61 protein-coding genes and 1 riboswitch (2 of these 62 running past the window's edge) are annotated in these 57,671 nt (G+C 37.2%); of the genes, 55 read left to right on the top strand and 6 right to left on the bottom strand.

What is annotated here, in order from left to right; all coding sequences use genetic code 11:
- The 3 genes from RCJ93_RS05915 to RCJ93_RS05905 form a co-directional block, all read left to right on the top strand.
- On the top strand, positions 1–1,077 hold the 3' portion of the coding sequence (locus tag RCJ93_RS05915; protein ID WP_223823521.1) for a spore germination protein. The gene continues 477 nt to the left of window position 1, outside the view; 1,077 of the gene's 1,554 nt are visible here — the last part of the coding sequence; its start codon lies beyond the left edge, outside the window; it ends in the stop codon at positions 1,075–1,077.
- Between the two features lie 79 nt (positions 1,078–1,156).
- On the top strand, positions 1,157–2,473 hold the full coding sequence (gene lysA / locus RCJ93_RS05910) for a diaminopimelate decarboxylase (protein ID WP_251645729.1): 1,317 nt from the start codon (positions 1,157–1,159) through the stop codon (positions 2,471–2,473).
- A 195-nt stretch (positions 2,474–2,668) separates the two neighbouring features.
- Positions 2,669–3,040 (top strand): GNAT family N-acetyltransferase, encoded by a 372-nt coding sequence (locus RCJ93_RS05905; protein WP_066785937.1) that lies wholly within the window; start codon positions 2,669–2,671, stop codon positions 3,038–3,040.
- Here the strand turns inward: RCJ93_RS05905 and RCJ93_RS05900 are convergent.
- A complete protein-coding gene (locus RCJ93_RS05900) occupies positions 3,037–3,543 on the bottom strand; it encodes a DUF309 domain-containing protein (protein WP_446738612.1) in 507 nt (168 codons plus the stop codon). The two genes, RCJ93_RS05905 and RCJ93_RS05900, sit on opposite strands and share 4 nt — an antisense overlap.
- A 56-nt stretch (positions 3,544–3,599) precedes the next feature.
- Here RCJ93_RS05900 and RCJ93_RS05895 point away from each other — a divergent pair, with 56 nt between their 5' ends.
- The 11 genes from RCJ93_RS05895 (at position 3,600) to trhO (ending at position 15,180) form a co-directional block, all read left to right on the top strand.
- A complete protein-coding gene (locus RCJ93_RS05895; protein WP_147193996.1) occupies positions 3,600–4,379 on the top strand; it encodes a segregation/condensation protein A in 780 nt (259 codons plus the stop codon).
- Positions 4,351–4,950, top strand: a complete 600-nt coding sequence (gene scpB / locus RCJ93_RS05890; protein WP_147193994.1) for an SMC-Scp complex subunit ScpB — start codon at positions 4,351–4,353, stop codon at positions 4,948–4,950. The genes RCJ93_RS05895 and scpB overlap by 29 nt, the downstream gene beginning before the upstream one ends.
- A gap of 18 nt (positions 4,951–4,968) precedes the next feature.
- On the top strand, positions 4,969–5,967 hold the full coding sequence (locus RCJ93_RS05885) for a D-alanyl-D-alanine carboxypeptidase family protein (protein WP_223823522.1): 999 nt from the start codon (positions 4,969–4,971) through the stop codon (positions 5,965–5,967).
- Between the two features lie 99 nt (positions 5,968–6,066).
- Complete coding sequence (locus RCJ93_RS05880; protein WP_066785957.1) at positions 6,067–6,798, top strand: pseudouridine synthase; 732 nt, start codon at positions 6,067–6,069, stop codon at positions 6,796–6,798.
- 118 nt (positions 6,799–6,916) lie between these two features.
- A complete protein-coding gene (resA, locus tag RCJ93_RS05875; RefSeq protein ID WP_066791844.1) occupies positions 6,917–7,447 on the top strand; it encodes a thiol-disulfide oxidoreductase ResA in 531 nt (176 codons plus the stop codon).
- A gap of 16 nt (positions 7,448–7,463) precedes the next feature.
- The gene (gene resB / locus RCJ93_RS05870; RefSeq protein ID WP_446738611.1) at positions 7,464–9,131 is read left to right on the top strand and encodes a cytochrome c biogenesis protein ResB; all 1,668 of its coding nucleotides are present in this window, start codon (positions 7,464–7,466) and stop codon (positions 9,129–9,131) included.
- Positions 9,128–10,315: a c-type cytochrome biogenesis protein CcsB gene (ccsB, locus tag RCJ93_RS05865; RefSeq protein ID WP_066785963.1), complete on the top strand. Its 1,188-nt coding sequence runs from the start codon at positions 9,128–9,130 to the stop codon at positions 10,313–10,315. The genes resB and ccsB overlap by 4 nt, the downstream gene beginning before the upstream one ends.
- 233 nt (positions 10,316–10,548) lie before the next feature.
- A complete protein-coding gene (locus RCJ93_RS05860; RefSeq protein WP_066785966.1) occupies positions 10,549–11,265 on the top strand; it encodes a response regulator transcription factor in 717 nt (238 codons plus the stop codon).
- Entirely contained in the window at positions 11,258–13,051 is a 1,794-nt protein-coding gene (locus tag RCJ93_RS05855; protein ID WP_150283969.1) for an ATP-binding protein, read from the top strand. Before RCJ93_RS05860 ends, RCJ93_RS05855 begins: the two co-directional genes overlap by 8 nt.
- A 114-nt stretch (positions 13,052–13,165) precedes the next feature.
- Positions 13,166–13,302, top strand: a riboswitch (FMN riboswitch).
- A 157-nt stretch (positions 13,303–13,459) separates the two neighbouring features.
- Positions 13,460–14,038: an ECF transporter S component gene (locus RCJ93_RS05850; protein ID WP_150283970.1), complete on the top strand. Its 579-nt coding sequence runs from the start codon at positions 13,460–13,462 to the stop codon at positions 14,036–14,038.
- Positions 14,039–14,226: 188 nt separating this feature from the next.
- The gene (gene trhO, locus RCJ93_RS05845) at positions 14,227–15,180 is read left to right on the top strand and encodes an oxygen-dependent tRNA uridine(34) hydroxylase TrhO (protein ID WP_446738610.1); all 954 of its coding nucleotides are present in this window, start codon (positions 14,227–14,229) and stop codon (positions 15,178–15,180) included.
- A gap of 39 nt (positions 15,181–15,219) precedes the next feature.
- On the opposite strand, the gene RCJ93_RS05840 is transcribed toward trhO, so the two are convergent.
- The gene (locus RCJ93_RS05840; RefSeq protein WP_251645736.1) at positions 15,220–16,110 is read right to left on the bottom strand and encodes a LysR family transcriptional regulator; all 891 of its coding nucleotides are present in this window, start codon (positions 16,108–16,110) and stop codon (positions 15,220–15,222) included.
- A 316-nt stretch (positions 16,111–16,426) separates the two neighbouring features.
- Between RCJ93_RS05840 and RCJ93_RS05835 the strand changes: the two genes are divergently transcribed.
- Both RCJ93_RS05835 and RCJ93_RS05830 read left to right on the top strand, forming a co-directional pair.
- Entirely contained in the window at positions 16,427–17,704 is a 1,278-nt protein-coding gene (locus tag RCJ93_RS05835; protein ID WP_446738609.1) for a C40 family peptidase, read from the top strand.
- A 277-nt stretch (positions 17,705–17,981) separates the two neighbouring features.
- Positions 17,982–18,992 carry an NAD(P)H-dependent flavin oxidoreductase gene (locus RCJ93_RS05830; RefSeq protein WP_446738608.1) on the top strand — a complete coding sequence of 337 codons (1,011 nt, stop codon included), beginning with the start codon at positions 17,982–17,984 and terminating at the stop codon, positions 18,990–18,992.
- Positions 18,993–19,080: 88 nt separating this feature from the next.
- On the opposite strand, the gene fabI is transcribed toward RCJ93_RS05830, so the two are convergent.
- Positions 19,081–19,863: an enoyl-ACP reductase FabI gene (gene fabI / locus RCJ93_RS05825; RefSeq protein WP_066785986.1), complete on the bottom strand. Its 783-nt coding sequence runs from the start codon at positions 19,861–19,863 to the stop codon at positions 19,081–19,083.
- Between the two features lie 435 nt (positions 19,864–20,298).
- On the opposite strand from fabI, the gene RCJ93_RS05820 reads away from it, so the two are divergent.
- Positions 20,299–20,877, top strand: a complete 579-nt coding sequence (locus RCJ93_RS05820) for a VanZ family protein (protein ID WP_446738607.1) — start codon at positions 20,299–20,301, stop codon at positions 20,875–20,877.
- 177 nt (positions 20,878–21,054) lie between these two features.
- Here the strand turns inward: RCJ93_RS05820 and RCJ93_RS05815 are convergent, their stop codons facing one another.
- On the bottom strand, positions 21,055–21,303 hold the full coding sequence (locus RCJ93_RS05815) for a ferredoxin (RefSeq protein WP_066785991.1): 249 nt from the start codon (positions 21,301–21,303) through the stop codon (positions 21,055–21,057).
- 101 nt (positions 21,304–21,404) lie between these two features.
- Here RCJ93_RS05815 and RCJ93_RS05810 point away from each other — a divergent pair, with 101 nt between their 5' ends.
- The 4 genes from RCJ93_RS05810 to RCJ93_RS05795 all read left to right on the top strand — a co-directional run bounded on the left by RCJ93_RS05810 (position 21,405) and on the right by RCJ93_RS05795 (position 25,904).
- Positions 21,405–22,454, top strand: coding sequence for a helix-turn-helix domain-containing protein (locus tag RCJ93_RS05810; protein ID WP_446738606.1), 1,050 nt, complete (start codon positions 21,405–21,407; stop codon positions 22,452–22,454).
- A complete protein-coding gene (locus RCJ93_RS05805) occupies positions 22,444–23,880 on the top strand; it encodes a RecQ family ATP-dependent DNA helicase (protein ID WP_446738605.1) in 1,437 nt (478 codons plus the stop codon). The genes RCJ93_RS05810 and RCJ93_RS05805 overlap by 11 nt, the downstream gene beginning before the upstream one ends.
- A gap of 79 nt (positions 23,881–23,959) precedes the next feature.
- Entirely contained in the window at positions 23,960–24,640 is a 681-nt protein-coding gene (locus RCJ93_RS05800) for a LysM peptidoglycan-binding domain-containing protein (protein ID WP_446738604.1), read from the top strand.
- Positions 24,641–24,941: 301 nt separating this feature from the next.
- The gene (locus tag RCJ93_RS05795) at positions 24,942–25,904 is read left to right on the top strand and encodes a YpdA family putative bacillithiol disulfide reductase (RefSeq protein ID WP_066786003.1); all 963 of its coding nucleotides are present in this window, start codon (positions 24,942–24,944) and stop codon (positions 25,902–25,904) included.
- A 208-nt stretch (positions 25,905–26,112) separates the two neighbouring features.
- Here RCJ93_RS05795 and RCJ93_RS05790 read toward each other — a convergent pair whose 3' ends face one another.
- Positions 26,113–26,586, bottom strand: coding sequence for a DUF2975 domain-containing protein (locus RCJ93_RS05790; protein WP_446738603.1), 474 nt, complete (start codon positions 26,584–26,586; stop codon positions 26,113–26,115).
- A 216-nt stretch (positions 26,587–26,802) separates the two neighbouring features.
- Positions 26,803–27,777 carry an asparaginase gene (locus tag RCJ93_RS05785; protein WP_150283979.1) on the bottom strand — a complete coding sequence of 325 codons (975 nt, stop codon included), beginning with the start codon at positions 27,775–27,777 and terminating at the stop codon, positions 26,803–26,805.
- Between the two features lie 74 nt (positions 27,778–27,851).
- Here RCJ93_RS05785 and prsW point away from each other — a divergent pair, with 74 nt between their 5' ends.
- The 34 genes from prsW to RCJ93_RS05615 all read left to right on the top strand — a co-directional run.
- A complete protein-coding gene (prsW, locus tag RCJ93_RS05780) occupies positions 27,852–28,526 on the top strand; it encodes a glutamic-type intramembrane protease PrsW (RefSeq protein ID WP_446738602.1) in 675 nt (224 codons plus the stop codon).
- 96 nt (positions 28,527–28,622) lie between these two features.
- Positions 28,623–29,396 (top strand): spore cortex-lytic enzyme, encoded by a 774-nt coding sequence (gene sleB, locus RCJ93_RS05775; RefSeq protein WP_066786013.1) that lies wholly within the window; start codon positions 28,623–28,625, stop codon positions 29,394–29,396.
- A gap of 21 nt (positions 29,397–29,417) precedes the next feature.
- Positions 29,418–30,707, top strand: coding sequence for a PepSY1/2 domain-containing protein (locus RCJ93_RS05770; RefSeq protein ID WP_066786016.1), 1,290 nt, complete (start codon positions 29,418–29,420; stop codon positions 30,705–30,707).
- 222 nt (positions 30,708–30,929) lie between these two features.
- Positions 30,930–31,586: a flagellar brake protein gene (locus tag RCJ93_RS05765; RefSeq protein ID WP_066786018.1), complete on the top strand. Its 657-nt coding sequence runs from the start codon at positions 30,930–30,932 to the stop codon at positions 31,584–31,586.
- A gap of 339 nt (positions 31,587–31,925) precedes the next feature.
- Positions 31,926–32,600 carry a (d)CMP kinase gene (cmk, locus tag RCJ93_RS05760; RefSeq protein ID WP_446738601.1) on the top strand — a complete coding sequence of 225 codons (675 nt, stop codon included), beginning with the start codon at positions 31,926–31,928 and terminating at the stop codon, positions 32,598–32,600.
- Complete coding sequence (locus RCJ93_RS05755; protein ID WP_150283981.1) at positions 32,601–33,194, top strand: lysophospholipid acyltransferase family protein; 594 nt, start codon at positions 32,601–32,603, stop codon at positions 33,192–33,194. It abuts the gene before it with no gap.
- 83 nt (positions 33,195–33,277) lie between these two features.
- Complete coding sequence (rpsA, locus tag RCJ93_RS05750; protein WP_150283982.1) at positions 33,278–34,441, top strand: 30S ribosomal protein S1; 1,164 nt, start codon at positions 33,278–33,280, stop codon at positions 34,439–34,441.
- 174 nt (positions 34,442–34,615) lie between these two features.
- Complete coding sequence (gene der / locus RCJ93_RS05745) at positions 34,616–35,926, top strand: ribosome biogenesis GTPase Der (protein WP_066786029.1); 1,311 nt, start codon at positions 34,616–34,618, stop codon at positions 35,924–35,926.
- Between the two features lie 28 nt (positions 35,927–35,954).
- On the top strand, positions 35,955–36,971 hold the full coding sequence (locus RCJ93_RS05740; RefSeq protein ID WP_066786032.1) for an NAD(P)H-dependent glycerol-3-phosphate dehydrogenase: 1,017 nt from the start codon (positions 35,955–35,957) through the stop codon (positions 36,969–36,971).
- Positions 36,972–37,134: 163 nt separating this feature from the next.
- Positions 37,135–37,356, top strand: a complete 222-nt coding sequence (locus RCJ93_RS05735) for a DUF2768 domain-containing protein (protein WP_307723577.1) — start codon at positions 37,135–37,137, stop codon at positions 37,354–37,356.
- A 23-nt stretch (positions 37,357–37,379) separates the two neighbouring features.
- The gene (locus RCJ93_RS05730; protein ID WP_150283983.1) at positions 37,380–38,105 is read left to right on the top strand and encodes a hypothetical protein; all 726 of its coding nucleotides are present in this window, start codon (positions 37,380–37,382) and stop codon (positions 38,103–38,105) included.
- A gap of 94 nt (positions 38,106–38,199) precedes the next feature.
- Complete coding sequence (gene spoIVA / locus RCJ93_RS05725) at positions 38,200–39,678, top strand: stage IV sporulation protein A (RefSeq protein ID WP_066786036.1); 1,479 nt, start codon at positions 38,200–38,202, stop codon at positions 39,676–39,678.
- 340 nt (positions 39,679–40,018) lie between these two features.
- The gene (locus tag RCJ93_RS05720) at positions 40,019–40,291 is read left to right on the top strand and encodes an HU family DNA-binding protein (protein ID WP_066786039.1); all 273 of its coding nucleotides are present in this window, start codon (positions 40,019–40,021) and stop codon (positions 40,289–40,291) included.
- A 267-nt stretch (positions 40,292–40,558) separates the two neighbouring features.
- On the top strand, positions 40,559–41,128 hold the full coding sequence (gene folE, locus RCJ93_RS05715) for a GTP cyclohydrolase I FolE (RefSeq protein ID WP_446738958.1): 570 nt from the start codon (positions 40,559–40,561) through the stop codon (positions 41,126–41,128).
- A gap of 61 nt (positions 41,129–41,189) precedes the next feature.
- Positions 41,190–41,411: a trp RNA-binding attenuation protein MtrB gene (gene mtrB / locus RCJ93_RS05710; RefSeq protein WP_066786045.1), complete on the top strand. Its 222-nt coding sequence runs from the start codon at positions 41,190–41,192 to the stop codon at positions 41,409–41,411.
- 164 nt (positions 41,412–41,575) lie between these two features.
- Positions 41,576–42,361, top strand: coding sequence for a heptaprenyl diphosphate synthase component 1 (locus RCJ93_RS05705; RefSeq protein WP_251645757.1), 786 nt, complete (start codon positions 41,576–41,578; stop codon positions 42,359–42,361).
- A gap of 1 nt (position 42,362) precedes the next feature.
- The gene (locus RCJ93_RS05700) at positions 42,363–43,067 is read left to right on the top strand and encodes a demethylmenaquinone methyltransferase (protein WP_446738600.1); all 705 of its coding nucleotides are present in this window, start codon (positions 42,363–42,365) and stop codon (positions 43,065–43,067) included.
- A gap of 20 nt (positions 43,068–43,087) precedes the next feature.
- Positions 43,088–44,062 carry a heptaprenyl diphosphate synthase component II gene (hepT, locus tag RCJ93_RS05695; protein ID WP_066786058.1) on the top strand — a complete coding sequence of 325 codons (975 nt, stop codon included), beginning with the start codon at positions 43,088–43,090 and terminating at the stop codon, positions 44,060–44,062.
- Between the two features lie 85 nt (positions 44,063–44,147).
- Positions 44,148–44,567: a nucleoside-diphosphate kinase gene (ndk, locus tag RCJ93_RS05690; RefSeq protein ID WP_066786060.1), complete on the top strand. Its 420-nt coding sequence runs from the start codon at positions 44,148–44,150 to the stop codon at positions 44,565–44,567.
- A gap of 128 nt (positions 44,568–44,695) precedes the next feature.
- Entirely contained in the window at positions 44,696–45,466 is a 771-nt protein-coding gene (locus RCJ93_RS05685; RefSeq protein ID WP_066786063.1) for a CheR family methyltransferase, read from the top strand.
- Between the two features lie 136 nt (positions 45,467–45,602).
- Complete coding sequence (gene aroC / locus RCJ93_RS05680) at positions 45,603–46,784, top strand: chorismate synthase (protein ID WP_446738599.1); 1,182 nt, start codon at positions 45,603–45,605, stop codon at positions 46,782–46,784.
- A 2-nt stretch (positions 46,785–46,786) separates the two neighbouring features.
- Positions 46,787–47,881 carry a 3-dehydroquinate synthase gene (gene aroB, locus RCJ93_RS05675; protein ID WP_150283986.1) on the top strand — a complete coding sequence of 365 codons (1,095 nt, stop codon included), beginning with the start codon at positions 46,787–46,789 and terminating at the stop codon, positions 47,879–47,881.
- Entirely contained in the window at positions 47,874–48,236 is a 363-nt protein-coding gene (aroH, locus tag RCJ93_RS05670) for a chorismate mutase (RefSeq protein ID WP_446738598.1), read from the top strand. The genes aroB and aroH overlap by 8 nt, the downstream gene beginning before the upstream one ends.
- Positions 48,237–48,259: 23 nt before the next feature.
- Positions 48,260–49,360, top strand: a complete 1,101-nt coding sequence (gene hisC / locus RCJ93_RS05665) for a histidinol-phosphate transaminase (RefSeq protein ID WP_446738597.1) — start codon at positions 48,260–48,262, stop codon at positions 49,358–49,360.
- Positions 49,357–50,454 carry a prephenate dehydrogenase gene (locus RCJ93_RS05660; protein WP_446738596.1) on the top strand — a complete coding sequence of 366 codons (1,098 nt, stop codon included), beginning with the start codon at positions 49,357–49,359 and terminating at the stop codon, positions 50,452–50,454. Before hisC ends, RCJ93_RS05660 begins: the two co-directional genes overlap by 4 nt.
- Positions 50,455–50,473: 19 nt before the next feature.
- Positions 50,474–51,769 carry a 3-phosphoshikimate 1-carboxyvinyltransferase gene (gene aroA / locus RCJ93_RS05655; RefSeq protein ID WP_446738595.1) on the top strand — a complete coding sequence of 432 codons (1,296 nt, stop codon included), beginning with the start codon at positions 50,474–50,476 and terminating at the stop codon, positions 51,767–51,769.
- 130 nt (positions 51,770–51,899) lie between these two features.
- Entirely contained in the window at positions 51,900–53,153 is a 1,254-nt protein-coding gene (locus RCJ93_RS05650; RefSeq protein ID WP_150283991.1) for a tetratricopeptide repeat protein, read from the top strand.
- Positions 53,154–53,170: 17 nt separating this feature from the next.
- Complete coding sequence (locus RCJ93_RS05645) at positions 53,171–53,722, top strand: ReoY family proteolytic degradation factor (RefSeq protein ID WP_066786083.1); 552 nt, start codon at positions 53,171–53,173, stop codon at positions 53,720–53,722.
- 47 nt (positions 53,723–53,769) lie between these two features.
- Complete coding sequence (locus RCJ93_RS05640; protein ID WP_066786086.1) at positions 53,770–54,219, top strand: DUF2487 family protein; 450 nt, start codon at positions 53,770–53,772, stop codon at positions 54,217–54,219.
- A gap of 265 nt (positions 54,220–54,484) precedes the next feature.
- Positions 54,485–54,988, top strand: coding sequence for a QcrA and Rieske domain-containing protein (locus RCJ93_RS05635; protein ID WP_066786089.1), 504 nt, complete (start codon positions 54,485–54,487; stop codon positions 54,986–54,988).
- 21 nt (positions 54,989–55,009) lie between these two features.
- Complete coding sequence (gene qcrB / locus RCJ93_RS05630; RefSeq protein ID WP_066786091.1) at positions 55,010–55,684, top strand: menaquinol-cytochrome c reductase cytochrome b subunit; 675 nt, start codon at positions 55,010–55,012, stop codon at positions 55,682–55,684.
- A gap of 41 nt (positions 55,685–55,725) precedes the next feature.
- Entirely contained in the window at positions 55,726–56,493 is a 768-nt protein-coding gene (locus RCJ93_RS05625) for a menaquinol-cytochrome c reductase cytochrome b/c subunit (protein WP_066786093.1), read from the top strand.
- 150 nt (positions 56,494–56,643) lie between these two features.
- Positions 56,644–57,252 (top strand): DUF1405 domain-containing protein, encoded by a 609-nt coding sequence (locus RCJ93_RS05620; RefSeq protein WP_066786095.1) that lies wholly within the window; start codon positions 56,644–56,646, stop codon positions 57,250–57,252.
- Positions 57,253–57,299: 47 nt separating this feature from the next.
- Positions 57,300–57,671: the 5' portion of a zinc metallopeptidase gene (locus tag RCJ93_RS05615; protein WP_084247006.1), read on the top strand. Its footprint extends 312 nt past the window's final position; the window shows 372 of its 684 coding nt (coding positions 1–372); its start codon is at positions 57,300–57,302; its stop codon lies off the right edge, out of view.

Here is a 57,671-nt window from a genome sequence, read left to right as displayed (position 1 = left end):
AGACAACCAGAAGAACCAGATAATGAAAAGGTAATAAGAGGTTCTAGAGATGGCTTTACAGAAAATATAGTTTTGAATACAGCGCTAATAAGAAGGCGAATTCGAGACACTTCTTTAAGGTTTGAACTTCACCAAGAGACAGCTAGAAGCAAAATGGACATAGCTATTGTTTATATTAAAGAACTTGTTAATGATGAGCATCTCCATTATGTAAGAGAGCGACTTAAAGCAATTCACCATGACGGCATGACAATGTCCGATAAATCACTAGAAGAATGGCTCATTAAGCAACGTTATCACCCGCTTCCATTTGTCCGATACAGTGAAAGGCCGGATATTGTAGCTGCGCATGTTTTAGAAGGCCATATCGCCATTGTAGTAGACACATCACCATCTGTTATATTGGTCCCAATTACAATGTTTCATCATTTGCAACATGCTGAAGAATATAGACAAGCGCCAGCCATTGGCACAATGCTTAGATTTTTGCGCTTCTTTGGCGTATTTTTAAGTTTCTTTTTGCTTCCTCTATGGTTTTTACTAGTCAAACATCCTGAATTTATCCCGCAATCGATTGATTTTATTGGCATTAACAAAAAAACCTCAGTTCCTCTCCTCGTCCAAATATTAACTGCAGACATAGGCGTCGAATTTTTAAGGATTGCCGCGATTCATACTCCTACTCCTTTATCAACTGCCATGGGACTTATTTCAGGGATTATTATAGGACAAATTGCAATCGATGTCGGCTTATTCTCAGCTGAGGTTGTTCTCTATACAGCTATTTCGGCCATTTTCACCTTTGCTATTCCTTCTTATGAGCTAAGTATATCAATAAAAATATTTAGAACCATCTTGCTCCTATTAACAGCAGCATTAGGGTTAAATGGTTTCTTTATAGGATTATTCCTACTTGTTTGGTACATGGTCTCTCTAAAACCGATGAAGGTACCTTATTTATGGCCGCTCATTCCATTTTTCCCAGCTGGTTTTGCCCATGTATTAATTCGTTTCCCAATGACTAACGATGCACCTCGTCCGTATATTGTTGGAGCGAAAGACAGAAAGCGAAACTAACAACGCATTGCATCTCTCTTCCTATCATGGTAAAGTTCATATAAAGAAAATTCGGTTTATTCATGATAGGAGAGATTTGATGTTTTTATATGGAACGCAAGCAATTAATGAATTAGGCCATTTAACAATTGGAGATATAGATACGGTAGATCTTGCAAAGAAATATGGGACACCCCTTTTCGTGTATGACCTCGAGTTATTTTACAAAAGGGCAAAGAGTTTTATCGATACTTTCAAGAAAGCTTCTGTGAAAGCACAGGTATGTTATGCAAGCAAAGCGTTTTCAAGTATCGCCATCTATCAGGCTGCAGCGGAAGCAGGCTTATCGATAGATGTGGTTTCAGGAGGCGAGCTCTACACAGCATTACAGGCAGGAATTCCTAGCAATCGAATTCACTTTCATGGAAATAATAAAAGTTTGGAAGAATTAGAGCTTGCTTTTAATGAAAGAATTGGCTGTATTGTCATTGACAACTTTAGAGAAATTCAATTACTAAAAGAACTAGCTGCGCGTAAAGAGCAGAAAATGGACGTAATTCTTCGGGTTACACCGGGGATTGAAGCACATACCCACGATTTTATTACGACAGGACAAGCAGATTCGAAATTTGGCTTTGACTTGAACAATGGGCAAGCAGACAGAGCATTTAAAGAGCTGCAGCACGATCCTTTTCTAAAACTACAAGGTCTCCACTGTCATATTGGCTCACAAATTTTTGACAGTACAGCATTCAAGTTGGCTGCCATTAGATTAATAGAAAAAATTAGTAAATGGCATAATGAGGAAGACTATGAGATCAACGTGCTAAATTTAGGCGGAGGCTTTGGTATTCGATATACGGAAGACGACGAGCCGTTGGAGCCAAATATCTATGTAGAAGAATTAATTCGAACAGTATCAGAAGAAATCAAAAGGCACAGTTTAAGCATGCCTGAAATTTGGATTGAGCCAGGTCGCTCACTAGTAGGCGAAGCTGGAACAACTTTATACACTATAGGTTCACAAAAAGTGGTTCCCGAAACACGAAAGTACTTAGCAGTTGATGGTGGAATGTCCGATAATATTCGTCCAGCTCTATATGGGGCGAAGTATGAAGCGGCCATTGCTAATAAGATTTTACAGAAACCTGCTGAGTTTTACACGATAGCTGGTAAGTTATGCGAATCTGGTGATAAACTGATTGAGCATATACAATTGCCAGAGGCTGAGCCTAATGATATTCTTGCTATATTTTGTACAGGTGCTTACGGGTACTCCATGGCCAGCAACTATAATCGAATTCCCCGGCCTGCGGTTGTATTTGTAGAAGAGGGAAGACATCAGTTGGCAATCAAGCGTGAAACATATGAGGATATTGTAAGGTTAGACCTTCCTTTGACAATTGGAAGGAGGTAAAAGCTATCGTGAGAAAAAGCAATATTATTTTATTAATATCATTTATTTTAATGGCTGTGATTTGGGGAGTAATCTATTGGTTTTTTGTAGCACCTGATTCCCTTACCAAATAACGGAAGAATATTTGCGCATTTATTTATTTTCGTGTAGGATATTCAAAGAGACTTAAAGGCAAAAAGAAGAGGGATCTAATACATGTTATGTCGTTATAAAAAAGCAAACGAAAAAATTGCAATGGGGCTCTTGTCCTTTATGCCAGAACATAAAGACGTGAAAAAATTGCAAGAGACGATTTGTCAATATAACTCTGATCCAAACTGGCAACTATATTTGTGGAAACAAGACGATGATTATATTGGTCTTGTAGGAGTCGAAATTAAAGATAATAAATGGATTGTTAGACATATTTCAGTTGATCCTTCTCATCGTGGAGAAGGCGTTGGAGTCGAAATGATTCGAAAGCTTTATGAAATGGATGTTTGTGGCTCTATTGCCGCTGATGAGTTAACAGAGCCGTTTATACAAAAATGTTTAACAATGTTGGAAGAAGCAGACGAAGAGGTTTAATGTCTGCTTCTTCTTTTTTCGTTCCGTGCACGAAGAATATCCGTACGATCTCTAAGCATATGCTTATTTTGAAGGAATTGATCATCTAGGTTTGGCAATATAGAGATGGATTCTTCTACACTATCTTTTAAAGAAATTGATATTATATTGACTGGCCAGTTTTTAAAAGGTTCCCTAAGACTCACATTTTTTTGAGTTTGATGAATATTTTCGATTACGCTAAGAGCATCGATTTCCTTGTCATCAAAAAAAGGCGAGTGAAGGGAGTTGCGAAGAGTTAACTCTGCTTTTTTTAAAATAGTATCAGCACCTTTGTAATTGCCTCGCCTATAATGATATAAGCCAGTAGCTAATTGGATCCAGCCTGTTAGCGGATGCAATTTATCCCGTGGAGCTACATACTTCCAGTACTCCTCTAATACTTCATGGCACTCAAAATAATCTTGGTTGCCATTAAAGTATGCGAGAAATTGAATAAATAAAGGATGATGCATAGGATGCATTTTGCTCACCTTTCCTCTATACTAAATTTTAAAGAAAAATTGTCAGGTGGTAAGATATGTCATACGAAGTGAAGTTAGAGGCTTTTGAAGGCCCTCTTGATTTATTATTACACTTAATTCATCGTTTGGAAATTGATATATACGATATACCGATGGCTGAGCTTACTGCACAGTATATGGGCCATATTCATACGATGCAAGTTTTGGAATTGAACGAAGCAAGCGAATATTTGGTTATGGCTGCAACATTGCTCGCCATTAAAAGTAAAATGCTATTACCAATATATGAAGGAGAACTGACTGAAGAAGAGTTTGAAATTGAAGAGCAGGATCCCCGTGATGAGCTTGTAGCAAGATTAATAGAATATAGAAAATATAAAGAAGCAGCTCTTAATTTGAAAGAATTAGAAACCAGCAGGACACATTATTTTACGAGACCGCCAACAGATTTATCTGCTCTTATGCCAGAGGAACAACTTGCTTTATTTGATGCTTCAGTCAATGTTTATGATATGGTTGCGGCGTTCCAAAAAATGTTAAATAGAAAAAGATTGAAAGCACCTTTGTCTACTAAGATAACAAAACAAGATATCACGATAAAAGCTCAAATGAAGTCTGTAATCAATGTATTAAAGTTTTCCAATGGACGTGCAGACTTTTTTGATTTATTTCCGTCAGATGACAGAGAAACGCTTGTTATCACATTTTTATCACTTCTAGAATTGATGAAGCGGCAAATCGTGGCGATTGAACAATTGAACAACTTTGCCGATTTAACGGTGATACTACGGAAGGAAGAAATAACAGATGAGCAACTTGAATCTATTGATGAGTAAAATTGAAAGCCTATTATTTGTCATAGGTGAAGATGGACTGACAATTAAACAACTATCCATTTTACTAGAGGCTGATGAAGGAGAAATAAAATTAGCTCTTGAGCAAATGATGAAAGACTATGAAGAACAGGATAACAGGGGAATCAAACTAAAAGAATTAGCAGGAACCTTTCAGCTAATTACGAAGCCACAGCATGCTGAATTAATCCAAAAATTAGTAGAGAACCCTCCAAGCCAATCATTGTCACAAGCATCTTTAGAAGTGTTAGCTATTGTCGCGTACAAGCAGCCAATAACTCGTGTAGAAATTGATGATTTAAGAGGTGTAAAAAGTGAGAGAGCGTTACATACTTTAAATGCAAGAGGTTTAATCCATGAAGTGGGAAGAGCAGAAGGGACTGGACGTGCAATATTGTATGGCACCTCGAAAGAGTTCCTAAATTATTTCGGTTTAAATGATTTATCTGAATTGCCGACTCTCCCAGAAGAAGGAATGGAAGAGCTGGATGATCAACCAGACTTATTTATGTCTAAATTCCAAGAAGCCTTCCAGGAACCTGAAACAGAATGAAGTTAAAGGAGTGACAATTTGTATCGTTGGATTATCGTAGTATTAAGTTGCCTTGTCGTTTTTATGCCATTTGAAAAAACCGCTCAAGCTGCTTCCCATTCGTATGCAGTAATTGATGCAGATACGGGAAGGCTGCTTATAGGGATGAACGAACATGAAAGACTCCCAATTGCAAGCCTTACAAAAATGTGGACAGCTTTTGTAGCAATTAAAGAAATGGATATAAATAAAACGACAACCATTTCGAAAAGAGCAACCTTGAGCGAAGGGTCTTCCATTTATTTAAAAGAGGGTGAAGAGACGAGCCTCAAAACACTACTCAATGGCCTGCTTCTCCGTTCGGGTAATGATGCTGCAACAGCAATTGCAGAAGAAGTAGGTGGGTCAGCAGAAGGCTTTGTTAAATTAATGAACGATTACGCTGTGCTCTATGATTTAACAGAAACGAGATTTGAAAACCCTTCTGGCCTTCATCATGAAAAGCACTTATCCTCTGCTTATGATACGGCCCAAATGCTTCGTATTGCGATGCAGGAGAAAAAATTCCGTAAAATTGCTACTACCAAATTCTATAAAAGTGATTTGGAAAACCCAACAGTTTGGCAAAACAAACACAAATTGTTGCACTCTAATAAATATGCGATTGCAGGTAAAACAGGTTATACAAAAGTAGCGGGACGAACACTTGCAACATATTTTGAAAAAGATGGAAAACGTGTAATTGTTGTGACGCTAAACGAATCAAATGACTGGCAAGTGCATGCTGGATTTGCAGACACAGTTTTCAACAAATATGAACAACGTGTCTTAGCAAAAAAAGGTGTTTATCAAGTGAAAGATGATTTACAAGTTAAACTTGACCATCCTGTGTCGGCTTTGTTAACAAAAGATGAGAGCAAAAAAGTCAAATCTATTTTGCAAATGCCGCGCATTGCACAGGGAGAGATTGGTGTATGGCAATTCCAGTTAAATGGAAAGCCTTTGATTGAAGAGCCTGTACAAATGATTTGGAAGTAAAAGGACTGTCCTAGTGACGGTCTTTTTCTCTTTTATTATTAGTCAAAGTATGACATAATTTTTGAAGGCTAATAGCATTAAGTTTAATGAGGTGACTAAATGGAAAGACTACAGAAAGTAATTGCACATGCGGGAATTGCTTCTAGAAGAAAAGCAGAGGAATTAATTACAGAAGGTAAAGTAAAAGTAAATGGTCAGGTCGTTCGTGAGCTTGGTATCAAAGTATCTTCACATGATTCGATTGAAGTAGAAGGTGTAAAAATAGAAAAGGAAGAGAAAGTATATTACTTATTATATAAACCGCGTGGTGTTATTTCAGCTGTATCTGATGATAGAGGGCGCAAAACTGTTTTGGATCTTTTTCCGCAAGTGGAACAGCGGATTTTTCCAGTCGGCCGTTTAGATTTTGATACATCAGGAGTTTTATTGTTAACAAACGATGGAGAATTTGCAAATCAAATGACACATCCGCGCTATAAAATTGATAAAACATATGTAGCAAAAGTGAAGGGTTTGCCTCGCAGGGAAGATTTAAAAAAATTAGAACGCGGGATTGAGCTAGAAGATGGCAAAACTTCTCCGGCAAAAGTGAAAGTGCTATCATCGGATAAACAGCAAAATAAGTCCATCATTGCGCTTACCATTCATGAAGGTAAAAATAGACAAGTGAAGCGTATGTTTGAAGCAATTGGATGCCCAGTTCAAAAATTAAAACGGGAGCAATTTGCATTTTTAGGTTTACATGGATTAAATGCAGGAGAATCACGCGAATTAACAGCACATGAAGTAAAACAGCTACGCGTATTGTCAGAAACAGGAAAAATCGGCTAACCAGCCGATTATCCTTCATAAAGCTTTCACAAAGACCTATATCTTACAGAACTAATTAGATTAAATTTGCTATAATGGAATAGGCTGTTTCTACTGTTAAAGGAGGCTTTCTATGCCAATGGAAAAAAAACAAAAAAGGCTCTATCTACGAATAGCCATCTTGGCTGTTCTTGTAGCTGCAATCGTTTACACTATTTATACAACAGCAAATAAGAATGATGTAAAGTTGCTGAAAGTGGGGGATGATGCTCCTAACTTCTCGCTTGTGGATTTAAATGGTAAAACACATAAGCTATCGGACTATAAGGGTCAAGGTGTCCTGTTAAATTTTTGGGGAACTTGGTGCAAGCCTTGTAAAAAAGAGATGCCTGCTATAAACGATCAATATAAAGAATTTAAAGATCAAGGAATCCAAATATTGGGTATTAATATTGCTCAATCCGAACTTGAAGTAACAAGTTTTACAGACAAGCTAGGAGTTGAATTTCCAATAGTGATCGATAAAACTAGAAGTGTTATGAGGGCATACAATGTTGATCCGTTGCCAGCTACGATACTGATTAATAAAGATGGCAAAATTGAGAATATTATTACCGGGGAAATGAAAGAGAAAGAGATTAATCAATATCTAAACAGTATTAAACCATAATAAGGAGTTCTTACGGATGAAAAACATAACGTGTGAATGTGGCCATGTCAATCCTGAAGGAACACATCTGTGTGAAAAATGCGGAAGGCCGCTAACAGAAGAAGAAAAGCACGCAAAAGTCGTCGATATGAAGTATGAAGGAAGAGCCATTCGTTCAAAAACATACAATAAAACAATCATCGATAAAATATGGAACTTCTTTTCAAGTGTCAAAGTCGGCGTCTCGATTATCGTCATTACACTAGTTGCTGCAGCTATCGGTACATTCTTGCCGCAAGTAATGTATGTTAATGTCATGCAAGGTGAAGATGCAAAACAGGCTTATATTGATAACTATGGAACTTTTGGTAAAATTTACTACAACTTAGGGCTGAGTGATATTTACAGTTCTTGGTGGTTCCAAACCTTAATCGGTATGTTGGCGATCTCTATTATTGCTGCAAGTATTGATAGAGGCGTGCCCCTTTACAAATCATTAAAGAATCAACGTGTAAAACGTCATGAAAGTTTTATGAAACGCCAACGTATTTTTGGCGAGAAAGAAATAGCCGCAGATAAAGCGGAAGAGTCATTAAATTTAGCTGAGAAGAAAATGAAAGAGCTAAAGTATAAAGTGAGAAGAGAAGATGGAGTATTGCTCGCTGAGAAAAACCGATTTGCGCGCTCAGGTCCATATATCAATCACGTAGGGCTTATCATTTTCTTATTTGGTGTTATGTTGCGCTTAATGCCTGGATTTTATATTGATGAATCTTTATGGATTCGAGAAGGCGAGACAGCATCTATTCCTGGTATGGATGGTTATTATCTACATAATAATAAATTCACCTTTGAAACGTATAAAAAAGAGGAACAAAAACAAGAGTTCAATCAATCCAAAGCTGCTGTTAATTCAATAGCAAAAAATTATCAGTCAGATGTTGTGCTTTATCAATCAAAGGATGAAGGCATTGCTGGTGAGACCCAAGATATGAAGAAAGTGGCACACCATGCAATACAAGTGAATAAACCACTGAAATACGATGGCTACGCCCTCTATCAAATGGATTTTAAATTAAACGAATTAAAAGCAATGAATTTTAATTTAGTGAACAAGAAAACAGGAAAATCTTTAGGTGAAGTAGATATTGACTTAACTGAACCAAAAAAAGAGTATGATTTAGGAAATGGTTCAAAAGTCGAGGTTAAAGGTTACTATCCAACTTTTTCAGGTTTTGATGATGGGGAACCGCAATCTGACTCACCGCTACCTAATAATCCTGCTTTTATTTTCAAAATGTATACACCAGAAACACCAAAGGGTGAGACAAGCTTTGTTGCAATTAAGCAAACACTTGAACCACTAGGCACAACTAAATATCAAATGAAATTCCAAAATGTCGAAACTCGTAATGTTTCCGGCCTAACAATACGTAAAGATAGGACTCTCCCAATTTTAGCAATCGGTGGTATAATCTTTATGTTAGGTGTAGTAATAGGTTCATATTGGAGCCATCGTCGACTTTGGCTACAACGTACAAATGATGGTCGCCTGTTGCTTGCTGCGCATACAAATAAAAACTGGTTTAGCATGAAGAAAGATTTGGATGCGGTTACTACATACGCCCATCTGCCTTTATGGGTTGACCAGCAAGAAGAAGATGAGAAGGAAATGGAAGAAAAGGAAGGTGACAACACCTTATGAGTTTAATTGATCTGAGCAGTACGTTATTATTTATTGCTTTTATCGCTTATTTAGTAGGTACGCTATTTTTTGGTGGAGCGGTAAAAGGCGGAAAACAAGATGCATCCGTCTCCAATAAAAAGTGGGGAACTATCGCCATTACTGTTACAATTATTGGTTTTATTGCGAACTTAGGCTATTTCATTACTCGCTGGATTTACTCTGGACACGCGCCTGTAAGTAATATGTTTGAGTTTACGACTGCATTTGGCATGTTTGTTGTCGGTGCGTTTATTCTCATTTATTTTATTTACAAACTGCCATCACTTGGCCTTTTTGCTTTGCCAATTGCCATTTTGATTATTGCTTATGCAAGTATGTTCCCAAAAGAAGTGAATCCGTTAATCCCAGCTCTTAAAAGTTATTGGCTAACTATCCATGTTATTACGGCTGCGATGGGCGAATCCATCTTAGCTATTAGTGCTGTAGCTGGTTTGATTTATCTCATGAAGAGCGTTGATACACAAAAACGTACAAAGAGCAGCATTTGGCTAGAAATCGTCATGTATGCTGGCGTACTTGTATTAGGATTTGTGATTGTAACTACTACTTTTAAATTAATGGATTATAATGCTGATTTCACCTATGTAGATAAAAATGGTGCGACACAAGAAATTACTTATAACACGCCGGCTCTATTCGGTATGCATGAATATGAAATGAAATCTCCAGACAAGATGAAACCTTTAGCTGCCATGCCGGCATTAGTAAATGCGAAAAAATTAACAACAGTAGTTTGGTCTGTACTCTTTGGCTCAATCTTGTATATTATTATTCGTTTAATTCTTCGCAAATCCATAAGCCGTGCAATCCAACCACTTACAAAACGAGTAAATATGCAGTTGTTGGATGAAGTTGGTTATCGATCTGTACTAATTGGTTTCCCTGTCTTTTCACTTGGTGCGCTAGTCTTCGCTATGATTTGGGCACAAGAAGCTTGGTCAAGATTCTGGGGATGGGATCCTAAAGAAGTTTGGGCTCTTATTACTTGGTTATTCTATGCTGCATTTCTTCACCTGCGTTTATCTAAAGGGTGGCAAGGACAAAAATCAGCATGGCTTGCAGTAATCGGGTTTGTTATTATTATGTTCAATCTTGTAGCAGTTAACTTGATTATTGCTGGTCTACATTCTTATGCTGGATAACAGCTAATTAATTTAAGCAATAAACCTAACAACTATAGTTAAATATAGTTAGATATAAGGTTAGCTTGATATTTCACAATGAGAATACGCTGTATTGACTAGAGTACTTGTCTTTAGATGCTGTTTCTATGACAAAAGAAAAGCCTTTTTTCTCTTATGAGAAAAAGGCTTTTCTTTTCATTTTCTATTAAGAATTGTACAATAATACTATAGCATACTGGGAGGCATGTACAGTGACTGAACAAATTTCAATATTAATAGTTGATGATGAAGAAAGAATTCGTCGACTTATCAGAATGTATCTTGAGCGTGAAGGATACATAGTAGAAGAAGCAGAAAATGGAGAAGAAGCGGTAGAAAAAGCATTAACCAATGATTACCGCTGTATTCTTTTAGATATTATGATGCCGAAAAAAGATGGTTTAGAAGCCTGCGAGGAAATTCGTGAGAAGAAATCAACACCAATTATTTTGTTAACAGCAAAAGGTGAAGAGGCTAATAGGGTCCAAGGCTTTGAAACGGGAGCGGACGATTATATTGTAAAGCCATTTAGCCCACGAGAAGTAGTACTACGAGTAAAAGCTATTCTACGCAGATCGGCTGCCTTTTCACCCGTAACAGTGACATCGGTTTCGAAGGATTTAGTTGTGTTCCCGCATTTGACTATTGACAATGATGCACATCGCGTTTCAGCGGATGGCGTAGAAGTGAATCTAACGCCGAAGGAATATGAATTGCTTTATTATTTGGCAAAAGCACCAGATAAAGTATTTGACCGAGAACAGCTATTGAAAGAAGTATGGCATTATGATTTCTTCGGTGATCTGCGTACAGTTGATACACATGTCAAAAGACTTCGTGAAAAATTAAATCGCGTATCGGAAAATGCTGCAAAAATGATTGTAACTGTTTGGGGAGTGGGCTATAAATTTGAGGTAGTGAATGATTAGGATATGGGGCAGTGTAGTCGGGAAGCTATGGGTAACCATATTGCTTCTCGTTTCATTTGTTTTATTTGTATTCACAGTATTGATGCTTGAATTTTTATCCAAATACCATACCCAACAATCTGAAGCCCTACTAAGACAAGAAGCGACCACCATCGCACGAGTCGTCGATGACCATAAATCGATAGCCTCTACTAAATCTATAATACATGATATTTTAAGCGATGAAACAAATGCAGTTATAGCAGACAAGCCTGGTCATGATCTGTTTTCTTTGCAAGAAGGGGTCAATTCAGAGAAGATAAAAGAGCGGATTATTCGTGAAAAATCCTTCAATAAAGCTTTTACTTCATCTAAACCTATTGTGAAAGAAATGATGCTTCCTTCCTCAACCGAGAAGGACCATGTTGAATCGTATATTGTTTTAGCCTTTCCTTTAAATGTTGAGAAGATGGAGCATAGTGTCGTCTTTATCTATCAAAGTCCTGATGCGATTCATCGAACATCAAAAGAAACAACAAAGATTGTATTTCTATCAGCTATTATAGCCTTTCTATTAACAACTTTCTTTGCCTTTTTCTTATCAACGCGTATCACATCCCCTTTATTGAAAATTCGTGAAGCGGCGTTTGAATTAGCGAAGGGACACTTTGATAAAAAGGTACCGGTCCTGCAAAATGACGAAATTGGTCAGTTAGGGATCGCCTTTAACCAAATGGGTAAGCAGCTCAAGCACCATATGGAAGTTATCAACCAAGAAAAAGAACAACTTTCAAGTATTCTAACTTCGATGACAGATGCTGTTATTACATTTAATAGTGAAAGAAGTATCATATTAAGCAATCCTCCCGCGGATCTCTTGCTTCAGAAATGGGCGATCAAAAAACGAGATGAACACCAATTGATCCCTAATGAAATTTACCATATGCTTGACCATGTCTTAGAAATGGAAGAAGTATTAAGAGAAGAGTTGGAAATGGAAGGGGCATATTTTTTAATCTCTATAAGCCCTCTCTATAGCGGTGATTCTGTGCGGGGGGCTGTTGCCGTGCTTCGCGATAAAACAGAAGAACATCGCTTAGATAAGTTGCGTTCTGACTTTATCGCAAATGTGTCACACGAACTAAGAACGCCGATTGCTATGCTGCAAGGCTATAGTGAAGCTATTATCGATGACGTCGTATCTAGTGAGGAAGAACGGAACGAAATGATACGAATTATCTATGATGAATCACAGAGAATGGGTAGGTTGGTTACAGATTTGCTAGATTTGGCGAGGATGGAATCGGGGAACATCACCTTATATAAAGAAGTAGTACCGATTACGCCTGTGTTCGAACGAATCACCCAGAAATTTGTTCAAGCAGCAAGAGAAAAGCATATCACGCTAACCTACTCATCGTCATTTGATGATGTGACACTGATTAGTTTAGATGAAGACCGCATTGAGCAAGTCCTAACCAATTTAATTGACAATGCCATTCGCCATACAAGGGAAAAAGGTATAGTACAAGTTGTTGTTGATCAGCAGCAAGACTATGCGCGTATCCAAGTTAAGGATAATGGCGCAGGTATTCCAAAAGAAGACATAGAATATGTATTTGAACGATTCTATAAGGCTGATAAAGCAAGAACTAGGGGAAAAGGCGGCACAGGATTAGGACTTGCGATTACTAAAAATATTATTGAAGCACATAAAGGCAGGATCTTGGTAGAAAGTGAAGTGGATGTGGGTACAAGTTTTATTTTCTACTTGCCGTTAGCCAAGGTCAGTGAAAATAAATTTTAATAAATAAAAACGCCAGCATAAAGTTGCTGGCGTTTTTTGTTACAACGAATGGTGCAACTCTCTTTACAAAGTTCTAAATCTCTTATATAGTTGAATTGTAATAAAAACATATTGATTCATCTTCGGGGCAGGGTGAAATTCCCGATCGGCGGTATTAGAGGCATTTTGACCTCTTGAGCCCGCGAGCCGTTAAGGCAGGACTTGGTGAGAATCCAGGGCCGACAGTATAGTCTGGATGGGAGAAGGTGAAGGTACGGTCGTCTGTGCATTTTTTTGTGAAATGCGAGGACGTTTATTTGACTATGCCTAACTCTCCCTTAAGCGAATTTTTGCTTAGGGGTTTATTTGTTCATAATCAAAACGGGCCTTTCCTCTTTTTGAAGTGAATCGCAAAAGGAGAGAAAAACGTTGAAGAACACACGTCTACAAAAAATGGTGACGATTGGAATGTTGAGCAGTATTTCATTTGTATTAATGATTTTTAACTTTCCATTGCCTCCATTCCCGGCTTTTCTAGAAGTCGACTTTAGTGATATCCCCGCTCTTTTGGCAACAATTACAATGGGGCCTGTTGCAGGAATAACAGTAGAAGTCATCAAAAATGTGCTAGATTGGTTTTATAAAGGCAGCCCAACAGGTGTGCCAGTAGGACATTTGGCAAATATTACAACAGGTATATTATTTATTATGCCGGTTTACTTTGTATATAAACGTTTAACAACTACCAAAGGGCTTTCAACTGGATTAGTAGTCGGTACAATTTCAATGGCTATAGGGATGAGCGTTCTTAATTATTTCTTATTTATGCCGATGTATTCCTACTTCTTAAATGTACCAACTGAGACAGGGACTGTCCTAACAAAAACAATTGTAACGGGTATATTGCCTTTTAATATTATTAAAGGTATTATCCTAACAGCTATCTTCTTGCTTCTAGCTTCAAACATGAAAAAGTGGATACAAAAACAGCAAAAACAATATATGTAAAAATAGATTGCTAGCTTATGATAAATAAGCTAGCTTTTTTTGTTTAATGGAGTTCGAGCTAATGAGCCCCTTTTTTCTTTAAATTATAGTATAATAGATAAGTCGTTTTAAAAGCCAAGATTTATCGGCGTCTAAAAATTACTGACCCCGTCTTAATATCTTGTAAATATGAAAGATAGGTGAAATAAATGAAATATCAAGTTTTATTATATTATTTCTATACAAAAATCGAAGATCCTGCGCAATTTGCTCAGGAGCATCTAGCATACTGCCAATCAAATGAATTAAAAGGCCGTATATTGGTTGCTCCAGAAGGAATCAATGGTACACTTTCTGGAACTGTAGAAGCTACAAATGCATATATGGATTATATGCGAAACAATCCACTTTTTGAGGGAATTGTTTTTAAAATAGATGAAGCAGAGGGCCATGCCTTTAAAAAAATGCATGTACGTCCGAAAGATGAATTGGTGAATCTCCATTTAGAAGAAGATATTAATCCAAATGAATTAACCGGTGAATATTTAGAACCAGCAGAGTTTTTGAAAAGAATGCAAGAAGATAATACAGTTGTGATAGATGCACGTAACACATATGAATATGATCTGGGGCATTTTAGAGGTGCGATTCGTCCAGATATTCAAACATTCCGCGAATTGCCAGAGTGGATTAATGAAAATAAAGAGCAATTTGAAGGTAAGCAAATCTTGACATATTGCACGGGCGGCATTCGTTGTGAAAAATTCTCTGGATGGATGAAGAGAGAAGGCTTTGACAATGTGGCTCAGCTTCATGGAGGCATTGTCACATATGGTAAAGATGAAGTAGCTAAAGGGCAATTATGGGATGGCCAATGCTATGTGTTCGATGAACGGATTGCGGTTCCAGTTAACCAAGTAGAACATGTCATTGTTGGTAGAGACCACTTTGATGGTGAACCTTGTGAGCGTTATATCAATTGTGCAAATCCTGAATGCAATAAACAAATCTTATGTTCGGAAGAAAATGAACATAAGCATCTTGGTGGTTGTACGCATGAATGTAGGGTCCATCCAAGAAACCGTTATATTGCTAAACATCAATTAACTGAAAGTGAAGTACTAGATCGTCTAGCGCAAATTGGCGAAACGATTGCTAAATAGATATAAAAAAAGCAAAACGCACAGCGCGTTTTGCTTTTTTTATGACTGTTTTTTATTCTTAAAATATTGAAGAATAAATTGTCGGAATTGCTTAGCACCTGGAGATAGATAACGTTCTAAAGACCAAGCCATTCCAATGACCCTTTCTAATTTTAAATCGCTAATTTTTATTTTCGCCATCCTTTTTGGATTTATTTCTTCTCCATCAGGTAATATGGAAACACCTAATCCTGCGGCCACGAAACCTGCTACCGTGGCTACTTCATCCCCTTCAAATGTAATTGTCGGAGTTAAGCCTGCTTGATCTAGCGCTTCATCAATTTGAATGCGCAAGGCATATCCCTTTTTAAGCAATACGAAAGGTTCATTGGCCAACTCAAATATGGTAATAGTTTTACGATCGGCAAGCGGATGTGATATTGGTACTATAGCATATAGCTCTTCACGCCAAAGCTCCATCCATTCTATAGGTTTTTCTACATTCATTTCAGCAAGCAGACACAGGTCTAGTTCCCCGGATTTTAGTTGTTTAAGCTGTGAGTGAGTGTGATTTTGCTTTAGTACAAAATGAATGTTTGGAAACTGTTTTCTAAAATGCATAATCAAATCTGGCACTACATTTGTGCCAAGTGTATGTAAAAAGCCCAGATATACTTCTCCGTGATTCGGATTAATTAGTTCTTGAATTTCATGGAGCCCATCTTGATATTCTCGCATAATATTGTGGACACGTTTAACAAATATTTCGCCATACCTATTTAGCTTGATGGAACGGCCCTGTCTTTCAAATAAAGGAACCCCCAACTCCATTTCTAACCTAGCAATTGATCGGCTTAGTGCTGGTTGGGAAATAGACAATTTCTCGGCTGCTTTGGTCATATGCTGGATTTTAGCCAACACCTGAAAATATTCTAACTGTTGCCATTCCATTAGACTTCGCTCCTCTTACCTTTGATTTAATTATAGTAACATATCTACAGCCTTTTTCGCTTTGTTAAGAGATGAATAAAAGGATGTGAATCCTATTTAAAAAATGGAATAAATACAATATAAAAGACTTATAGGAAAGTAAGTGATATAATTTGTAGAAGAAAATAGAAGAAAAGAATATTATGACAAATATGTAACATCCGTTACGCTTCTATTAAATGCCATCAAAAGACCTATACAAACGCTTTATTCATGATAATATAAGTAATGGTAAATAACGCATATAAAGAAAAATAGGGAAATGAGTTGATTTAGATTGAATAAACGCACAAAATGGGGTCGCACTGCTATAGCAACCCTTGCACTGTCATGCGGCTTTATGTACACAACGCAACAACCAATTGATGTAAATGCAAAAACATCCGCGCAGATGATTCAAAAGAAAGCATCCATCGATCATAAAATTAACCTCTTAAATAAAGAAATTAAACAACTACAAAAACAACTAGACAAAAAACAAGCTGAATATGAAAAAACTTTACAAGAAATAGCAGAAACAAACAATGAGATTGCAAAAACTGAAAAAACGATCAATGAACGCTCAAAGATTATTGAGGACCGTTTAAAAGCATACCAAAATCAAGATCGCACATTCAGTCCATACCTAAATGCTATTTTAGGCGCAGATAACTTTGCGGATGCTGTAAGCCGTACTGTTTCTGTAAAAACCATTTTAGATGCAGACCAAAACTTATTAGATGAACAGAAAAAAGACAAAGCTAAGCTTGCTAAAGAAAAACACAATTTGCAAGAGAAGCAATCTAAGCTACAAAAACAATTCCAAGAAATGCAAGAAGAAGAAAATAGATTAGAAACAAAAAAAGCTGAAAACAAAGCAAAATCTCTAAAATTGAAAGAACAAATTGCAACGAAGAAAGAACAAGAAAGACTTGAAAGAGAACGTAAAAAGCGTGAAAGAGAAGCAAGACGCTTAAAAGCTCTTCAAGAAAAGCAATTCTTGCAAGCTAAAAAAGCAAAAGAAGCACAACAAGCTCAAGAAGCAGAAGCAGTAAAAGCTGCACAAGTCAGCAAAACAAGCAATAATACAGTAAAAGCTGAAAGCGTACCTCAACAGAATAATGCTGGCTCATCAGGTAATGCGGGCAATGGTAACAATGGTGCAAAAGTTACCGATAGTGATCAAAAAGCACCTTCTGTATCAGGTTCTGGTTCAGCTAAAGCTGCAATAGCTGAAGCTAGTAAATATTTAGGACGAGCTTATGTATGGGGTGGAAGTAATCCATCTACAGGATTTGATTGCTCTGGTCTAACTCAATGGTCGTTCAAACAAGCAGGCATTAGCTTGCCGCGAACAGCTGCACAGCAATATATAGCTACCAAAAAAATTAGTGCAAGTGAAGCGAAGGCAGGAGACCTTGTGTTCTTTAGTTATGGACAAGGGATCGCTCATGTCGGTATTTATTTGGGTGGCGGAAGAATGCTAGATGCCCAAAATAATGGTGTTGTAACTGAATCTCTAGATTGGTGGAACCAATATTTAGTTGGATACGGTCGCATTTCTGGTGTTAACTAATATTATATTGTCCACTCTCAAACTTACTTTATCGCCAATTATATAGATATGTTAGTAGGGAAGATGAACCAATAATTATATAGCACTCTACAATCCCATAGATATTTTAACTTCTGAATTAGCCTTCTCTTATGAAGGCTTTTTCTTTTTATACCCTGTAGGAAAAGATTTAAAACAAAATTGAAAGGGTAAGATACTATGTAGATAATTTTAGATGATTATATGGTAAAGTAATCTATAAGTTAGTAGTTAATACATATCCTAGGAGGTATAATATATGGATTTAATGGAGAATTTGCAGTTAAAGTATCCGATTGTGCAAGCCCCGATGGCTGGAGTGACCACTCCTGAAATGGTAGCAGCGAGCTCAAATGGAGGAATCTTAGGATCTATTGGTGCAGGCTATTTAAACGCAGAGGTGACAAGAGCTTTTATTCAGGCTGTCAAGGAAAAAACGGATAAGCCGTTTGCTGTCAATTTGTTTATTCCCAATTTTGTAGAAACGACAACAGAAGAACTGGAAGAAGCTTATAATGTGTTAAAGCCGTATCGCAAAAAATTAATGATTGCGGAAGAAGGGGCTCCATTATCTGCCACTGATTTTGATGGACAGATTGATGTCATTATAGAAGAAGGCGTAAAAGTTTGTTCTTTCACGTTTGGCGTACCATCTGAGAATCTCTTAGATAGACTCAAGCAACATGGCATTTATACAATCGGGACAGCTACGACAATTAAAGAAGCCTTATACATTCAAGAGTTGGGAATGGATGCGGTTGTACTACAAGGTGAAGAAGCGGGGGGACATAGAGGTTCATTTATAGAACCTATAGAGTTTATCCCGCTTAAACAACTATTAAAAGAAGCGCAAGAAGTGATCCATATTCCTAAAATAGCAGCTGGAGGTATTGCAACGAAAGCCCAAATGGAAGAAGTGCTCTCTTTAGGGGCACAAGCGGCACAAATCGGTACGGCCTTCATTGTCAGTGAAGAAAGTGGTGCAGCTTCAATTTATAAAAAACAGATTTTGTTAGCTGATGAAGACAATACTGCCTATACAAAGGCTTTTTCAGGGAAATATGCAAGGGGTATAGAAAATGACTTTATGGTCTTTATGGAGGGAAACACGATTGCCCCATATCCTTATCAAAATGATTTAACAAAAAATATTCGACTTCGGGCGACAGAGCTAGATATGTATAGTTTAATGGCAATGTGGGCCGGAACAAGTTTGCATCTAGCTAACGAGGGAACGGTGCAAGATATTATAGATCGACTAACCAAGTGATCGCCTTAAAATAAGTGCGTTCATTGGCTAGAAAATAAAAAACTGCTTCACCCAATGTTAATATGGGATGAAGCAGTTTTTAGTGTTATTAGATGCCAAGAATATGATAACCGCTATCGACATAAATAACTTCTCCTGTAATGCCGCTTGATAATTGGCTAAGCATAACAACGGTCATGTTTGCCACTTCTTCAAGTGTCACATTACGTTTTAACGGAGCAGATTCTTCAATTTTATTTAAGATAGTATTGAACGAAGGCACACCTTTAGCAGCGAGTGTTTTGATGGCTCCAGCTGAGATAGCATTTACGCGGATACCGTCAGTGCCTACATCTGCAGCTAAATAACGAACAGATGCTTCTAAAGCAGCTTTAGCAACGCCCATGACATTGTAGCCCTCAAGTACACGTTCTGCACCTAAGTAAGTCATAGTGACAATCGAGCCGCCTTCAGTCATAAATGGACGAGCAGCGTTTGCAACAGCAATCAAGGAGTAAGCGCTTGTATCTTGTGCAAAAGCATATCCTTCGCGAGATGTTTCAACAAAACGATTTTTTAAATCTTCTGCATGTGCAAAGGCAACAGAATGGACAATCCCATGAATTGTACCTACTTTTTCAGAAATTTCGTTGAATGCATGCTGTATACTTTCATCGCTATTTACATCACATTGAATTAATAGTGGTTGAATATCCTCATAGTTTGCAAGTTGTTTCTCTAATTTTTTTAAAGAACGTTCTTTACGGTATGTAAAGATGACATTAGCGCCGACTTCAATCAATGCTTTGGCTGTACCCCATGCAATACTTCTGTCATTTGCTACGCCCATCACGACGATATTTTTATCTTTTAGTTGAAATAGATTATCCATCGTACCCTCCTATAATAGTTGCTATTAATACCAGATACTAAAAATTGTAACCTATCTATTAAAAGAATGCAATCGTGAAATATAACCTTCTTTGTGGAATGACAATTTAGAAGAATGGGAATTTGTGAATGCTGAGTACTTGTATATTCTTTGCTCGTTGTAGTTAATATTTTCATGCGTTATCGTTTCTTAAAGCATAAGAAAAGTGCGCTATTACAAATTAAAAGGAGATGAAATGATGAAAATAAAAATCTTCCCATTAATTACAGCTATGGCACTTACTTTGGGTTTTGCTTTACCTGCTTTTTTCAAGTAAGTACAATCTGTTAATTTGGAAAACAGAAGAATATGGTAGAATATTAAAGGGGAAAAGTTTCTAATTAAAAAAGAGTGTCAGGGATGCCTAAAGCATTTTTCATATAAAGGAGTAATAAAATGTTAGTTGATTTTGATGGGTCAATTATTCTTATTACAGCTTTCTTTTGGATAATTATAATTTTATTTTTAAAAATAAAATATAAAAAAAGCTATGTATATTTCTTCTTTTTCACCATATTTTTTATATATTTGTGTAATGTTTTAAAGTACACTCAATTCCCTATAATCCTTGACGGAGAGATGAAAAAAGACATAGGGCAAAATGTATGGGGGGACGCTAATTTCATTCCATTTAATCCAGATTATTTTGCAATAAAAACTTCCTTACTTAATATTTTATTGACAATTCCATTTGGATTTGGACTTCCTTTCATTTCTAAAGTAAGTTTTAAAAAGATTGCCGTTTTAGGTTTTTTACTAGGGGTCTTTATAGAAATTTTACAGCTAATCATAGCTTTAATGGTTGGTTTCACTACTCGTTATGTTGATGTAAATGATATAATCTTTAACTTTTCGGGGGTCCTCTTGGGTTATGGTGTATTTAAATTATTCCTAAAATCCTTTAAGTTTTTAATCAAAAAAAACAATATTGAACTAAATTCTTTTTTGAAGTTTATACTTAACACGCACTCGTAATAGCGAAATTAAAATGCTTAATTTACCCCTGAGATTTATAATATGTTACATATAAGGTTTCGACAGCAGAAAAACAGTCTCGACGAGTTAGCTCTAATATATCCAGTAAATGAATTTGAAATGATAAAAAGAGCACCGAATTAGGTTCGATACTCTTTTATCTATAACGTTATATAATTATTCATATTTAAGCGCGTCGCCTTCAAAAGACTCCTCTGCTACTTTAATCGAATCTGTTGGACACCCTTCAAAAGCATCCTCCATATCTTCCATCAAATCTTCTGGAACTACAGCTGTTCCCGTGTTATCATCTAAAATAACGAAGGCAATTCCTTCATCATCGTAATCGTAAATATCCGGTGCTGCCGCCCCACATGCACCGCAAGCAATACATGTATCTTGGTCAACGATGGTAAATTTAGCCATTATACTTCTCTCCTTTACTATCAATCCCAATAGCTTCTTACTTATTCTAAAACGCTTTTCCTCACATTTCAACCTAAATCACTTTAAATGGAGGAATAATCATGTATATACAACAAGTACTATTATCTATTTTTTCTTCAATGAATGGCCAGCGTTCTGCAACAGCAGCCCTTCATTTGTTAAGGGGGAAGAGGTCAGGCCAGACGATTCAAGATGTGGGAACATTTCATCTTCACAAATATTTTGGTATCCTGCCGAAACTTTCTAAAAGTACCTTTACGGATGAATTAAATCAATTAATTGATGCAGGCTGGGTTCATATAAATGATGGACAACAAGCAATTATAACAGCAAGAGGGAAAACAGTTCTTCAGCAATCTAAAGAAATACTTTTTAATGGATGGTACTATCGTGGCAATGAACACATCTTTTTTAAGCGACTTTCGCTTGTAGTGCAAACTTTGTCGCATTTTCATGCAGGAGACTATCGTTTCATGCCACTACAGAAAGATGAGGAAATTCAACACTTTGTAAAGCAATTTTTAATGGGAAAGCCATATAAAGAAACTAAATTTAAAAACCAGTTCAGAGATGAGTTGGAAGAATCTATCCAACAATTGCCGTTAGATGACAAGCACAAGCTAACGATTGTTTTACGAATAACAGGGTATCGTTTATCAGGCTGGACATGGCAACAATTGGCGGAAGAGTTTGATGCAACTGAGTTAGATATGCAATTAATATTAATCGAGTCGTTACATATTTGGCTGGACGACCTGTATGCAAAGCGCAACCAATATCCCTTTTTACATCAACTGGCTGCAGGAATAAGGCTTGAAAATGTTTTAAATGATTCCACAAAGAAAACCGCAGATTTATATTATAATGGCTATACACCAGACCAAATCGCACAAATGCGTTCATTGAAAATCAGCACAATTGAGGACCATTTTGTAGAGATGGCAATGAATGATATAGATTTTCCACTCAATCAATTTATTAGCGAAGAGGATACAGATAAAGCAAGAGATGTAATGAGACAGACTGGGAGTAAAAAATTAAAAGTTATTCGTGAAAGTATTCCGCATTTGTCTTATTTCCAAATTCGATTAGTGATGGCGACAAAAGGAGGTGGAGCTTATGAAACTTGAAGATATTCTTTATCGGCATTTTGGTTATGAGGCGTTCAGAGAAGGACAAAAGGAAGTAATAGAGGCCATTTTAGAAGGACGAGATGCATTAGCGCTACTGCCAACAGGAATGGGCAAGTCATTATGCTATCAGCTTCCGGGATATATATTAAATGGTCCCATTTTAATTATTTCACCGTTGCTCTCATTGATGCAAGACCAGGTAGATTCATTAAAAAGGTTTGGAGAAAAGAGAGTGATAGCTTTCAATTCTTTTTTACAAGGCAGTGAAAAGTTACGTGCACTTCAACGAATAGCTACTTATCGATATATATTTATGTCTCCTGAAATGCTTGCAACCGACTTAATCCAGCGTGTTTTTCAAAAGATAGATTTCTCACTCATTGTTGTAGACGAGGCGCACTGTATTTCACAATGGGGATTTGATTTCCGCCCAGATTATTTGAAGATTGCCAGTTGGATTCCTAAGAGAAATAGACCCCCAATATTAGCCTTAAGTGCGACTGCTACAGAACAAGTGGTAATTGATATTAAAACATATTTGAAAATGATTCATCCATTTGAATATATCCACTCTGTTGAAAGGCCTAATATTCATTATGATGTCATTAATCTTCCTAGTGTTGAAGAAAAACTACCATGGATTATTAATCATGTTGTGCAAACCGAGGGGCCAGGTATCATTTATACACAATCGCGAAAAAAAACGCTTCTTTATGCTGAAGAGCTTCGAAAAAAACAGATAAGAGCAGCCGCTTACCATGCTGGAATGGAGATGGAAGATAGGCAGTTTATCCAACAGCAATTTCAATCAGGAGAATTAGAGTGGATATGTGCTACAACTGCATTTGGTATGGGAATCCATAAAGATAATGTTTACCAAGTCCTGCACGATCATATACCTGCCACAATGGCGAATTATATGCAAGAGGTTGGAAGGGCAGGGCGTGATGGGAAAGATGCGCTTTCCATCTTGGTACATAGTCCAAAGGATGAAGATCAGACACGCTTTATCGTGACAGATGATTTGCCAAGTTCATACCATGTGGAAGCTTTTATGGAATATCAACGTCTAGAACAAGATCCAAAAAAAATGATTGATTTAAACCAGATTAGCGAAACGGGTTATCGGGTTTTGTCATATTGGATGGCACAATTGCCAGGGGAAAAGGTTATCCAAAAGTTAGAAGATTTACGCAGACAAAAGGTAGAGCAAATCAGAGAGGTTGCAAACTTTGTAGAAGCTCAAAAATGTATGCGAGAAGGATTAGTTTCCTACTTTGGGCAATCGTTGGTAGAGAAGCCACCAAACTGCTGCCATTTTTGCGGGATTAATCACCAAGAAATTGTCGCAACAAGAGAATTTCATCCTGTATCAAGAAATCGACCATCATGGCAAGAACGGTTACACGCACTTATGCCCTAGTAAGTTCGTTCATTTACAAGTACCTATTAATTCGTCATAATAGGAGAATAGAAGTTTTTTATTGAAATGGGGGATTTCCATGCCTCAAGATGATTACCGAGGAAAAATTGAAGAACATAGACAGGCAATTTATATTGAGCCGGAAGAAGAAGAGAAAAATCCTTCTAGAATGAAAAGAAGACATCAAAACGATGAGGGTAAGCAGAAAAAAAACCAAAGCAAACCTAAATTGCTAACAGCATTAGCAATTGTCTTTATATTAATTCCTATTTCCACCTTGATATATTTTAGTACACTCTCACATGAAAACAGTCATGAGAAAGCTGAAATAGAGAGTGACAGTGGTGTCCATATTGAGACCAATAGCGAAAAAGAAAAAGTAACTACTCAAGCGTCAAAAAAAGAGGAACAGGAGCAGCTGAAGAAAGAACAAGCCGCTCAAAAAGAAGCAGACCGAATAAATGCAGAAAAAGTGAAAAAAGAACAAGCAGCAAATGCCAAGCTTGAAGCACAAAAAGAGAAAGAAGAACAAGCAGCAAATGCAGAGCTTGAAGCACAAAAAGTGAAGCAGCAACAGTTATATGAGGAAGCAAAGGCAGCTGGACGTCTCTATAATGTTAAAGAAGGGGAAACAATTGAAAGTATCGCAATCAACTTCTATGGTAGTACTGCCGGAATTGCGATTATTCAGGAAGCAAACGGTATTACTGGAAATACCGTTGCGCCAGGAACAACAATTGCAATACCAGCCCAAAAATAAATTAGATGTAACACTAATTTTGTTTTTAGGCTAAATACCTTTGTATCTTGTAAACCATGCCTGTGTATAGGACACCGCCTCAATTATTGTCAATCTTAATTGAGGTGGGCAAAAGTCCGCAAAAAAATGCTTATATTTTAAAAGAGTTCGGGTATGTGGTATAGGGCGCATGCCTGTTTTTTTATGGTGTCCAGGCGTATAATGTACAATTAGACAATACTGTAAACTTAAAATTGATTGTTTAAAGGATGTATATAGAGATATCTCTGAAACGAAAGAAATTACAAGGAGTGACATTGTAGTGCTACAAGAAGAAGCAATTATTGTAGGCGGCGGTCCATGTGGCTTAGCTGCGGCTATTTCATTAAAACAGATTGGTCTAAACCCTATTATTATTGAAAAGGGAAATATCGTTAATTCGATTTATAATTATCCTACGCATCAAACGTTTTTTAGTTCAAGTGAAAAACTAGGAATTGGTGATATACCTTTCATTACTGAACAACAAAAACCAAAGCGGAACCAGGCATTGGTGTATTATCGTGAAGTTGTAAAGAGAAAAGACCTAAATATTCATCGCTTCGAACGAGTTGAACAAGTAACGCCAAATGAGGGCAAGTTTATTGTGAAAACAGATCTGGCTGAATATGAAACACCGTATGTTGTCATTGCGACAGGATATTATGACCATCCCAACTATATGAACATACAGGGAGAAGAACTACCAAAAGTGTATCATTATTTTAAAGAGGGCCATCCCTTCTTTGATACAGACGTATTGATAATTGGGGGTAAGAATTCTGCGATAGATGCAGGACTAGAACTTCATAAAGCAGGTGCTCGTGTGACAGTTGCCTACCGCGGGTCGGAATACTCACCGAGCATTAAACCATGGGTATTGCCAGATTTCGAGGCGCTTGTTCGCAATGGAGAAATCAACATGATGTTTAATACGCTTGTGAAAGAAATTACGCAGGATGAAGTGATGTTATTGCAGGAAGGTAAAGATACTACTATCAAGAATGACTTTGTATTCGCGATGACAGGGTATCATCCTGATCATTCGTTTATTCAAAAAATGGGCGTAACAGAAGATAAAACGACGGGCCGCCCGACATTTAACCCAGAAACCATGGAAACTAATGTACCTGGATTATACATTGCAGGTGTAATTGCAGCTGGTAATAATGCTAATGAAATTTTTATTGAAAATGGAAAACTGCATGGAGATTTAATCGCAAAATCAATTAAAGAAAAACGCTAAAATAAACAGCAATGCTTTTATCGATAGGTAAATGTATATGACGACATATCTTTACGAAGAATCTTATAATTAAGATTGTTTTTTCAAACAATTATTGCTGTTAAAACTAAAAGACAGATTTACTCTACAAGTGTGTAGAATAAATCTGTCTTTTGGATTTTATAATTTGTGAATTAAAACTGAACTCAGCCAGTCCTAGGGTGAACTTTCATGAATTAGATAACTTCGATTGATTTTTTATAAGTATATTTTTTATGAACGCTGATCCCGCCGCCACCATTATTGTTACAAGAAGTATCCCGGATCCCATTACTGCAATTATTGGCGGTAGTGCATTTGCATTATCAAGTGTAAAGATTCCAATGACATACAAAAGAATAATAACAAATGCACAGTATTTTATTCGATTTAATCCTTGAACAATGCGACTAGAAATAATAGATTGACACTCAATGATTTTAATCATAATTAGAGTCTCATATATCGCATAAAAAAAGGGCAGCGCTGTAGCATACATTCCTAATAAAATAGGATATTTTAGATATGTAACTTCTGGATGTATTAATACGGTTTCCTGGGCTATCCTCGGTAAAACAAACACACACATTAGCAAAAAGAATATGCAAGTTAAAATTAGGGTTGAACTCAAAAAGACGTAATTGATTTTTTGCATCATCATCATCATCTTCTCTCCTTAATTATATAGTTATTAAATATAACGACTGACTATTCAAAATGTTTCGATGAATAATGAGTCATCTGCTTTGCCACTGATGGAGTACAAAAAGGCAGAATCATAAAGATTCTGCCTAAGTAATATGAAACAAATTATTTTCTATTATTTAGTGTTTTCGATTTGATTATGATAAAAACCATGTGAATAACATACTTTACTTCTTTATTGACTTAATAACAAGCCTTCCTCATTAATAGGTTTTTTATCTTTATTTAGAGTTATTAATAGCTTAATCCGTGCCTTTTGTCCATTAAGATCAGTTACGAAAGATACACCTAGGTCCTCTAACATTTTACCGCCACCCTCATAACCATACACGCCTTGTGCGATCCCATTAAAACAACGAGAAACGAGTACAACAGGAATATTGTGTGCAATCAATTCTTTAATTGCCGGCAACAGGGATGGTGGAACATTGCCTTGTCCTAAACCTTCCAACACAACACCATCATATTTGCAATCAATTGCCGAATAAAGAAGGTCTGCTTCCATTCCAGCATATATTTTAAATAGGGCAACTTTTTTATCTAAACTGTTTACTTCTACATACTCTCGTTTGAGAGGAGCTTGTTGAAAATGAATTAAAGTTTTAGTCACTAACCCAAGCGGACCATATTGTGGCGATTGAAAAGTAGAGACTGAACTAGTAGAAGTTTTTGTTACGTTTACAGCAGAATGCAGCTCATCATTCATAACTACAAGAACACCTTTATTTCTTGCTACCTCAGAAGAAGCAACTCGGACAGCTTCCACTAGGTTGTAGACTCCATCAGCACCTAATTCGTTCGATGAACGCATGGCGCCTGTTAATACAATCGGTATCTCAAGATTAGTCGTTAATTCTAAGAAATAAGCAGTTTCTTCTAAAGTATCTGTACCATGTGTAATTACAACACCATCGATAGCATGTCCCTCAACCGTCTTAATAATTAAATTTCGTAGCTCTAACATCTTCTGAGGCGTAATATGTGGTGAAGGAAGGTTGAAAGCTTCTATTTCAATAATATCAGCGATATTTTCTAGTTTTTTACTTTCTTGTATTAATGGATTTACGATATCAGGGATGACACCTCCGTCTTCACTGACATGCATAGAAATAGTGCCACCTGTATGAATAAGCAAAACTTTTTTCTTCATAAAAAGTCCTCCTCGAAATTTCATGTCTTTTCTTATAAAATAGTACTATAAATAGAGATGGGGTGCTTAAAAAAATGTTCGTTCTTTTATCCGTGTCCATTGCTCCCGCTCTAGCGCTCTTTAGTTTTTTTTATTTAAGGAATCAAATGGCGACAGAGCCGAGAACAACATTGTTACACACTTTTATATATGGTGCAATATTAACATTTCCGATATTATTTTTGCAATTTGTATTAATGGAAGAACACATATTTTCACATGTTATCATACAAGATGTGTTATTTTCCGGAGTAGTGGAAGAGTTTTTTAAATGGTTTATATTATTTGTGGCTATTTACAATCATATAGAGTTTGATGACCCATATGACGGTGTTTTATACGGAGTCAGTATATCACTAGGATTTGCAACTGTTGAAAATATATTATATCTTCTCTCTTATGGATTAGATACAGCTTTTATGCGGGCTCTCATGCCTGTATCTAGCCATGCCCTTTTTGGCGTTGTTATGGGCTACTATCTTGGAAGAGCTAAGTTTACGGAGAAAAAGATTTCTATACGTTATCTAGTAGTAGCTTTAACTTTGCCAATGCTACTTCATATTGTATATAATTTCATCCTCACAATTGAAGGCATGTGGGCATATATTATGCTGCCATTCATGTTATTTTTATGGTGGTTTGCCCTGCGCAAAGTGAAAACTGCACATAAACAATTGGTTCAAATGCTTGTGGCGCAACAAAAATTTTAATACTTATAATGTTCTATTCTGAGAGGATTTTTTCTCTCAGTTTTTTTGTATAAAAAACATGCAAGAAACCATGCTTATAGAAAAGGAGCTGTCAATATGAGACGTTATCAAATGCTTTTGTTGGTTATTCTAAGTCTTTTTCTTACAAGCGTGGCCCCGAGGACAGGAGAAGCATTCTCCTCACAAGTTATTACAAGAGGTGCGTTTGGCGATGACGTTATTGAATTGCAATCAAGACTTCAATACATTGGATACTATAAAGGAACGATTGATGGGAAATTTGGCTATAGCACATATTGGGCATTGCGAAATTTCCAGGATCAATATGGATTGCCGATAGACGGAGTAGCTGGTGCAACGACGAAGAAGAAGTTAGCATCGGTATCAAACTATGATAAAGACTATGTAATGGGACAAATAAGAAAAGGAAATAAATTTACTGTCTATGGTGGCCAAAAGAAAACTACACAAGAAGGCACTGGCAATGGGGCAGATATGCAAATCCCAAGTAAATTTACGGAACAGGATTTGAAGTTGTTATCAAATGCAGTATATGGAGAGTCAAGAGGAGAGCCATATGAAGGACAAGTGGCTGTAGCTGCTGTGATATTGAATCGTTTGGAAAGCCCTGATTTTCCTAACACTGTTTCAGGTATCATCTTCCAACCTGGTGCTTTTACAGCTGTATCAGATGGACAAATCTGGCTTGAACCGAATAAACAAGCGATGGAAGCAGTACTGGATGCAATGAATGGATGGGATCCCTCACAAAATGCCCTTTATTATTTCAACCCAAAAACAGCAACAAGTAAATGGATATGGACAAGAAAACAAATCACACAAATTGGCGAGCATATCTTCTGCATTTAGTAAAACTGGAGGTGAAAACGAATGAAAAAAACCATATTTTTATTAAGCTACGCATTAATAGCATGCTTAATATTTATAGTAGCATCGAATAGAGAAAATAAGGAACTTCAATATCTACTGCATGGGCAATATACAAATAAAATGGCAGATGCTTCAACACAACTAAATGAGTTACAGCAAGCTGTTCAGCAATCCTTAATGTATAAAGATACCACTGCATTGCATCAATCTTTACAGGATGTATGGCGCTTGTCATCTGATATTAAATATTCCATAGCGGATTTACCGTTAGATCAAGAATTTACAAGCGAATGGATGAATTATCTTGGTCGACTAGGTAACAATGCAAAAATGACGATGACATCTAAAGAGAACGCTGATAAATGGCATGCTAACATAAAGAATGTTTCTGAAAACCTCACAAACTTTTCGAATGATTGGCAAGTAGCAACAGCTCATGTGTTGCAGCAAGATAACAATTATAAACATTGGCTAGAAGAACAAACGGCAGACCCATCGACAGGTAATTTTAAAAATATGGCTAAATCAATTAAGACATATAGAGAAAGTGATTTTCCGCTGACTGCTAGTGAATCAGATCATGAAAAGAGGAAAAACCTGCAAAAATTAGATGACCGAAAAATTAGCGAAAGCGAAGCAATAAATCGTTTTAAAGATATGTTCCCAGAGTTATCAAATGCCACTATAGTAGTGAAAAATAGCAGAAAAGGGGCACCGTATCCTTTTTATCATATTACTTTCACTAAAGGCGAACGCACAGGTTATGCGGATTTGACTGTAAAAGGTGGCCATCTTCTTTCCTATTTAGTTGAACGACCATTTGGACAAACTAGTCTTCCAATTCTAAAACTAAAAAAATTGGCAGATCAACATTTAAAAGAACTAGGCTATACCGATGTTGTTGAAACAGATGCAAGAGAAAATAGTGAAGTTTGGCACTTAAGCTACGCAAGAGTAGATCAATCAACAAAAGCGAAGATTTATGCGGACGGCGTGCAAGTGAAAATAGCTAAAGATACTGGTGAAGTTGTTGGTCTTAATGGAATTGAGTACATTCAAAAAGAAAAAGTAAAACCGCAAACGATGAAGAAAATAGATTGGAATACATTCTTTAATCGCGATGCGGAAGTAATGGAAGAGGATTTAGCATATGTTGAGGATAAAGATTTTGTTGAGAGACTTTGTTATGAAGTAACAGTTAGAGTGAACGCAAATAAAACGCAGCACACATACAAAGTACTAATTGACACAGAGACAGGTGAAGTAATTAAAAACGAACGACTGTCATAAAAAACATATATCAGTGGGGAACGTATCCTCACTGATTTTTTTATAGGTCTAAAGGTGTCGGATGATTAAATAATATGTCGTTTTTAAATTCATAATGATAAAAATAAAAAAAATTATAAATGCATTTTATGCTCTTTTCCTTAATGTAGAATGGATATAGCTAAATTGTCCAATCCGTGGCATAATAAAAACACAACTTATGAATCATAAAGGGAGATTGCTATGGAATTGAAAATAGGTACCAATATAATATTAGAATCAATTTCTTCCGATGTAAAAGATCGCCTTCGCGCTAAAATTGTAGAGCAAAAAAACAATATTCTCTACATTGATTATCCTACCAATATACAAACAAATAAGACCTCTTTTTTGTTAGAGGGTGGACAATATCGCGTTTCTTTTGTTGATGAAGCTAAAAACGCTTTTGCATTTAAAACAGAAGTACTTGGAAGAATTAAAAACAATATTCCAATGATTATGCTGGCATTACCTGCTAACGATCAGTTTATTAGGATACAAAGGCGTGAATATGTTCGTGTAGCTACACCTGTTGATATTGCTGTAGAGTATAATCAACAGAATTATCAATATGTGGCGGAAGACATTAGCGCTGGTGGCTTAGCAATCAACATTCCCAGAATTGTACCATTTAAAGAAAATGATGAATTGCAACTTATCATTGTCTTGCCATTTTCGAATTCAAATGAAGGAGTTAAATATGTTCATACCTCTGCAAGAGTCATTCGGATAATCGAAAAAGACCAAAGAATGTTGGCTACACTGCAATTTACAAATACGGATGACGTCGACCGACAATACATTGTAAGATTCTGTTTTGAACGGCAATTACAAATTCGCAAAAAGGAAACAAGCTTTTAGGATATCTTGAAACTGTGAAGTTGTAATCTGGTAGTAAAAGCAATAGACGACTAATCATTTAATATAAAGACGAGAATAGCGTCTCCTATGAGGAAAGCCCGTCACAAAATTTTTTATTATGAATGGAAAATAATATCAAGAGAAATGGACGAATGTTGAGTTTAAAAATCACATTTGTTCGTTTTTTTATTACCTTAAATAAATATGCTAGCTTCATATTAATAAGGTGGTTCTCCTTGCTGTTTGAACGAAGATTCAATATTGAGTAATGTTTCACTTTATCTTTTCACGGGCAATTGGTTTCTGTGTTACAATATGACGGAGAGAAGGGGTTGACATTTGAATATGAATATACAAATCGCTATTGATGGTCCTGCAGGGGCCGGCAAAAGTACAATTGCCAAAATAGTGGCAGAAAAGCTTGGCTATACTTATATTGATACGGGCGCAATGTACCGTGCACTTACATTAAAAGCATTGAACGAACATATAAATTTAGAAGATGCTAAAAGCATTACTGATTTGCTTACAAATACGAAGATCCAGTTAAAGCCTTCAAGTAATGGACAACTTGTATTTCTTGATGAGAAAGATGTATCGGAAGAAATCCGTTCTAATGAAGTGACCAAGAATGTATCGAAAGTTGCTAGTCATGCAACGATGCGAGAGATTATGGTAGATCACCAGCGCGAAATGGCAAAGCAGGGCGGTGTAGTAATGGATGGACGAGATATTGCTACCGCAGTGCTGCCAGAAGCAGAATTAAAAGTATTTATGTCAGCGACAGTGGAAGAAAGAGCTCGGAGAAGATATGAGGATAATAAACACCGAGGTATTGAATCATCATTGGAACAATTAAAATCCGAAATAGCAAATCGCGATAAATTAGACAGTGAGCGTGAAGCTTCTCCTTTAATTCAGGCACCAGATGCCATTTTCCTGGATACAACAGAGCTTTCTATTTCTGAAGCTGCACAAACTATTTTGGGATTAGCAAACGAAAGGATGGGCTAAATGGACTTTTATCAATTTGCTAAAACAGTTGTGTTTAATGTACTAAAGCCAATCTACCGCATGGAAGTTATAGGGAAAGAAAATTTTCCTGAAGAAGGCGGTATACTTTTATGCTCAAATCATATCGATAATTTAGATCCTCCAATGGTGGGCATTTGTTCACCAAGACCGGTCAACTTTATGGCAAAGGAAGAGCTTTTTAAAGTACCTATTCTAAAATCCATTCTCCCTAAGGTACATGCATTTCCTGTGAAGCGCGGTTTAAGCGATAGGCAAGCTTTGCGAGTTGCAATTGATACATTAAAAGACGGCCAAGTTGTTGGTCTTTTTCCAGAAGGTACTCGCAATAAAAGCGGCAAACTAGGCAAAGGTTTTTCGGGCGCTGGTTTTTTTGCATTGCGAGGAAATGCAAATGTGGTTCCATGTGCCATCATAGGTCCATATAAACCGTTTAGAAAAGTGAAAGTTGTATTTGGTAAACCAATCGATATGGAACCGTACAGAGAAACAAAGGCAAAAGCGGAAGAAGTAACACAAGTGATCATGGATCATATCCAGCTATTGCTAAATGAACATCATCCTGAAAATAAATAATATGTGATTATAAGGGTTAATTTTTGTTTTTACTAGCAAATTCTTATAAAATAGGAATTATACATTGTGAAGGAGGATTACATATGTCTGAAGAAATGAACTTAAACGAAGTAAACGAAATCCGTGAAGGCGATGTCGTAAAAGGCAAGGTCGAACGAGTGGAAGATAAAGTTGCAATCGTCACTATAGCTGGTGCACCGTTTGATGGCGTAGTGCCAATTAGCGAGCTATCTAGCTTGCATGTGGAAAAAGCTTCTGACGCTGTCTCCGTAAATGATGAATTAGAATTAATCGTAACAAAAGTTGAAGAACCCGATGATGCAAAGCCTGGTCAATACGTGTTGTCAAAACGCAAGGTTGATGCGAAAAAGGCATGGAAAGTTTTAGAGGAACAATTTAATAACGGCGAAATAATTGAAGCTGAAGTGAAAGATGTAGTGAAGGGTGGCCTTGTCGTTGATCTAGGCGTTCGAGGATTTGTACCCGCTTCACTTGTAGAAGATCACTTTGTTGAATCTTTCGACGATTACAAAGGAAAAACGTTAACATTCAAAATCGTAGAGATGGAAGAAGAGAAAAACCGTCTAATCCTATCTCACCGCGCAGTTTTAGAAGCCCAAAAAGCTGAGAAAAAGGGCGAAGTGTTAGGTGGTATTCATGAAGGGGATGTACTAGAAGGCACTGTTCAGCGTTTAGCTTCGTTCGGTGCATTTGTAGATCTGGGTGGCGTTGACGGCCTTGTACACATTTCTCAGGTATCTCACGAACATATTGATGATGTGGCAACCGTTCTTTCTGAAGGACAACGTGTTAAAGTAAAAGTTCTATCCGTTGATCCAGAACAAGAGCGTATTTCTTTATCTATTAAAGAAACACAAGAAGGCCCATGGGCAAATATTGAAGAGAAAGCTCCAGTGGGTGCTGTTCTTACAGGGAAAGTGAAACGCCTAGTTGGTTTTGGCGCTTTCATCGAAGTATTCCCAGGTGTAGAAGGACTTGTCCATATCTCGCAAATTTCACATAATCATATTTCCACTCCTCATGAAGCTTTAAAAGAAGGCCAAGAGGTGGAAGTGAAGGTTCTGGGCGTTGATCAAAACGAAAAACGTTTATCTCTTAGCATTAAAGCATTACTAAATAATGCAGAAGAAGAAGTAACAGACTATGAAATGCCAGAAGAAACAAATGGATTTTCATTCGGTGATGTGATTGGTGATCAACTAAAAAATTTCTCAAAAAATAACTAATTAAAAGAAACAGACGCAAAGAATCGTTCTAGCGTCTGTTTTTTCTTGCAATGCATCAGTTTTTTGATAAAATAAAGATATATTGACTTGAATTGTAGGTGATGGTGACAGATCAGATGCCATCACCTTTTTTGTTGTATAATAGGATTAAGAAGTTGGAAGGATGAATTTAAAATGACGAAACCGATTGTCGCAATTGTCGGCCGTCCAAATGTCGGTAAATCGACTATTTTTAACAGAATTGTAGGTGAACGTGTGTCCATAGTGGAGGATATTCCAGGTGTGACGCGCGACCGAATCTACAGTTCTGCGGACTGGCTTACACATGATTTTAATATTATTGATACTGGCGGTATTGATATAGGAGATGAGCCGTTTTTAGAACAAATTCGCCATCAAGCAGAGATTGCCATGGACGAAGCAGATGTAATAATCTTTATGGTCAATGGAAGAGAAGGCGTAACATTGGCAGATGAGCATGTAGCCAAAATTTTATACAAAACAAAAAAACCAGTAGTACTAGCTGTTAATAAAATTGATAACCCTGATATGAGAGATATGATATATGATTTTTATTCATTAGGCTTCGGCGATCCATTCCCAATTTCAGGCTCACATGGTTTAGGCTTAGGAGATTTGCTTGATGAAGTAGCTAAACATTTCCCAAATGAAGAAGAACAAGTATACGATGAGGATGTCATTAAGTTTTCATTAATTGGCCGTCCAAATGTCGGCAAATCTTCTTTAGTTAATGCCTTTCTTGGAGATAACCGAGTTATTGTCAGCGATGTTGCTGGTACAACGCGTGATGCCATTGACTCAAATTATGAATTTGATGGTCAAGAATATGTCATCATTGACACTGCTGGAATGCGCAAAAAAGGAAAAGTCTATGAGACAACAGAGAAATACAGTGTCCTTCGAGCCCTTCGAGCAATTGAACGTTCAGATGTTGTTTTGGTTGTTTTAAACGGCGAAGAAGGTATTCAAGAACAAGACAAAAAAATTGCTGGCTATGCGCATCAAGCTGGTAAAGCTGTCATTATTGTTGTGAATAAATGGGATGTTGTAGAGAAAGACGAAAAAACAATGAATGAAAAAACAAAGGAAATTAGAGAACAATTCCAGTTTCTTGACTATGCACCTATTATTTTTGTGTCTGCTAAAACCAAGAAACGTGTACATTCCATTTTGCCAATTATTAATCGCGTCAGCGAAAATCATTCCATGCGGATTCAATCGAGCATCTTAAACGAAGTAATTTCAGATGCTGTAGCAAGAAATCCTGCACCAACAGATAAAGGTCGTCGCTTACGTATTTACTATGTAACTCAAGTAGCGATTAAGCCGCCAACATTTGTTGTCTTTGTCAATGATCCGGAATTAATGCACTTTACTTACGAGCGTTTCCTAGAAAACCGAATTCGCGATACTTTTGACTTTGAAGGAACGCCGATTAAGTTGATTACAAGAGCGAGGGACTAATAACTATTTAATAGAAAGGGGCTTTTACATGAGTCGTGTAGCAGTGCTAGGAGCAGGTTCATGGGGGACATCATTAGCGATTGTTCTAGCAGAAAACGGGCATGATACATTACTATGGACACATAGAAAAGAACAGGCGGAAGAAATTAGCAACCAACATAGGAATGCTAAATATTTGCCGGAAACAATCTTGCCGGAGAATTTAAATGCGACAGATGATATGGAAAAGGCAATTTCACATGCGGAAATAGTTGTCATGGCTGTGCCTACTAAAGGTATCCGCGAGACTTGTAAAAAAATGCTCAAGACATTAGACAAAAAGGTCCTTTTTATACATGTCTCAAAAGGAATCGAACCAAATACTTTATTGCGGATATCTGATATTATTAAAGAAGAAATTCCAGCTGAATTTATTGAGGAAATTGTAGTCTTGTCAGGTCCTAGTCATGCAGAAGAAGTGGTATTGCATCATCCTACAACAGTAGCAGCTGCGTGTGAAGATATAGTAGCAGCTGAGCGAGTACAAGATTTATTTATGAATCAATATTTCAGAGTATATACAAATAAGGATGTCATCGGCGTAGAAATAGGCGGTGCCTTAAAGAATGTTATCGCGTTAGCTGCAGGAGCCGTTGATGGTTTAGGATTTGGCGACAATGCCAAAGCCGCCCTAATTACGCGAGGTCTTGCCGAAATCTCCAGATTGGGTGTGAAAATGGGTGCTAACCCACTTACATTCTCAGGGCTGGCAGGCATGGGTGATTTAATTGTCACATGTACAAGCGTCCACTCCCGTAACTGGAGAGCGGGCCATATGCTCGGCAAAGGGTATACACTAGATGAGATTCTTGAACAAATGGGCATGGTGGTAGAAGGCGTTCGTACAACAAAGGCAGCCCATCAGCTTGCAGAGAAGTACGATGTGTCCATGCCGATTGCAGAAGCGTTGTACAGCGTTTTGTTTGAGGATAAGAATCCTCGTCAAACGGTGGAAGAACTTATGCTTAGAGTGAAAAAGCAAGAATTAGATGCGTATTATCTTTAAACTTTGTTAACTTCCATACTGTATAATGGTGTCATAAGATATTTTCAACGATCTACGTATTTAGTGAATAGTCAAAATAAGAGGTGAGCAGCAGCCATCTCTTATTTTTTTAGGCTATCTCATAGGGTTTAACTGAATGTACATAAGAAAGGTGGTTGTATCGTTGTCAAATTTAGTGCTTCTTGCTAGTACAGGCATATCCGGTATGACAATGATGTGGATTTCTTTTTATTCCATTGGTTTTATGCTTGTCGCGTCAGGACTCATTTATTTAAGCAGACAAAAGATAAAAAATCGAATTATCAGTTCAATTGTCGCGTTGATTGCGTATATTTTTTTAATAATTGGCTTTTTGACAATGGTATTTGTTGTAATGTCATTTTAAAATAAATTAATGAGGGAAAGTTTATGAAAAAATATAGCTTATTATTATTTGTTGCATTACTTACAGTGGTGTTGACCGGATGTATGTATCCAGATAAAGAGAAAGTAGAAAATCAATTGCCTGATCAAGCACAGTTATTAACAGTCCAAAAGACTATTGATCAATTCAGAAAAGATACAGGCGGTTTATTGCCGATTCAGAATCGTGATCAAGATGTAGACCAATATATCAAGTACCCAATAGATTTTTCGAAGCTTATAAGTGGCGGATATATTCCGAAAGCTCCAGGCAATTCTTTTGAAAAGGGCGGAATATATCAATATGTAATCTGGCATGCAGAGAGCAAAAAGCCAAAAGTAAAATTAGTCGATCTGCGGGGCACTGAAATTATCCGAGAGATGAATATTAAAAAAGGTGTGAATGGATTTGTGCCAATTGCGGGCCAAATCAAGGATGATATTTATCAAATAGATTATAAAAAAATGGGCTATAAACAAGCCCCTACTGTTCCTAGCCCTTATTCAAATACCAATCTGCCCTTTATAGTAAAAGGAAGTGGCGAAATTTGCATTGATTATTCTATTGAACTTCAAAGAATTCTTGATAAAGAAAAGCCAAATGTGAAAAGTGGTGAGGATATCAGACACCTTTTATCGGATCGCTATGAGGTTTTGCCTGCCTATTCTTTGCCTTATACAGTGAATGACAAACAAGAAGTTGAATTTCTTACAGATTCGAAAAGAAAATAATAATTTACCTTTTTAAAAAGCGTTTCATGACTTGTGCATGAAACGTTTTTTGCGTGCATAGGATATAGTGCTGAGAAAAAGGGGGAAGAAAAACATGTCACAAGAAGTGTACGAGCAAATGGCAACAAGAACGAACGGCGATATTTATATTGGTGTAGTAGGACCTGTAAGAGTAGGTAAATCAACGTTTACAAAGCGTGTTATGGATATTATGGTATTACCGAATATGGAAGATGAAAAAGAAAGACAACGAGCACAAGATGAGCTGCCACAAAGCTCGCCTGGTCCAGTCATTATGACAACAGAACCTAAATTTGTCCCAGCGAATGGCGCGCAAATTTCAGTAGGCAATCAGGATATGCCTTTTAAGATTAGATTTGCAGATTGTGTAGGATACATTATTGATGGAGTGAAAGGCTATGAAGATGAAAATGGACCAAAGTTGGTACATACACCATGGCACAACGACCCAATTCCATTCCAAGATGCAGCTAAAATTGGCACAGACAAAATTATACGAGAGCATGCTAATATTGGTGTTGTAATGACGACTGATGGTACAGTTAATGGTATTCCGCGTGAATCTGTCCGTCAGGCGGAGCAAGATATTATTGATCAATTACAAGAAATCGGCAAACCATTTGTCATTGTAGTGAATAGCAAAATGCCAGCACATACGACTGCTAAAGAATTATGTGATGAACTACATGAGAGGTATAATGCACCAGTCATTTCTACATCAGTAGATCAAATGACGTTAAATGAGGTAAAACATATCCTAGAAGAAGCATTATATGAATTCCCAATTAAAAAATTGGAAATGGAAAAACCGGATTGGTTGGATGTACTAGAAGAGAATCATGAATTAAATAAATTGATCAAGCAATCAATTGACAATTGGAAGCAATCTGTCAATAAAATTAGAGATATTGAACGCTTGACAAAAGAATTGCTTGATGAGGACTTCATTGCTTCAGCTCAGGTGAAAAGTGTAGATGCGGGATTAGGGCATGCGATAATTAGCTTACAACTGAAAAATGATATTTTCAAAAATATCTGTGACGAATGGCTGGAAGAACCTATCCAAAGTAAGAAGGATTGGTTATTATTTATAAAAGAATCGCAACAAGCGAGAAAATCTTATCAACGCTTCCATGAAGCAATTGAGCAAGCACGCAAGGATGGTTATGGTGTAACACTGCCGACCCTTCAGGAATTCGAACCGTCAAGACCAGAGATTATTAAACAGAATAATTTCTTTGGGGTCCGCATGGAAGCAAAAGCACCATCTTATCACATTTTACGTATTGATATGGCAGCGGAATTCGCGCCATTGATTGGATCTGAGTTCCATAGCCAGCAGCTGCTGAAAGATTTAACGTATGCCTTTTTACATGATCGGGATGCATTATGGGAAACGCAATTATTCGGCACACCATTGTTCGAAGTAATGAAAGAAAGCATTGCTTACAAGACAGATGCAGTTCCTAAACATGCAAAAGCAAGAATGCGCCAAACGATAGAAAAAATGGTCAATAAAGGCGATTCAGGCATGGTAACATTTATTTTATAAATACAATGAATCTGGAATGAAGCTTGATTTATCTAAATAAAGAAAATAATTTATAAATTGAATAAAAGGAACAATGAAGGACTATTTACAGTATGTAAGTAGCCCTTTTTTTATGGTGTTTTTCATGTATCTATATGTAAAATCGATATCATATATTTGCTTTAATTGTACATATTTTACTGTCGTATACTTCATTTAAACATGCTATATTGGTTAAGACAGGCATTATTATTTGCTTAAAATCAACAAATGAAGTATAAATATTGTTGCACAGTAAATAGTGTTGTGATAATCTTTTTACATGATTTAGTGGTATGCCTTTTGAGAGGAGGTGAATGGTGTGAATAAAACAGATTTAGTAAACTCTGTTGCAGAAACTGCAGAACTTTCTAAGAAAGATGCAACAAAAGCAGTTGACGCAGTATTTGAATCTATCCAAGCAGCTCTTGCAAAGGGAGATAAAGTACAATTAATTGGTTTTGGTAACTTTGAAATCCGCGAACGTGCGGCTCGTAAAGGACGCAATCCTCAAACGGGTGAAGAAATCGAAATCGCTGCAAGCAAAGTACCTGCATTCAAGCCAGGTAAAGCGCTTAAAGATGCAGTAAAATAATTTTGCATCTGTTACATAGAGTAGCCAATTTAACTGGCTACTCTTTTTGTATAATTAAGAGTGAACAGGACCAACTATACATAAAAAGATATTACTTAGTGGGATGGGCTAAGAATAATATAGGTTTTTTTAAGTTTAGAAAATGGGATAAATCCGTTTTCATATTTTGCGATTAGAGGTCTTGTATGTTAATCTCATTTTGAGACTTTTTTAGAAGCATAGGGGGTTACCATGATTAATATTAAAGAAGAGAAAATCGATCATTCAATTTCGAATGTTGACTTAAATAAAATTGAACAAGCAGTAAAAATGATACTTGAAGCAGTAGGAGAAAATCCTGATCGTGAAGGATTATTAGATACGCCAAAACGTGTGGCGAAAATGTATGCAGAAATGTTCCAAGGTCTTCATATAGATGCTAGAGATTATTTTAAAACAGTTTTTCATGAAGAGCATAATGAAGTAGTGTTAGTAAAAGATATACCATTCTATTCTATGTGTGAACATCACTTAGTGCCATTTTACGGTAAAGCACATATTGCTTATTTGCCAAAGGGTGGAGTTGTTGCAGGTCTAAGCAAGCTTGCGCGAACAGTTGAAACTATTTCACACCGTCCACAATTGCAAGAACGTATTACAAGTGAGATTGCTGAAACAATGATGGAGATGCTAGAGCCGGAAGGTGTTTATGTTGTGGTGGAAGCAGAACATATGTGTATGACTATGAGAGGTATTAAAAAACCAGGTGCAAAAACGGTTACATCTTCAGCAAAAGGAATCTTTTCAGAAGATGATGTGAAACGACAAGAAATACTATCATTCATTAAAATGGCTTAATTTACGCCTTTTTTTATGGTATGATAGGAAAAGGAAATTCGAATACAAGGAGACTCTTCAAATGGGCCAAAATGATTATGTAGTAATACGTGCAAAGGAAGATGGCGTCCATGTGATCGGTTTGACTCGCGGGAATGATACAAAATTTCACCACTCGGAGAAACTGGACGAGGGAGAAGTAATGATCGCGCAATTTACAGAACACACTTCAGCGATGAAAATTCGAGGCAAAGCAGAGATTCAAACAGCATTTGGTATTGTTGAAAGCGATGCGAAAAAATAAAATTATAGCCCGTTATACTATCTCTTGAAAATAAGGTGTTGAAAGATTGATTGGGCCTAGCTGTTGCAGTAGGTGAAAAAAGCCCCAATTGACCTTTTACATTGTTAAAAAGAGATAAGTAATACAGTATAGCAACAGGAAATGAACTGAATGGAGAAAAGTTTATGAATGCAGCAATTTTAGAAGAACATTTATTACAATCAAAAAATAATATATTAACCAAATTGCATCATAGAACGCTCCTGCAGTATACAGGCCAGCCAATTATTTTTGATGGACAACTTCGCTATATATTATTGCCAAAATTGAACGGCGAACATTGGCCGAAAAAAATAGAACAGGCTGTAAACGCAGTTGCTATGGTTTATGCCGCATTGAATGGCCATGAACAAATCAACGAACAAGATGCTGCCACAAAAAGGCAGCAACTAACAGTTCTTGCTGGCGATTACTATAGCGGTATGTATTATGCAACACTTGCAAAAATTCCTGATATTGAGCTTGTTCGTTCATTGTCTGAGGCTGTCGCCAAGAGCAGCGAATCTAGGACTGTTTTGTATGAGCCTATGAAGCGTTCGATGGATGAATGGTATAAGATTCTAGAAGTGATCGAATCAACGATTACGTGCCAGTTTTTGAAGCGTTTTAATCTAGATAGTTATATTGAAATTGTCAAAAACGGACTGGTTTTGGAACGACTTAAACGAGAATTACAGTTCTTACAAGAAAAGCATATGAAAACGCCATTCCTGAAAATACTAGAACAACAGCAAGAGTATGCAGGCATGAACAATGAACAAATTTTAAGACGGCTAATCTCTAACCTTTCATCTAGGCTAATACGTATTATTACAGCTTCTCCGATCTTACAAGATGAAGTAAAAACATTTATGTTGCAGCATGTTGAAGTAAATGTAGAGGCACAGATTACGATGAAAGGTGTTGAGTAGAATGGCTCAATCTAAAGAAGAGCGCGTACACGCTGTATTTGAAAATATTTCAGATAGTTACGATAAGATGAATTCTGTCATTAGTTTTCAGATGCATAAAAATTGGCGTAAAGATACAATGAAACGCATGGCTGTAAAACCAGGTTCTCATGCGCTAGACGTCTGCTGCGGCACTGCAGATTGGACAATTGCGCTTGCTGACGCAGTTGGAGAGAATGGCCATGTCACAGGGCTAGACTTCAGCCAAAATATGCTGAATGTAGGCGTTGAAAAAACAAAGAATATAAAACAAATAGAGCTAATACAAGGAAATGCGATGGAACTGCCATTTGATGATAATACGTTTGATTATGTAACAATTGGCTTTGGTCTTCGCAATGTACCTGATTATATGCAAGTTTTAAAAGAAATGCACCGTGTGGTAAAACCGGGCGGCAAGGTTGTATGCCTTGAAACATCGCAACCTGAAATTCCGGGTTATAGACAATTGTTCCGCTTTTATTTTCACTATATTATGCCGTTATTCGGCAAGCTTTTTGCTAAAAGTTTCAATGAATATTCTTGGTTGCAAGAATCTGCTAATGATTTTCCAGGGATGAAAGAATTGAAAAAAATGTTTGAAGCTGCGGGCTTACAAAATGTAATATACAAATCTTATAGTGGCGGAGCAGCTGCTATGCATATGGGCATAAAAAAAGAAATTTAGTGTAGGGGATGTTTAGACGCGTGGAAAAGATGAAGTTAAAGCTTCTTTATGCTGATCTGCAATCAGACATAAGAGTCATCGAAAAAGAATTAGAAACAGCGTTGGATTCATCTTCACACTATTTGAAAGATGCCTCTCTCCATTTGCTGAAGGCTGGCGGAAAACGTATTCGACCTGTCTTTGTGTTGCTCGGTGCAAAATTTGGCCAATATAATATAGATGATATGAAAAACGTAGCTGTGCCACTTGAGTTAATACATATGGCATCGCTTGTACATGACGATGTCATCGATGACGCTGAGCTGCGTAGAGGGCGTCCTACTGTTAAATCCCAATGGAATAATCGTGTTGCTATGTATGCCGGTGATTTTATTTTTGCAAGGGCATTAGAATATATGACTAATATTCAAAATGAAAAGGCTCACCAAATTCTATCTAAAACGATGGTGGAAATTGTGCAGGGAGAAATCATTCAAATTGAGGATAAGATGCATTTAAACCAATCTATCCGTGATTATTTCCGTAGAATTAAACGGAAAACTGCATTGCTTATATCTTCAAGCTGCCAGCTTGGTGCTGTAGCCGCTGGAGCAGATGATAGCGTAGCACATCACTTAAAGAAGTTCGGCTACTATGTAGGCATGTCATTCCAAATCATTGATGATGTTCTGGATTTGACAGCTACAGATAAACAGTTAGGGAAACCTGCAGGCAGTGATTTACTTCAGGGGAATATCACATTGCCTGTCTTATTGGCGAAAAACGATTCAGCTATTCGGCCATATATTGAAAAAGCTTTGAGCGGCGATATGAAAGAAGATGAACGACAAGTTTTCTTGAAAAAAATGCGCAGCTCTAACGCAATCAACGAAGCCTATCATATAAGCAACTTATATTTGCAAAAAGCTTTAAAAGAAATTGAAGAATTGCCAGCCAATTCTGTGAAAAAGTCTTTAAAAGATATTGCTTTATATATGGGGAAACGCAAATTCTAAAAATTGTTGAACATTCAAGCGTTCAATGATACTATTTTCAAGTAGGGTTTTTACCCTAGAACATCTTAAGGAGTTGTAATATTTAATGGCTATCCAAAAAACATTTTTAATGGTTAAACCTGACGGTGTAAAACGCCAACTAGTTGGTGACATCGTTGATCGATTCGAACGCAAAGGTTTCGTACTAAAAGGTGCTAAACTTATGCAAGTATCTCAAGAATTAGCTGAAAAACACTATGCTGAACATGCGGACAAGCCATTCTTTGGTGAATTAACTGAATTCATCACATCTGGTCCTGTATTTGCGATGGTATGGGAAGGCGAAAACGTTATCTCTGTAGCTCGTCTAATGATGGGTGCTACAAACCCTGAGCAATCAGCGCCTGGCACAATTCGTGGTGACTACTCAACAACTTTATCTCACAATGTGATCCACGGTTCTGATTCATTGGCTTCAGCAGAACGTGAAATCGGTCTATTCTTCACAGAAGAAGAAATTCACTAATATCAAGAAAACTGTTCACTTCAAATGAACAGTTTTTTTTATTTTCCTTCAAACTCTATTAATAGACCATTTCCGATTTGGAACTAATTAGGTATAATAAACCTAGGTCTAAAGAGAGGGAAGAGCATATGACGGATTATGAAGGATTTATCACAAATATTAAACGTAAAACAAACATTGATTTGGCTTTATATAAAGAAGCCCAGATGAAAAGAAGGTTAACATCCCTATATGAAAAAAGAGGATTTAAAAATTTCAATGATTTTTATAAGGGAATGGAAAGAGATCAACAATTATTAAATGAATTTTTGGATCGAATGACAATAAATGTATCTGAGTTTTATCGTAACGGCAAACGGTGGGAAGTTCTCCAAAATAAGATATTTCCAAGATTATTAAAAGAGAATAGAAAACTAAAAATATGGAGTGCAGCCTGCTCAACGGGAGAAGAGCCATATACTATCGCTATGGTCTTATCAAACTATCTTCCTTTATCGCAGATTTCAATTTTAGCAACTGACCTTGATGAAAATGCAATAGCAAAAGCAAAAACTGGGATATATCCAGAACGATCGCTAGCAGAGGTTCCTACAGCTATTAAAGAAAAGTATTTTGTGAAAAACGGGATGTTCTACCAAGTGAAAGATGAAATAAAACGGACAGTGACCTTCCGCAAACATAACTTGCTCAAAGATCCATATGAACAAAATTATGATTTGATTGTGTGCCGCAATGTAATGATCTATTTTACAGAAGAAGCAAAAGATCAAATATACCTCAATTTTAGTAAAGCGCTTCGGCCAGGTGGAGTATTATTTGTTGGTAGTACAGAGCAAATCTTTAATCCATCAAAATATTCGTTTGATATTGAAGATACATTTTTTTATAGCAAGGCATAAGTTGAAGGCGCTTTCGTTTTATACGAAATGCGCTCTTTTTATTAATCACAAATTTATCCGTCTGTTCATGCTTTTTTGAGTTAAAATATGTTATAGTGAAAAACATACACTTTAACGAGTTGAAGGGGGAAAGTATATGCGTTATTTAACAGCAGGAGAGTCGCATGGACCACAATTAACTACTATTATCGAAGGAATACCAGCCCAATTAGAGCTAACAACAGAACAGATTAATAAAGAACTTAAACGTCGACAAGGTGGCCATGGAAGAGGGCGTCGCATGCAAATAGAAACAGATACTGTAGAGATTGCTTCAGGTGTTCGACATGGCAAGACGTTAGGGTCGCCGATTGCGCTAATTGTCAAAAATGATGATTGGAAACACTGGACAAAAATTATGGGTGCGGACCCTTTGCCAGAAGATATAAACCCAGATGAGATTAAAAGAAAAATTACGAGGCCACGCCCAGGACATGCAGATTTAGTAGGCGGAATTAAATACGGTCATAGAGACTTAAGAAATGTATTGGAACGCTCATCGGCAAGAGAAACGACTGTGCGTGTAGCAGTTGGCGCTGTAGCAAAAGTTTTACTAAATGAATTAGGCATCCATATTGTATCGCACGTAACAGAAATCGGGGGAGTCATTGCAAATCCTGAAACGACGATGAATAAAACAGTTCATGAAATTCGTCAAATCATTAAAAATGATCCGTGTTATTGTGTAGATCAAGATGCTTCTATTAAGATGGTAGAAGCAATTGACGCAGCTAAAAAAGCGGGAGATTCGATTGGCGGCGTTGTAGAAGTTATAGTAGAAGGTGTACCAGCTGGAATCGGTTCTTATGTCCATTATGACCGTAAATTGGATGGTAAATTAGCTGCGGCTATGATGAGCATCAATGCCTTTAAAGGAGTGGAATTTGGTCTTGGCTTTGAAATGGCTCATTTAAAAGGCAGCGAGGTGCATGATGAAATTCTCTGGAATCCTGAAGAGGGATACACAAGGAGAACCAATCACTTAGGCGGTCTAGAAGGTGGTATGTCTACTGGGATGCCAATCGTCGTTCGAGGAGTAATGAAGCCTATTCCGACATTATATAAACCACTTCAAAGTGTTGATATTGATACTAAGGAACCTTTTAAGGCAAGTGTCGAGCGTTCCGATAGTTGTGCTGTACCTGCTGCTTCAGTGGTGGCAGAACATATTGTAGCTTTCGAAATAGCAAAAGCTATCGTTGAACATTTCCATAGCGACCAGCTTGGCCAATTAAAAGACCAAATAAATGAGATGAGAAAAATAATGAAGGAGTTTTAGTGATGAAAATTCCAATCCATACTCCCTCCCGTAGCTATAATGTGCATATAGGTCAGGGAGACCTTGAAGAAGCTATAAAAACGTATCAACAATTTATCGTAGAAAGAGACAAGGTAATTGTATTTACGGACGAAAATGTATGGGGAATCTATAAAGATGCATTCACAAAGAGTTTCCCTTTTCCGTTCTCTGTATTTGTTATGCCAGGCGGAGAAGCATGCAAAACATTTGAGCAATACTTAGCCGCGCAGACATTTTTGTTAGAACAAAATTGTACACGTAAATCAATGCTGTTTGCTTTTGGTGGCGGAGCAGTTGGTGATCTTACAGGCTTTGTTGCCTCCACTTTTATGAGAGGAATTCCGATCATTCAATTGCCTACGACCATTCTTGCCCACGATAGCGCAGTAGGAGGAAAGACTGCGATAAATCATGCTTTAGGCAAAAATATGATAGGAACCTTTTATCAACCAGAAGGTGTCATATTCGATATTGAATTTTTAAAAAGCTTGCCAGCACAAGAGGTAAGATCAGGAATGGCTGAAGTAGTAAAACATGCACTTATTTCTGACATGGTCTGGTTACAGGAATTAATGGAACTTCCGCCAATGTTCAATCTAGATGATGAGAAAACGATGGGCTATTTAGAACATGGGATTCGTGTAAAGGCTAATATAGTAGCCCAAGATGAAGAAGAACATGGCGTACGAAAATTTTTAAACTTTGGCCATACATACGGCCATGCACTAGAAGCAGCATTTGGCTTTGGAAAATTAACGCACGGCGAAGCAGTGATGATTGGAATGGTATATGCTTTATTGCTAAGCGAGAAGTATGGTCAAATATCACGCTCATTTACGAAAGAATTTCTTTTGTTTGCTATACGTAATAAATATCCTGTAGAATCCGTTGCTAATTTTAATTTTGATGAATTATTTGAGTTTATGCAAAAGGATAAAAAAGCTGAAGATGGTGAACTGCAGTTTGTACTTTTAAAGGATATCGGTAAACCATTCACTCAGCGAATATCCCGTAGTGAGTGTCAAGAAACAGATCTTCTTTTAAGAGAATTAATAGAGGGGGTATCATATGATTAGAGGAATACGAGGCGCCAGTACAATCGCTTATGATAATCCAGAATTAGTAATGCAGGAAACAAAAAATTTAATGGAGCGAATAATAAAGGATAATGAGGTGCTTCCGGAGAATGTTGCATCAGTGATTATTTCTACAACTGCAGATATCGTTTCAGCTTTTCCTGCTAAAGCTGTACGGTCACTTCCGAAATGGGAGTATGTTCCCGTTATGTGTACACATGAGATGAATGTGCCAAACGGGCTTCCCCTATGTATACGAGTACTAGTACATGTGAATACAACTGTCCCACAAAATGAAATCCAGCACATCTATCTGAATGAGGCTGTAAAATTAAGACCAGATTTGACAAAATAATAGATATAGAAGGAGAGAGTGCAATGAAATGGAAGAAAGAAATTGAGGGGCTAAAAGCATATCAGCCAGGAAAGTCGATTGAAGCAGTTCAAAAAGAATTCGGACTAAGCACTATTCATAAGCTTGCTTCAAATGAAAATCCATATGGCTGTTCGCCCAAGGTGGAAGAATTCTTAGCAAAAGAAGCATTCAACTTTGCTTTATATCCAGATGGAGCAGCAACTGATATGCGGTCAACCGTCTCAGAGCATTTAAGTGTTAGTGGTCGAAAGCTTATTTTTGGCAATGGGTCTGATGAATTAATTAGCATTATATCAAGATCGCTTCTTCGTCCAGGGGTTAATACAGTAATGGCAAAGCCCACTTTTTCACAATACGCATTAAATGCAAGAATTGAAGGAGCAGAAGTACGCGAGGTTCCTTTGAAAGACGGTACTCATGACTTAGTAGAGATGCTTGAACAGATTGATCATGAGACAGCAGTCGTATGGCTATGCAGTCCAAACAATCCAACAGGAGTTGTGATTGATGACAGTGCCCTTACAGCATTTCTTGACAAGGTTCCTCAGGACGTATTAGTGGTCCTAGACGAAGCTTATTTTGAATATATAACAAACCCTACATACAGAAATACGCTTTCGTATATAGATGAGTATCCTAATCTACTTATCCTACGTACGTTTTCTAAAGCTTATGGATTAGCCTCTTTCCGAGTTGGCTATGGAATGGCATCAGAACCGATTATTGCTAAATTGGAACCTGTTAGAGGACCATTTAACACTACCGTATTAAGTCAAGCCGTAGTAAGTGTAGCAGTTGAGGATCAATCCTTCATAGATATGTGCAGAAGTGAAAATGAAAAGGGTAAACAGCTAATAGAGAAATTCTGTACGGCGCATAATCTTCATTTTTATCCTTCAGATACTAACTTTATTTTAATGGAAGTGAAGACTGACAGTGATATAGTCTTCCAAAAACTAATGCAAAAAGGGTATATTGTAAGAAGCGGCAATGTACTTGGCGTACCAGGGTATGTACGGGTGACGATTGGAACGCGAGAACAGAATGAAGGCTTCTTGAGACAGTTATCAGATGTTCTTAAAGACCAAGGCGTTGCTATATGAAGAAAACTATTCTCATTGTCGGTCTAGGATTAATCGGCGGTTCCGTTGCGGTTTCATTACGGAAGTCACCTAATCTACATGTGATTGGCTATGATATAAACGAAAAGAATACTGATGCCGCCTTAGAATTAAATATTATCCAAGAAGGAACATTGGATCCTAAAAGTTCATCAGAAAGAGCTGACATAATACTATTTGCAACACCTGTAAATGCTACGTTATACTGGCTAGACCAAATAAAGGACTGGCCATTAAAGAAAGATGTAATTATTACGGATACAGGTAGTACAAAAACATTAATCATGGAAAAAGCGTGTGAACTAAGGAAATTAGGAATAACTTTTATTGGCGGGCATCCGATGGCGGGCTCGCATAAAAGTGGCATATCAGCTGCAAAGCCATATTTATTTGAAAACGCCTATTATTTGCTGACTCCTCTAGAAAGTGAAGAGGAAGCAACAATACAAAGGTTAAAAGAAATACTTTCTTATACAAAGGCCAAGCTCTTAACTGTATCAGCAGCATCTCACGATCAAATGACAGCTGTAGTGAGCCATTTCCCTCATATTGTGGCAGCTTCATTAGTGAATCAATTAAAAGAGGAAAGCACGCAAAACCAAACTACAAAAATGTTAGCGGCTGGAGGATTCAGAGACCTCACAAGGATTGCCTCTTCAAACCCGAAGTTATGGCGTGATATCACAATGCAAAATCGAATTCAGATACTTGCTCAATTGACTAGTTGGCAAAAGGAAATGGCTAAAGTAAAAGAGGTTCTTGAAACGGGAAACGCGGATGAAATTGAAATATTTTTTTCCGATGCAAAAGAATATAGAGATCAGCTTCCGAGTACAAAAGGGGCTTTATTTTCTACATATGATTTATCAATTGATGTCCCTGATTACCCAGGTAGCATTGCAGAAATTACTGCTTATTTTGCAGAAGAACAGATTAGCATTACAAATATTCGTATTATAGAAACACGAGAAGACGTATATGGTATCCTTGTGGTTAGTTTTCAAAATGAAGAAGATCGCGAAAAAGCAGCAAGTTGTATTAAGCGCCGTACCCAATACGATGTTTATATAAGATAAAGAGGCAGGTGTTTTGATTATGAATCAAATGAATTTAGACTATCATAAACCAAGCTTGCATGGAGAATTGAGTATACCGGGGGATAAATCGGTCTCACATCGAGCGATTATGTTCGGTAGTATGGCGAAAGGACGCACGACAGTTAGCGGATTTTTGCTAGGTAATGATTGTTTGAGCACTATCGATTGTTTTCGAAAACTCGGTGTTAAGATAGAAGTAGAAGGCACGAATGTTGTGATTGAAAGCAAGGGGATGGCCGATTGGGAAGAACCGAAAGACATCCTTGATACAGGCAACTCAGGGACGACAACCCGTTTGATGTTAGGGATATTAGCTGGTTCCAAATTACACACTGTCTTGAATGGCGATTCTTCCATTGGGAAGAGGCCAATGAGACGAGTGATAGATCCTTTACGCTTGATGGGAGCGCAAATTAATGGCAGAGAGAATGGCCAGTATACTCCGCTAGCAATCAAGGGTAATCCATTGCAATCAATTGAATATACAATGCCAGTCGCTAGCGCTCAAGTGAAATCTGCTATTTTGCTTGCAGCAATGCATGCACACGGAACAACTACCATTTTTGAGAAGGGTTTAACCCGTGATCACACAGAGAGAATGCTAAGACAGTTTGGCGCAGAAATTATAGCTGAAAATGGAACAATTTCATATAAAGGCGGCCAAGACCTCAGCCCAGCTCATGTTGAAGTGCCTGGTGACATCTCTTCAGCCGCCTTCTTTTTAGTAGCAGGCGCACTTGCAAAAAACAGCAAAGTTATACTTCATAATGTTGGGCTAAACCCGACTCGGGCAGGCATTCTCACTGTGCTGCAAGAAATGGGGGCAGATATCGAGGTTTCCAACGTAGATGAGCATGCTTATGAGCCTAGAGGAACAATTACAATTAGCACATCTACTTTAAATGGCATAACGATTAGCGGGGACTTAATTCCATTATTAATCGATGAAATTCCAATTATTGCTCTTTTAGCTACACAAGCAAAAGGAAAAACGATTATTCGGGATGCAGCAGAACTAAGAGTCAAAGAAACAGACAGAATTGCTGCTGTTGTTTCTGAATTAAAAAAACTTGGAGCAGATATAGAAGCTACAGAAGATGGCATGATTATCCAAGGAGGAAAACCACTCCATGGTGCATCGCTTCAAACATATGGGGACCATCGTATAGGCATGATGGGTGCAATCGCAGCTTTGATAACTGAAGGAGCTATTCAGTTAGATGATAGCGACTGCATTGCAGTGTCCTATCCGAACTTCTTTGAAGATTTAAAGACTATTTTACAATCACGATAATTAATACGAGGAATGTTTTTTTCTTGTACCAAAAGAGACACTCATGTAGCATTAGAATGAATCCTTATTTATTTGTAGAAACTAAGTTATATATCAGGATTTAAAAATTAATGTTAAAACAGGTGACAATATGGATATTGAAAAAAAAATGATAGATGCAATTCAGCAAGGGGATTTAAAAGAAATTCAAGATTTGCTTGGAGACGTATTATTAAAAGTTAATCCCGATATGCAATATGAGATTGCAGGCCTACTGATTAATTTCGGATTTTTAGATGAAGCAGATGAACTATTGGAACATTTACAATATGTTTTTCCAGATGAGGTTCAGCTTAAGATTGATAGGGCCACTCTTTTAATGGAGCGTGGCGAAGAAGATCAAGCACTTGAATACCTAATGTCTATCGGTAAAGAAGAACCAGAATATCCACAGGTCCTACTTGCATTAGCCGATTATTATCAAATGCAAGGCTTATATGAAGTCGCAGAGCAACGTATGAATGAAGCATTGGAAATATTGCCGGATGAGCCACTTCTCCAGTTTGCGAAAGCTGAGCTTTTAATGGAAATAGGGCGCTTCAGTGAAGCAGCTAGGCTTTATCATTCAATAAACAAAGATACAGAAGAAATTGCTGGTGTGAGATTGGTTGAACGATTAGCTGAAGTATATAGAGCTGGTGGCGCATTTGAAGAGGCATATGAATTTTATACGCAAGCACTAGAAAAACAAACTTCTCCAGATTTATTATTTGGCGCTGCGTATTCAGCTTTTCAATGTCAAATGTATGAAACTGCTATTCGCTATGCAGAAGATTTAAAAACACTGGATCCAGATTATTTTTCCGCATACTTATTGCTTGCTCAAAGCCATGCTATGTTAGAAGACAATAAAAAAGCTTTAGAAGTAATAAAAGAGGGAATAATGCGTGATGAATATGATAAAGAACTATATTTGTTCGCAGGCAAAATGTCATTGAAAAATAATTTACCAAATGAGGCCGAGCAATATTTGCGCCAAGCGATTGCATTAGATAGCGAGTATATGGAAGCTATCCTTACACTCGTATCCATACTTTCCAATGAAGAAAGAGACGAAGAGGTAGTCGAATTAATTGAACAGCTTGAAAAAGATGATTTTGATTGGTCATCGCTGTCTGCGTTTGCCGCTCTCTCATATGATCGATTAGAAAACTTCAAACGTGCATACGAATTTTATAAGTTAGCATATACTGAACACAAGGAAGATCCACTGTTCCTCGAAAAATACGTTTATTTCCTAATTGAAGATGGTAAGCGTATGGAAGCACAGCAAGTCGCTCGGCAGTTGGTAGCATTACAGCCAGATGAACCGGCTTGGCAAGATCTTTTACAAACTTTTGAATGAGAGGAGACCCATGCAAAATGACGGCATCCGTTTCTGTCTTGGACAAAAAAGAATTTGTTCGTTGGTTTTTAAAAAAATACCAAATGAAACGACGTGAATGTGTATGGATTTTAAACTATCTGCTGGGCCATGATGAATTATTAGAACGCATTCATTTTGTAGAAGAAGCACATTACTGTCCAAGAGCAATGGTAATGTCTACAACTGATTCCTCAGGTATCCCATTCCGATTTTACCGTGAGAACATCATGACTGCAGACGCAGAAAAGTCCTTTCACGATTTAAGGCTTCACCCAAACGAAGAAATGTACATTCAATTAAACTTCCCTAAGGTTCCGCCGAGTCGCGAATATTTAACAGTATTAGAAGAAAATCCTTTTATGCCAAATTATTTGCAAATCAGCGAGTCGGATCGGCAGCTGGCGGAGGAAATTTTGCAAGATAGTATGAAAACTTTTCAAGAGGAAGCTGTTCTAAAACAAATTGATGAAGCACTAGACCAGAATGACAAAGAGAAGTTTTATAAGTTATCTGCACTATTAAATATAATAAAAAATGAAGAAAAATAAAAACTTCATCCTTTTTGGATGAAGTTTTATCTTGAGGAGGAATTAGTATGTTTTGGACAAGCAAGGATATAGATGAATTTTTAAAGAATAAACAATTTATAGATACAGCAATCGTTCCATTAGTTTTGTTAGAAGGAACAGAAATAGGTATAAAACAGAGTGCATCTGGGGCAGAATTCTTAATGTCGTTAACAAATTTTCTGGAACAGCAATTTAAAGGAAGGGTTGTATTAACTTCACCTGTTACATATACCAAATCTTTAAACAGGAAAGAATTGATAGCGGCTATGCATGACGAGTTAATAGCGAGCGGTTTTACATATGTTTTCTTCATCACAAGTGATCATGAATGGACACAATTAGCGCCGGAGAAGGATGTTTTGTGGTTGCCGTCCATACCTTTAAGCGATATGGATCAAAAAGTTAGACAACAAGTGCTTAGCGACCAATTACGACAAGTTATTCCAATGTTATCAGCCAAATGGTCAAATCAATAAATTTGTATACTAAATGCTAATAGCCTAAACTGCTGTTTTATAACAGGATTATGAAGGACTGTCAGATTAAGAGCGATAGTATGCAGGAAGGGTATCAACAATTGGAACTTTCACTTTTTTCGATAAATGTTCACAAATCTGTCTAAAACAATTGAAAGCGTTATTGACCTAACATTTTACTTGATATATCATAGATATGTCCTAGTATTACTATTTTGTATAAGTTTGTCCATTGGACTGACCTGAAGTTAGAGGGGGGAAAAGGATGAGTAACAATCGTGTCACAAGACGTCAATTTTTGAACTATACACTAACAGGTGTTGGTGGTTTTATGGCAGCAGGTATGCTTATGCCAATGGCTCGCTTTGCAATCGACCCAGTTCTAGAAAAGAAAGCTGGCGGAGATTTTGTAATGACTGATAAAAAAGCATCAGAGCTATCAGAAACTCCTGTAAAAGTTGATTTTAAGTTCGAGCAAGTTGACGCTTGGTACAAATCTGATGTTACAGATACAGCGTGGGTTTATAAAGATGGCGATAAAATTATCGCACTTTCACCTGTATGTAAACACTTAGGTTGTACTGTCAACTGGAACGGCAGCCCAGAATTTAAAAACCAATTCTACTGCCCATGCCACGGAGGTCGTTACGAGAAAAACGGTAAAAATATTCCGGGTACACCGCCACTTGGTCCGTTAGACGAATTTGAAGTAAAAGTAAAAGACGGTCTAGTAATGATCGGAAAAACAAGAGCAAACACATTAGTATAATTGTAAGGGGGTACGACGTCAGTGCTTAATAAAATCTATGATTGGGTCGATGAACGCCTAGATATTACACCGATTTGGCGTGATATTGCCGACCATGAAGTTCCAGAGCACGTAAACCCTGCACATCATTTCTCTGCATTCGTATATTGTTTCGGGGGGTTAACGTTCTTCGTTACTGTTATTCAAATCTTATCAGGTATGTTCTTAACAATGTACTATGTACCGGATATTGAAAATGCTTGGAAATCAGTTTACTATCTCCAAAATGAGGTAGCATTCGGTGAAATCGTGCGTGGTATGCACCACTGGGGCGCTTCTCTCGTAATTGTTATGATGTTCCTTCATACATTACGGGTATTCTTCACAGGTTCATATAAAAAACCTCGTGAATTGAACTGGATTGTTGGGGTTCTAATCTTCTGTGTAATGTTAGGCCTTGGCTTTACAGGTTACCTGCTTCCTTGGGATATGAAAGCATTATTTGCTACTAAAGTAGGTATTCAAATTGCTGCATCAGTACCGTTTATTGGTGAACTTATAAAAATCTTATTAGCTGGTGATGCAACAATCATCGGTGCTCAAACACTAACTAGATTCTTTGCGATTCATGTATTCTTCTTGCCAGCAGGCTTGCTTGCATTGCTCGCGGCTCACTTTATCATGATTCGTAGACAAGGGATATCTGGCCCATTGTAAGATTTACAATGCCATTAATATTTCCTTAAGGAGGGGACAAAATGCATAAAGGAAAAGGGATGAAATTCGTAGGGGATTCGCGTGTTCAAGAAAAGAACAATAAAAGCGTTTACCCACCCGATTATTCCGAATATCCTGGCAAAACAGAACCGTTCTGGCCTGACTTCTTATTAAAAGAGTGGATGGTTGGTGCTGTATTCTTAGTTGGATATTTAATCTTGACTGTTGCCCATCCGTCGCCACTAGAAGGACAAGCGGATCCAACAAACACAGGTTATATTCCAATGCCAGACTGGTATTTCTTATTCTTATACCAATTACTTAAATATGAATATGCTTCAGGCCCTTATAATACAATTGGTGCAATTGTAGTGCCTGCTATCGCAATTGGTGCTTTAATGTTAGCTCCATTCTTAGATAGAGGTCCTGAACGCAAACCGCTTAAACGCCCACTTCCAGTAGCATTTATGCTATTAGCGCTAGCTTCTATGGTTTACCTAACTTGGGAATCTGTTGTAAACCATGACTGGGCTGCTGCTAAGAAGCAAGGTCAAATTGTGAAAGAAGTTGAAATTGACCAAGAAGACCCTGGCTATAAAGTATATGCAAAACAATCTTGTATTAACTGCCATGGTGATAAACTTCAAGGTGGAGCAGGTCCAAACCTGACAAATACTGGCTTATCTCCTGATGAGATTGCAAAAATCGCTCATGAGGGTAAAGGCGGTATGCCACCTGGACAATATAAAGGTTCAGATGAAGATTTACAGAAATTAGCTAAATTCATTTCTGAATTAAAAGCTGAATAATATGGAGAGAAGAGTCAGGAAACTGGCTCTTTTTTTCTACAGTAAATGAGAGATTCTGTTATGACAACAATTAAGGGAAAGCAGAAAGTAATACATATACAGTAATATTACATACAAAATAAAGAAGAAGAAAATAACCAGGAGGACAACATGAAGTTTAGTTTTATTATATGGCAGTATTTAACACACAAAGCCTTCTTATGGATATTATTGGTTGTGAACATTTTGGGAACAATTGGCGGATATATTTGGTATGGTAGTCAATTGGCTGATACAAAGCCGATATTTAGAATTTTTGTGCCTGATAGCCCTACTGCTACTTTGTTTTTCTCTATAGCCATTATATTCTGGTTATTCGGGAAACACTTTCGTTTAATAGAGGCTTTGGCATTGATCACATTGGTAAAATACGGACTTTGGGCTGTAGTAATGAACCTGTTGGCATTACAACAATTAGGATCAATCGGCTACGATGGCTGGATGCTTGTGATTTCTCATTTTGCAATGGCAGTACAAGGTGTTCTGTATATCCCGAAATATAAGTTTCGTTTAATCCATGTGGCTCTTGCGGGAGCTTGGACATTGCATGATGTCATCATTGACTATGTGTTTGGCCAAATGCCTATTTATAGTATGCTATCTGATTATATTGCACAGATTGGCTACTTTACTTTTTGGTTATCCATTTTATGTATCGCGCTTGCATATTGGTCCATGAAAAAAAGGTTTTTATTTGATAGTAAAATCGACAACCATTAAAATAGTATTAAGTAAGTATTAGGAGGATGGTTTAGTTGTCAATAGCGATGTATATCGTTTATTTTCTTGTACTAATGTTACTGCCGCTTTATGCGCAGAGAAAAGTAATGAAAACATACCGGCGTTATTCTGAAGTACGCTCTACTTCTGGCATGACAGGTGCAGAAGTAGCAAGAACTATATTGGATAACAATGGATTGAGCAATGTTCGTGTAGTAAGAACAGAAGGAGTCCTATCAGACCACTATGATCCTACGAGTAAAACAGTAGCTCTTTCAGCAGATAACTATGATTATGCATCAGTCGCAGGTACGGCTGTAGCTGCTCATGAATGCGGCCATGCAATTCAACATAAAGAAGCATATGCTTTCTTGACGCTACGTTCTAAATTAGTTCCTGCAGCTAATATTTCATCCAAT

It is taken from the genome of Rummeliibacillus sp. BSL5 (assembly GCF_052928305.1).
Note: the sequence above shows the minus strand (reverse complement) of the source record. Positions and strands in the feature narration are given on the sequence as shown.

Excerpts from the sequence above, each read along its gene's own strand:
- RCJ93_RS05620 (WP_066786095.1), top strand. The coding sequence starts at position 56,644 with ATGAAGTTTAGTTTTATTATATGGCAGTATTTAACACACAAAGCCTTC.
- resB (WP_446738611.1), top strand. The coding sequence starts at position 7,464 with ATGAAAAACATAACGTGTGAATGTGGCCATGTCAATCCTGAAGGAACA.
- RCJ93_RS05820 (WP_446738607.1), top strand. The coding sequence starts at position 20,299 with ATGTTAGTTGATTTTGATGGGTCAATTATTCTTATTACAGCTTTCTTT.
- RCJ93_RS05900 (WP_446738612.1), bottom strand. The coding sequence starts at position 3,543 with ATGCATCCTATGCATCATCCTTTATTTATTCAATTTCTCGCATACTTT.
- RCJ93_RS05905 (WP_066785937.1), top strand. The coding sequence starts at position 2,669 with ATGTTATGTCGTTATAAAAAAGCAAACGAAAAAATTGCAATGGGGCTC.
- RCJ93_RS05765 (WP_066786018.1), top strand. The coding sequence starts at position 30,930 with ATGGAATTGAAAATAGGTACCAATATAATATTAGAATCAATTTCTTCC.
- aroA (WP_446738595.1), top strand. The coding sequence starts at position 50,474 with ATGAATCAAATGAATTTAGACTATCATAAACCAAGCTTGCATGGAGAA.
- RCJ93_RS05855 (WP_150283969.1), top strand. The coding sequence starts at position 11,258 with ATGATTAGGATATGGGGCAGTGTAGTCGGGAAGCTATGGGTAACCATA.
- RCJ93_RS05740 (WP_066786032.1), top strand. The coding sequence starts at position 35,955 with ATGAGTCGTGTAGCAGTGCTAGGAGCAGGTTCATGGGGGACATCATTA.
- aroC (WP_446738599.1), top strand. The coding sequence starts at position 45,603 with ATGCGTTATTTAACAGCAGGAGAGTCGCATGGACCACAATTAACTACT.
- RCJ93_RS05730 (WP_150283983.1), top strand. The coding sequence starts at position 37,380 with ATGAAAAAATATAGCTTATTATTATTTGTTGCATTACTTACAGTGGTG.
- RCJ93_RS05830 (WP_446738608.1), top strand. The coding sequence starts at position 17,982 with ATGGATTTAATGGAGAATTTGCAGTTAAAGTATCCGATTGTGCAAGCC.
- aroH (WP_446738598.1), top strand. The coding sequence starts at position 47,874 with ATGATTAGAGGAATACGAGGCGCCAGTACAATCGCTTATGATAATCCA.
- RCJ93_RS05645 (WP_066786083.1), top strand. The coding sequence starts at position 53,171 with ATGACGGCATCCGTTTCTGTCTTGGACAAAAAAGAATTTGTTCGTTGG.
- lysA (WP_251645729.1), top strand. The coding sequence starts at position 1,157 with ATGTTTTTATATGGAACGCAAGCAATTAATGAATTAGGCCATTTAACA.
- scpB (WP_147193994.1), top strand. The coding sequence starts at position 4,351 with ATGAGCAACTTGAATCTATTGATGAGTAAAATTGAAAGCCTATTATTT.
- RCJ93_RS05660 (WP_446738596.1), top strand. The coding sequence starts at position 49,357 with ATGAAGAAAACTATTCTCATTGTCGGTCTAGGATTAATCGGCGGTTCC.
- RCJ93_RS05770 (WP_066786016.1), top strand. The coding sequence starts at position 29,418 with ATGAAAAAAACCATATTTTTATTAAGCTACGCATTAATAGCATGCTTA.
- RCJ93_RS05785 (WP_150283979.1), bottom strand. The coding sequence starts at position 27,777 with ATGAAGAAAAAAGTTTTGCTTATTCATACAGGTGGCACTATTTCTATG.
- spoIVA (WP_066786036.1), top strand. The coding sequence starts at position 38,200 with ATGTCACAAGAAGTGTACGAGCAAATGGCAACAAGAACGAACGGCGAT.
- hisC (WP_446738597.1), top strand. The coding sequence starts at position 48,260 with ATGAAATGGAAGAAAGAAATTGAGGGGCTAAAAGCATATCAGCCAGGA.
- resA (WP_066791844.1), top strand. The coding sequence starts at position 6,917 with ATGGAAAAAAAACAAAAAAGGCTCTATCTACGAATAGCCATCTTGGCT.
- RCJ93_RS05840 (WP_251645736.1), bottom strand. The coding sequence starts at position 16,110 with ATGGAATGGCAACAGTTAGAATATTTTCAGGTGTTGGCTAAAATCCAG.
- fabI (WP_066785986.1), bottom strand. The coding sequence starts at position 19,863 with ATGGATAATCTATTTCAACTAAAAGATAAAAATATCGTCGTGATGGGC.
- prsW (WP_446738602.1), top strand. The coding sequence starts at position 27,852 with ATGTTCGTTCTTTTATCCGTGTCCATTGCTCCCGCTCTAGCGCTCTTT.
- trhO (WP_446738610.1), top strand. The coding sequence starts at position 14,227 with ATGAAATATCAAGTTTTATTATATTATTTCTATACAAAAATCGAAGAT.
- RCJ93_RS05815 (WP_066785991.1), bottom strand. The coding sequence starts at position 21,303 with ATGGCTAAATTTACCATCGTTGACCAAGATACATGTATTGCTTGCGGT.
- RCJ93_RS05625 (WP_066786093.1), top strand. The coding sequence starts at position 55,726 with ATGCATAAAGGAAAAGGGATGAAATTCGTAGGGGATTCGCGTGTTCAA.
- RCJ93_RS05895 (WP_147193996.1), top strand. The coding sequence starts at position 3,600 with ATGTCATACGAAGTGAAGTTAGAGGCTTTTGAAGGCCCTCTTGATTTA.
- RCJ93_RS05880 (WP_066785957.1), top strand. The coding sequence starts at position 6,067 with ATGGAAAGACTACAGAAAGTAATTGCACATGCGGGAATTGCTTCTAGA.
- ccsB (WP_066785963.1), top strand. The coding sequence starts at position 9,128 with ATGAGTTTAATTGATCTGAGCAGTACGTTATTATTTATTGCTTTTATC.
- RCJ93_RS05810 (WP_446738606.1), top strand. The coding sequence starts at position 21,405 with ATGTATATACAACAAGTACTATTATCTATTTTTTCTTCAATGAATGGC.
- RCJ93_RS05800 (WP_446738604.1), top strand. The coding sequence starts at position 23,960 with ATGCCTCAAGATGATTACCGAGGAAAAATTGAAGAACATAGACAGGCA.
- RCJ93_RS05805 (WP_446738605.1), top strand. The coding sequence starts at position 22,444 with ATGAAACTTGAAGATATTCTTTATCGGCATTTTGGTTATGAGGCGTTC.
- RCJ93_RS05685 (WP_066786063.1), top strand. The coding sequence starts at position 44,696 with ATGACGGATTATGAAGGATTTATCACAAATATTAAACGTAAAACAAAC.
- RCJ93_RS05790 (WP_446738603.1), bottom strand. The coding sequence starts at position 26,586 with ATGATGATGATGCAAAAAATCAATTACGTCTTTTTGAGTTCAACCCTA.
- RCJ93_RS05755 (WP_150283981.1), top strand. The coding sequence starts at position 32,601 with ATGGACTTTTATCAATTTGCTAAAACAGTTGTGTTTAATGTACTAAAG.
- sleB (WP_066786013.1), top strand. The coding sequence starts at position 28,623 with ATGAGACGTTATCAAATGCTTTTGTTGGTTATTCTAAGTCTTTTTCTT.
- RCJ93_RS05640 (WP_066786086.1), top strand. The coding sequence starts at position 53,770 with ATGTTTTGGACAAGCAAGGATATAGATGAATTTTTAAAGAATAAACAA.
- RCJ93_RS05700 (WP_446738600.1), top strand. The coding sequence starts at position 42,363 with ATGGCTCAATCTAAAGAAGAGCGCGTACACGCTGTATTTGAAAATATT.
- aroB (WP_150283986.1), top strand. The coding sequence starts at position 46,787 with ATGAAAATTCCAATCCATACTCCCTCCCGTAGCTATAATGTGCATATA.
- RCJ93_RS05650 (WP_150283991.1), top strand. The coding sequence starts at position 51,900 with ATGGATATTGAAAAAAAAATGATAGATGCAATTCAGCAAGGGGATTTA.
- der (WP_066786029.1), top strand. The coding sequence starts at position 34,616 with ATGACGAAACCGATTGTCGCAATTGTCGGCCGTCCAAATGTCGGTAAA.
- mtrB (WP_066786045.1), top strand. The coding sequence starts at position 41,190 with ATGGGCCAAAATGATTATGTAGTAATACGTGCAAAGGAAGATGGCGTC.
- rpsA (WP_150283982.1), top strand. The coding sequence starts at position 33,278 with ATGTCTGAAGAAATGAACTTAAACGAAGTAAACGAAATCCGTGAAGGC.
- RCJ93_RS05635 (WP_066786089.1), top strand. The coding sequence starts at position 54,485 with ATGAGTAACAATCGTGTCACAAGACGTCAATTTTTGAACTATACACTA.
- ndk (WP_066786060.1), top strand. The coding sequence starts at position 44,148 with ATGGCTATCCAAAAAACATTTTTAATGGTTAAACCTGACGGTGTAAAA.
- RCJ93_RS05705 (WP_251645757.1), top strand. The coding sequence starts at position 41,576 with ATGAATGCAGCAATTTTAGAAGAACATTTATTACAATCAAAAAATAAT.